The organism is Saccharothrix sabaoui, assembly GCF_051756985.1.
Classification (GTDB): Bacteria; Actinomycetota; Actinomycetes; order Mycobacteriales; family Pseudonocardiaceae; genus Actinosynnema.
Genome location: NZ_JBPKJK010000037.1, coordinates 1 through 57671, shown reverse-complemented (window position 1 = coordinate 57671; position 57671 = coordinate 1). Strand labels below are relative to the sequence as shown.

Here is a 57671-nt window from a genome sequence, read left to right as displayed (position 1 = left end):
GGGCAAGCCGGTGGTGCTGTTCGCGCAGACCGCGAGCGCGGTCCTGCCGTGGTTCATCGGGTCGGGCGTGCAGGCGGTGTCCGCCGAGCCGTACCCGTTCTTCTGGCTGGACGGCGGCCCGACGACGATCCACCTGCACGAGGAGCGCCCCTCGTGACCGCGCGCGCGAACCGGCACCTGCTGGAGCTGCTGGGCCGGACCCCGGTCGTCCGGGTGGACACCCCGCTCCCCCACCGGCACGGCGGCTTCTGGGCCAAGGTCGAGTGCCTGAGCGCCGGCGGCATGAAGGCGCGACCGGCCGTGTCCATGCTCCAGGCCGCGCGCGGCCGGGGCGAGCTGCACGCCGGCGCGGTGGTCGTGGAGTCCACCAGCGGCACGCTCGGTCTCGGCCTGGCCTTCGCGGGCCAGGCGTTAGGCCACCCCGTGGTGCTCGTCGTGGACAGCGAGCTGGAGCCGAGCATGCGGGCCCTGCTGCGGGCGCACGGCGCGCGGCTGGAGGTGGTCGACCGGCCGCACCCCACCGGCGGCTGGCAGCGGGCCAGGCTCGACCGGCTCCAGGAGGTGCTGGCCTCGATCCCCGGCTCCTACTGGCCCGACCAGTACAACAACCCGGACAACCCGCTCGGGTACGCGGACCTGGCTCGGGAGATGGTGGAGCAGCTCGACCCGGTCGACGTGCTGGTGTGCAGCGTCGGCACCGGCGGCCACAGCGCCGGCGTGGTCACCGCGCTGCGCCGGCACTGGCCGCACGTGCGGCTGGTGGGCGTGGACTCGGTGGGGTCGACGATCTTCGGCCAGCCCGCCCGGCCCCGGGTCATGCGCGGGCTGGGCAGCAGCATCCACCCGCGCAACGTCGCCCACGCCGAGTTCGACGAGGTGCACTGGCTGGGACCGCGCGAGGTGGTGGACGCCTGCCGCAGGCTGGCCCGCGACGCGTTCGTCACCGGCGGGTGGAGCACCGGCGCGGTGTCGCTGGTCGCCGCGTGGGCGGCCCGGGTCGAGCCCGGCGCGGTGGTGGCCACGATCTTCCCCGACGGCCCGCACCGCTACCTCGGCACGATCTTCGACGACGACTTCTGCCTGAGCCGCGACCTGCTCGGCCCGGCCGCCGACCGCCCGGTGGAGATCGGCCACGCCGAGTACGCCGAGGTCACCGGGTGGGCGCGCTGCCGGTCGGTCGTCAGCCCCCGGCCGGCGGTGCCCGCATGAGGCTCGACTGGGAGGTGCGGGGCCTGGAGCTGCGCACGCCGCTGCGCATCTCGCGCTCGGTGATGGCCCGCCGCGACGCCGTGCGGGTCGTGCTCGGGTGCGACGGGCTGCGCGGTCACGGCGAGGTGGTGACCAGCGCCTACTACGGGCTCGACGTGCCGGTGATCGCGGAGCTGCTGGAGGGCCTGCGCCCGGTGCTGGCGGCGGTCGACGAACCGGAGGGCGCGTTCGGGCTCCTGGCGGACCTGCCGGCGGGCGTGCGGGCGGCGGTCGACGCCGCGCTGCACGACCTGGTCGCCCTGCGCGCCGGCGTGCCGGTGCACGCGCTGGTCGGGAGTCCGGTGTGGACGGACGTGGTGACGGCGCACACCATCGGCATCACCACGCCCGCCGACGCGGGCGAGCGGGCCGCCGCCCTGGCGCGGCGCGGGTTCACGGTGCTCAAGGTCAAGGTCGGCGGGGACGTCGAGCGCGACGCGGCCGCGGTGACGGCGGTGGGCGCCACCGGGGTGCGGGTGGTCCTCGACCCCAACGGCGTGTGGACGCCGGAGGAGGCGGTGCGGTTCGTCGACCGCGTCGCGGGCGTGGCGCTCGACGCCGTGGAGCAGCCCATCGCGCCCGGGAACCCGGACGGCCTGGCGTGGGTGCGCGCCCGGTGCCCCGCCCCGTTGGTCGCCGACGAGGACGCCGCGTCGGTGGCCGACGTGCGGGCGCTGGCGGGCGTGGTGGACGGGGTGAACGTCAAGCTCGCCAAGTGCGGCGGGATCACCGCGGCGCTGGAGGTCGTGGCGGCGGCCCGCGAGGCCGGGCTGGACGTGATGCTGGGTTGCCTGGTCGCCAGCTCGCTGGGCATCGCGCCCGCCGTCCACCTGACCGGGCACGCCCGGTGGGTCGACCTGGACGGGCACCTGCTGCTCGCGGCGGACCCGTGGGCGGGCATCGGCGGCGAGGACGGCGTGCTGCGGCTGTCCGGCGCGCCCGGCCTGGGCGTGGTGCCGCGGTGACCGGCGGGGCGACGGCGCTCTCCCGCCCGGTGCGGCTGCTGCTGGTCAACCAGTTCGCCGTGAACACCGGCTTCTACCTGCTGATCCCGTTCCTCGCCGCGCACCTGGGCGGCCTGGGCCTGTCGGCGGCCGTCGTCGGCGTCGTGCTGGGCGTGCGGACGCTGAGCCAGCAGGGCCTGTTCCTGCTGGGCGGCACCGCGTCCGACCGGCTCGGCCCGCGCGCCGTGATCCTGGCCGGCTGCGGCCTGCGCGCGGTGGGCTTCGGGCTGTTCGCGCTGGGCGACTCGCTCACCGTGGTGCTGGTCGCGTCCGCGCTGAGCGGGCTGGCCGGCGCGCTGTTCAACCCGGCGGTGCGGGCCTACGTGGCGGTGGAGGCCGGGGACGCGCGCGCCGAGGCGTTCGCCCGGTTCAACGCCTGGGGTCAGGCGGGCGCGCTGGCCGGGCCGGTGCTCGGCGGCGTGCTGCTGCTGTGGGACTTCCGGGTCGCCGCCGTGGTCGCGGCCGGGATCTTCGCCGCGCTGACCGTCGCCCAGGCGTTCGCGCTGCCCTCCCGACCGGCCGCCCGCAGCGGCGGGTCGGTGCTCGGCGACTGGCGCGAGTGCCTGTCCGACCGGCGCTTCCTGGCGTTCACCTGCGCGTTGAGCAGCCTGTTCGCCCTCCAGAACCAGCTCTACCTGCTGCTGCCCGTGCAGGCGCAGCGGGCCACCGGGTCGGCGGCGTCGGTCACCGCGCTGTTCGTCGTCTCCACCCTGACCACGCTGCTGTTCCAGGTCCGGGTGACGCGGGGGCTCGCCGGCCGGGCGCGCGGGCCGGTCATCGCGGTCGGCCTGGCGGTGGCGGGCGCGGGGTTCGTCGTGCCCGCCCTGTGGTCCGGCATCGTCCCGCTGCTGGTGACGGCCCTGCTGCTGGCGCTCGGCGTGGTGCTCGCGCAACCGTTCGTCTACGACCTGATCCCGGAGTTCGGGTCGCCGACGCTGGCGGGCACGTACTTCGGCGTGTTCTACCTGGCCTCGGGCGTCGCCGCCGCGCTCGGCAACGCCCTGGTCGGGTGGGTGAGCGGGTTCGGCGACGGCCCCGCGGCCCTGCTCTGCGCCGCGATCGGCCTCGGCGGCGCGGCGGCCGTCGCCGCGCTGCACCGGCGCGGCGCCCTGTCCCCGCGAAACCGGGAGGTGGTCCGGTGAACCTGCTCACCGACAACCCCGAGCTGTACGAGCACCAGTTCCCCGACCCCGACCACGTCGCCGCCCGCTTCCTGCACGACCTGGTGACGCGGTTCGGCGGCGGGCGCGACCTGCTCGACGTCGGCTGCGGCACCGGGCGCGACGCCGGGTGGCTGGCCCGCAACGGCTACCGGGCGTCCGGTGTGGACAGTTCGGTGCGGATGGTCGAGCACGTGCGGCGGCACCACCCGGAGGTCGACGTCGTCCCGGGCGACATGCGGACCTTCGCGCTGGGCAGGCGGTTCGACGTCGTCACCTGCCTGGACAGCGCCCTGCTGTACTGCCACTCCAACGCCGACCTCGACGCGTTCCTCGCCCGCTGCCGCGAGCACCTCGTGCCCGGCGGGTTGCTGATCGCCGAGATGCGCAACGGCGCGTTCTTCCTCGGCAGCACCGAGCTGCTCGACGGCCCGCGCACCCGCACGGTCACCTGGCGCGGCACCGCCTACACCTCCACCACCGCGCTGTGGATCGACCACGCCGCCCAGCTGCTGCGCCGCCGCCGCGAGTGGGTGTGGCCCGGTCGCGCCGAACCGCTCGTGCAGCACTCGGCCTGGCGGCTGCTGTTCCCGCAGGAGCTGCGGCACCTGCTCGACCTGGCCGGGTTCGACGTGCTCGCCCTGTTCGACGGTCCCGGCCCCCGCACCGACGACCCGTGGACCGCCGACGCGGAGCTGGGCGGGGCCCTGTCCGGGGACCGGCTGCACGTCGTGGCCCGCCTGCGCCCCCACCACCGGAAGGAACCCTCGTGACCCTCGACCGCCGTCGTTTCCTCGGCCTCTCCGCCGGCCTCTCGGTCGCCGCCCTGGCCGGGTGCTCCACCGGGAGCACCACCCCGTCGTCCGCGCCGCGCACCGGCGGCAGGCTGCGCGCCGCGTTCGCCGGCGGCGGCGCCAAGGAGGTGCTCGACCCGCACCTGGCGAACCTGTTCGTCGAGGCCGCGCGGTCCAAGGCGCTGTTCGACAAGCTGGCCGACCTGGGCGACGACGTGGCCCCGCGCCCGCGCCTGGCCGAGAGGTGGGAGCCGAGCGCGGACCTCACCCGCTGGCGGATCACCCTGCGGCAGGCCGCGTTCCACGACGGCAGACCGGTCCGCGCGCAGGACGTGCTGGCCAGCTACGCCCGCGTCCTCGACCCGAAGCGGGCGTTCCGCGCCCGGTCCAGCCTCGCGCTGGTCGACCTGCCGAACAGCCGCGCGGTGGACGACCGGACCGTCGAGTTCGCGCTGACCCGGCCGTTCGTCGAGTTCCCCAACGCGATGGCCGCGTTCGGCGCGTACATCGTGCCCGAGGGCGCCGAGGACTTCACGAAGCCGGTCGGTTCGGGGCCGTTCTCGTTCGTCTCCTTCGACCCGGGCAGGTCCGCGCTGCTCAAGCGCAACCCCGACTACTGGGAGGGCGCGCCGCTGCTGGACGAGCTGGAGTTCGTCATCGCCAACGAGGAGTCGGCGCGCACCAACGCCCTGCTGGGCGGGCAGGTCGAGTACGCGCACGACCTGACGCCCACCACGGCCCGCAGCCACGCGGACGGCGGCCGGGTGGCGATCCACCGCTCCCCCGGCAGCGCCGTGCAGGCGTTCGCGATGAAGCTCGACCGGCCGCCGTTCGACAACCGGGACCTGCGCGAGGCGATGTTCCTGCTCGCCGACCGCCCCCAGCTGGTGGAGGCGGTGCTCGCGGGCAGCGGCCAGGTCGGCAACGACCTGTTCGGCCGGGGCTACCGGCACTACGCGGACCTCCCCCAGCGCGAGCGCGACCTCGACAAGGCCAGGTTCCTGATCCGCCGGGCGGGGGCCGAGGGCCTGACCGTCGCGCTCGACACCTCGACCGCGGCGGCCGGGATGGTGGAGGCCGCCACCGTGTTCGCCGACCAGGTCAAGGGGTCGGGGCTGACCGTCGAGGTCGCCCTGGGCAACAAGGACAGCTACTGGTCCGACACGCTCAAGAACGGCTCGCTGTCGAGCTTCCGCTCCGGCGCCATGCCGATCGAGACGCACATCGCGCAGCGCCTGCTCACCGGCTCGGGCACGAACGTGACGAAGTGGGCGCGGCCGGAGTTCGACGCGCTCTACGAGAAGGCGGTGTCGACCTCGGACGAGGCCGTGCGCGACGGGGCGTACCGGGAGATGCAGGCCGCCCTGCACGCCGAGGGCGGCTACCTGATGTGGGGCTTCGCCGACTGGATCGTCGGCACGGCCCCGAACGTCGGCGGGATCTCCACCGCGCCGGCCAACACGCTGGACTGGGCGCGGTTCGACAAGGTGTGGCTGGGATGAGCCCCGGCGGCTACGCGGCCCGGCGACTGGCGCTGGGCGCCGCGCAGGTGCTCGCCGTGGCCACGGCCGTGTTCCTGCTGGTCCGGGCGCTGCCCGGGGACGCGGCCGTGGCGCTGGCCGGGGACAACCCCGACCCGGCGCGGATCGCGGCCATCCGCGCCGCGATGGGCCTCGACCAGCCGGCGTGGGAGCGGTTCGGGCAGTGGCTGGCCGGGTTGCCCCGGCTGGACCTGGGCGTGTCGCTGGTGTCCGGCCGGCCGGTCGCGGACTTCCTGGCCGACGGCATCGGCCCCACCCTCGTGCTGGCGGTGCTCACCCTGGTGCTGCTGCTGCCGCTGTCGGTGCTGGTGGGCGTGCTGGCCGCGCTGCGCGAGGGCGGCCCGCTCGACCGGGCGCTGACCTCGGCGAGCGTGGCGCTGCACTCGATCCCGGAGTTCGCGCTGGCCGTGGTGCTGATCGCGGTGTTCGGCGTGCAGCTGGGGTGGCTGCCGCCCACGGCGGTCGGCGCGGACGTCCTGGCCGAGCCCGCGGTGCTGGTGCTGCCGCTGGTCGTGCTGCTGGCCCGGCCGATCTGCTCGATCAGCAGGCTGGTGCGCGCGGGCATGGTCGACGCCCTCGCGTCCGAGCACGTGCGGCACGCCCGCAGGCTCGGCATCGGCGAGGGGCGGATCAGGTTCGCGCACGCCCTGCCCAACGCCCTCGCGCCCGCCGTGCAGCAGGTCGCGCGCACCACGGACTGGCTGCTGGGCGGGGTGATCGTGGTGGAGGCGGTGTTCGTCATCCCCGGTCTGGGCACCACCCTGGTGGACGCCGTGGCCGGGCGCGACCTGCCCGTCGTGCAGGGCCTGGCGGTGGTCTTCGCGGTCACCACGGTCGTGGTGAACCTGCTGGCCGACCTGGTCGCGTTCCGCCTGGCCCCGCGCACGGGGGTGACCGCGTGACGCGCTTCGGGATCGGCGTCCCGCTGGTGGTCGTCCCGCTGGCCCTGGCGCTGCTGGGACCGCTGTTCGTGCCCGACGACACGGCGCGGCGCGCCCCGTTCACGCCGCACGGCCCGCTGGGCACCGACTTCGTCGGCCGCGACGTGTGGCACCAGGTCCTCGACGGCGGGCAGACCGTCGTGCTGGTCGCGCTGCTGGCCACGGCGCTGTCCTACGCGCTGGGCGTGCCGTGGGGCGTCATCGCGGCGACGGCCCGGCTGCGGCTGGTCGACGAGGTGCTGATGCGGCCCCTGGACCTGCTGCTGGCGGTGCCGTCGCTGCTCGTGCTGATCCTGGTGGCGGCCATCGCCGGGCAGGGCCTGGCGGTGCTGGTCGGCATCGTCGCGCTGGTCAACTTCCCCGACGTGGCGCGGCTGTCCCGCGCCGCGGCCCTGGAGATCGCCGGGCGACCGGCGCTGGAGGCGATGCGGTTGCAGGGCGAGTCGTGGTGGCGCACCTCGATCGTCTACACGGGACGGTCGATGCTGCGCACCCTGGCCGCGGACCTGGGTGTCCGGCTGACCGGCGCGCTGTACCTGGTGGCGTCGGCGAGCTTCCTCGGCGTCGGCGTGCCGCCGGACGCGGCCGACTGGGCGGTGATGGTCGACCGCAACCGCGGCGGCCTGTTCCTCCAACCGTGGGCCGTGGTCGTACCCGCGCTGCTGATCGTCTCCCTGTCCGTCGGCGTGAACCTGGTGTTCGACCGCGCCCTGCGGCGGGTGCCGTCGTGACGCCGGTCGTGCACGTGGAGGACCTGCGCGCCCGCGCCGGTGACGAGGTGCTGCTCGACGGGGTGAGCTTCGCGGTGGCCGCGGGGCAGGTGCTGGCCCTGGTCGGCGCGTCGGGCAGCGGCAAGACCACCACCGGGCTCGCGCTGCTCGGCGAGCACGGCCCCGGCGTGGCGGTCGAGGGGCGGGTGGTCGTGCGCGGGCGGGTGGCGTTCGTGCCGCAGCAGCCGTCGGCCGCGCTCAACCCGGTCCGCCGGCTCGGCGGGGTGTTCCGCGAGATCGCCGCCCTGCACGAGGGCGACCCCGACGAGCTGGTCACCGCGGCGCTGCGCCGGGCCCGGGTCCCGGTCGACCTGCTGCGCCGCTACCCGCACCAGCTCTCCGGCGGGCAGCAGCAGCGGGTCGTGCTGGCCCAGGCGCTGGTCGGCGACCCGGCGGTGCTGGTGGCCGACGAGCCCACCACCGGGCAGGACGCGCTGACCCGCGCCGAGGTCGTGGACGAGCTGGCCGGCGTGGTCGCCCAGGGGGTCGCGCTCGTGCTGCTCACCCACGACCTCGCCGTGGTGCGCGCCCTGGCCGACGAGATCGTGGTGCTGCGCGACGGGCGCGTGGTGGAGGCCGGGCCGGCGGAGCAGCTGTTGACCGCCCCGCGCGAGGAGTACACGCGGGCGCTGCTCGACACCGCGCCGCACACCCCGCCCGAGGTGCCCGACCGGGAACCGCGGCTGCGGGTGCGCGGCCTGACCGCCCGGCACCGCGGGACCACCGTCCTGCACGACGTGGACCTCGACGTCGGGGAGCGGCTGGCCGTCGTCGGCCGGTCGGGCAGCGGCAAGACGACGCTGGGCCGGTGCCTGGTGGGCCTGCACGAACCGGCCGCCGGGGACGTGCTGCTGCACGGCCGCCCGCTGGCCCGGTCCCTGCGCCGCCGGTCCCGGTCCGACCTCGCCGCCGTGCAGCACGTCTTCCAGGACGCGCGGGGCTCGTTCGACGAGCACCGCGCCGTCGTCGACCAGGTCGCCCGCACCGCCGTGCGGCTGCGCGGCGCCTCCCCGGAGGCCGCGCGGACCGCCGCGCTGGCCGCGCTGGAGCGGGTGGGCGTGTCCCCCGCGACCGCGGCCCGCCCGCCGCGCGGCCTGTCCGACGGCGAGCTCCAGCGGGCCGCGCTCGTGCGGGCGCTGCTCGCCGAACCGGACGTGCTGGTGTGCGACGAGATCACCTCCGGGCAGGACGCCGTGACCCGCGGCGCCCTGCTCGACCTGCTCGCGGGCGTGCCGTGCGCGCTCGTGCTGATCAGCCACGACCTCGACGTCGTGGCCCGGCTCGCCGACCGGGTGGTCGTGCTCCACGAGGGACGTGTCGTCGCGCACGGTCCGGCGGCCGCCGTTCTCGAAGGAGCCGAGGAGAGGATGAAGTGACCGAACACCACCGCTACGAGGTGCGGCCGGCGACCCACGCCGACCTGCCCGGCGCGCGCAGCGTCATGCTGGACACCTTCTACCGCGATTTCGGCCACGGCTACCGGCCGCAGTGGCACGCCGACGTGGTCGACCTGGCCGGCACCTACCTGGAGACGCCCCGGCACGCGCTGTTCGTCGCCGTCGCGGGCGACGAGGTCGTGGGCACCACGGCCGTGCGGGCGCAGGGCCCGGCCAGCCCACCGCACCCGGCGTGGCTCGCGGAGCGCTACCCCGGCGGCACGACCGCGCAGCTGTTCCGCGTGTACGTGCGGGGCGAGCACCGCCGGCACGGCCTGGCCCGGGCGCTGGTCGACGCCGCCACCCGGTTCGTCGCGGAGACGCCGGGCTACGAGCGGATCTACCTGCACACCGACACCCGCGTGCCCGGCGCGGAGCCGTTCTGGCGGTCGGTGGCGGTGGAGGTGCACGACGCCCGCGACGGCGACGACCGCACCCACGAGACCGTCCACTTCGAGATCCCCCTGCCGCTGCTGGTCGACACCGGGGTGGGCGCCGCCGGTGCGCGCGGCAGGGCCTGAGGCGGTCCGGTGAGCCGGGGACCGGTGGGACGCGCACCCGCCGGTCCCGGCCGGCGGCACCGGGGCGCGCTACCCCGCCCGCGCCAGGACCCGCACCACGCCGAGGGCCGCGACGGCGGCCGTGAGCAGGGCCGTCGCGAGCAGCAGCCCCGCCCCGGGTCGGGTCCCGCGACCGCACAGGGCCCGCCCGCGCCGTTCGGCGGCGGCCCACAGCAGCCCGGTCGCCACCAGCCCCGCGCCGCCCGCCCACGGTCCCACCGGCGGGTCCACCAGGCGCACCGCGACGAGCGAGCCGGCCACCAGCGCGAGCGCGGTGCGCCGCCACGCCAGCGCCGTCCGCTCCGGTTGCAGGCCGGGGTCGCGCTGCGGCGGCACGTCAGCCGACCAGCACGGCGACGGCCACGAGCACCGCGACGGCGGCGACCCCGAGCGCCAGCGGCGCGGCGGGCAGCGGTGCCGGGAGCGGGTCGCCGCGGCGCATCGCGCGTTCCGCGCGCGCCCACCCGGACCAGGCGTGCAGGGCCGCCGCGAAGCCCAGCACGAGCAGCAGCGCGGAGGCGGCCAGGCGCAGCCCCGGGTGCGGCGGCAGGGACAGGGCGTCGAGCGCGACGCCGCCCGCGATCAGCGCGAGCGAGGTGCGCACCCAGGCCAGGAAGGTGCGCTCGTTGGCGAGGCTGAACCGGGGGTCGGGCTCCGCGCCGTCGCGGTAGACCCACCGGGGGAAGCGCCCGCTCTCCGGGTGGTCGTCCGCCGCACGTCGTCGCACCGGACCGGAGGGTACCGGCCGGGGCGCGCGCTCACCGGGCCAGGCCGGTCCAGCGGGCCAGCAGGAGGGTGGCGTCGTGCCCCGGCGGCGCGTCGGCCCGCAGCGCGCCGAGCAGGCGCCGGGTCGTCTCCGGCGGCGTGGTCACCGCGGCGGCCTCCGCCCGCAGCAGGTCCGCCAGGCGGTCCGGGGCGACGCGCCCGGTCAGGCCGTCGGTGTGCAGCAGGAGCCAGTCCTGCCTGCCCAGCACCGACTCGCCGACGTCCGGCGGGCCGGTCGGCGGGTGCCCCAGCGGCGGTCGGGCGCCGTCCGGCAGCGGGAGCACGGTCCGGGCCGCGCGCAGCACGAGCGGCTCCGGGTGGCCGGCGTTGACGTAGCGCAGCCGTCCGGAGCGCAGGTCCAGCTCCGCCAGCACGCCGGTGGCGGAGGTGCCCCGCCCGAAGTGCGAGCCCAACGCCTCGTCCACGGCCCCGGCCTGGTCCACGAGGTCGTGCCCGGTCCGCCGGGCACGGCGGTAGGCGGCCAGCGCGGTGGCCGCGGCCAGGCCCGGTTCGGGGCCGTCGGCGGTGAAGACCGCCAGGCCGGCCGCGGTGTCGGAGAGGGTGTAGTCGAACGCGTCGCCGCAGCGCCCGGACGGCTCGTGCAGCGCGCTCACCCGGAACGGGCCGGACGCGCCGGTGAGCGGCGGCAGCAGCGCGCCGACCAGCTCCGCGGGCACCGGGCGCGGCGGGTCGCCGCGGTGGTCGACGGCGTCGCCGAACCGGCCGAGGGCGACGACGAGCCGCCCGAGCAGGCGCGACACCCACCGGCACTGGGTGCGCAGGCCGGGGTCGTCCAGGTCGTCCTCGGCGCACGCGACCTCCAGCACGCCCAGCCGCGCCACGCCGTCCACCAGCGGCACCCACAGCCGCGACCCGGCGGCGCCGCGGGCGCCCACCGGCTGCCCGGTGCGGTAGGCCCGCCCGGCGGGCGTGGTGCCCAGCTCCATCCCCGGACCACCGCCCGCCAGCGCGAACAGGCAGCGCTGGTCGCGGTCGACCAGGTGCACGACGATCCCCACGCCGAGCACCCGGCCCGCCGCCCCGGCCAGGGCGGCCACCCGGTCGACGGACGCGGTCTCGGCGTCCTCGATGAGCCCGACCAGCGCGGTCAGGGGTCGGCCGCGCGGCTCGGGGTCGCGCACCTCGCGGTTGTAGGGCACCCGGTGGAGGCGGGCGAGCTCGTCGAGCCTCTCGTTGACCACGTGCGCCAGGACGTCCCGGTCGAACCGGGGCAGGTCCATCAGGCCGCTGAGGTACGCCTCGATCTCGGTGAGGCCCACGTCGCCGCCGAGGGAGAAGTACCGCATCCACAGGTCTTCGAGCGGCATCTCGGTGCGCCGCGCCGCGTGGGCGAGGGCTTCGCGCTGGTGGTCGTGCCGGTCGGAGAGCACCCGGCCTCAGCGCTTCGCGCCGGGCGGACCGCACGGCGGACCGGTCACCGCGGTGGACAGCACAGCCGGCCCCTCTTCCCGGAACAGGACGTGCGGCACCGCCTCACCTTCCGCTCACCGACCTGCTGTTCCCCGCCGGGGGGTGGCGCCAAACCTCGTACCGCGAGCACCACCCTGATGCCGAGGTGGCACTCCGAGTGGCGGTGAAGTGTCGATGTGGTTACGGTGGGTTCGTGGGTTGAGACGACAGCCTGCTCCGAACAGGGCCCGGTGGGCCTTCCAGGAGAGGTCGTGTCATCACGTGAGTCGTCTCCCACGCCGCGAACCGGCACAGCGCATCACCCTCACGGAGGGGGTGCGCACGCCGTGAAGGTCGCGATGGTGTCGGTCGACGCCAACCCCCTGTCCGTCGCCGCGCCCCGTCCCGTCGGCGAATCGGTCGAGCGCGTCGCCGACCTGTCGGCCGCGCTGGCCGCGCTCGGCCACGACGTGGTCGTGCACACCCGCCGCGACTTCCCCGACGCGCCCGAGCGGGTGCCCGCCCGGCAGGGCTACGACGTCCTCCAGGTGGACGCCGGGTCACCGGGCGCGGAAGCGGACCTCGACGCGTTCACCAGGGCCCTCCACCGGCGGTGGTCGGTCGACCGGCCGGACGTCGTCCACGCCCACGGGTGGGCCTCCGGCCTGGCCGCCGTGCTGGCGGCCCGGCGGTTCGACGTGCCCGTGGTGCAGGACTTCCACGGGCTGGGCGTGCTGCGGCAACGCCTGGGCGCCCCGGTCGAGCGCCGGCGCGCCGGCACCGAACGGCTGCTCGCGCGCGAGGCGGCGCGGGTGCTGGCCGCCCACACCGCCGAGCTGGACGACCTGGTGCGCGCGGGCGTGCCCAGGCAGCAGGTGTCCGTGGTGCCGCACGGGGTGGACGTGGAGAGGTTCACCCCCGACGGTCCGGTGGCGGGGAAGCGCCTGGCCCGGCGCGTGCTGTCGGTGGTCGGCCTGCGCCCCGGCGACGGGGTGGACGACCTGGTCACCGCGCTGCGGGCGGCACCGGACACCGAACTGGTCGTCGTGGGCAGCGCGGTCGCCGGCCCCGAGGCGCTGGAGGAGCGGGTGCGCCGGTTGCGGCAGCACGCGCTCCGGTGCGGCGCGGGCGACCGCGTGCGCCTGGTCGGCCCCGTGCACCGCGCCGCGTTCCCGGCGCTGCTGCGCTCGGCGGACGTGCTGGTCACCGTGCCGGACGAGGTGGAGAGCACCGCCGTCGCGCTGGAGGCGATGGCGTGCGGGGTGCCGGTCGTCGCCACACCCGCCGGCGGCATGGCCGACGTGGTGGTCGACGGCGTGACGGGCCTGCTCGTCCCGCCCGGCGACGTCAGGGCGCTCACCGGCACCCTGCGCCAACTGCTGTCCGACCACGCCCGCCGCGACGCGTACGGCACCGCGGGCGCGGACCGGGTGGCCTCCCGCTACGCCACCGCCCGGGTCGCGCAGGACGTGGAACGCGTCTACCTGCGGGTCACCGGCCTCGACGAGGTGATGCCCCTCGTCGAGGAGGGCATCGACGCCGTGGGGTAGGGCATGTCCGCCACGTCACCCGTCACGCCCCCGGTCGGCGTGGCGGGTGGCGTGCAGGAAAGCGCCGACCAGGAGCAGCAGCAGGCCGGCGAACACCAGGGGCAGCGCCAGCAGCAGGCCCAGCACCACGCACTCCACGCCCAGGCACACCAGGCCTGCGAGGAAGCACCGGCGGCGCGTCACCGGCACCCGGGCCGGGCGGCCCGAGAGCAGCGCGGCCAACCCCGGGTCGGTCCTCGTCAGCCGCCGTTCGATCCCGCGGAGCTGGTCCCGAACGTAACGCGCGTCCACGCCGACCTCCCTCGGTGCCCGGTCTCGCTTACCCGTCCCGGCGCCGTCGATGCCGGGGCTCACCCGTCGGTGTCCCGGGAGCCACCTGCCCGGTGGCGGCGGTCCGCTCGACCGGGCATGGTTCGCGGCGGCAGCGGGCACTCCAGGGATCACCGAGCAGCGGAGGCGACGACATGACTGGTGCCGAGTCGCGGGGCGACCGGCCGGCGGACCTGGCCGGGACGCGGCACGACCTGGCGGTGCGGCTGAGCGAGGTCGCCCAGGACCTCCACGCCCGGAAGGGCACGCAGGAGACGTTGGACGAGATCGTGCGCGCGGCCGTGGGGACCATCCCGGGCGCGTGGCACGCCGGCCTGATGACCGTGGTGGGCAGGCGGGAGATCCGGACCGTGTCGGGCACCGGCGACGTCGTGTTCGAGGTGGACCGGTTGCAGTACGAGGCCGGCGAGGGACCGTGCCTGACCGCCCTGTTCACCGAGAAGGTGGTCAGCGTGCCGGAGCTGGCGGCGGACGCGCGGTGGCCGGTCTTCGGGTCCCGAGCGCACGCGACCGGCGTGCACAGCATGTTGTCGTTCCAGCTCTACGTGCGCGACGACGACCTCGGCGCGCTCAACCTCTACTCCCCCGACGAGCGCGGCTTCGACGAGGACTCGCGGCACGTCGGCGTGCTGTTCGCCAGCCACGCGGCCGTGGCGATGGCCGACGCGCGCAAGGAGGAGCACCTGACCGAGGCCGTGCACACCCGCGACCTGATCGGCCAGGCCAAGGGCATCCTGATGGAGCGCCACAAGCTGACCGCGGACCAGGCGTTCTCCGTGCTGGTGCGGGTCAGCCAGCAGAGCAACACCAAGCTGCGCGACCTGGCGCAGCAGCTCGTCGAGACCGGCCGGCTGACCCCCGCGGCACGCTAGGCGAGGTGGGCGAGGAGGCTGCGGCGGGCGGAGTCGACGTGCTCCTCCGCGACGCGGGCCAGCGCGTCGGCGTCACCGCCGCGCAGCAGGGCCACCAGCTCCCGGTGCTCGGCGACGACCCGCGCCCGGTAGTGGGCGTGGCCCAGGGTGATCCGGCGGAGCTGGAACAGGCGCACCTGCGAGCGGACGGCGTGCCACGCCGCGGTGAGCCTGCGGTTGCCGGCGGCGGCGTAGACCGCGTCGTGGAAGGCGATGTCCAGGGCGAGCAGGCGCGGGCCGTCGCCACCGCCCGCGAGTTCGCCCGCCATCGCGTCGACCAGCCCGTCGAGCAGCGCCAACTCCTCGTCGCCCGCCTTGCGCAGCGCGGTCGTCGCGGCGAGCCGGTCGAGCGCGGCGCGCACCGTGTAGACCTCCTCGACGTCCTCGGCGGTCACCTCCACCACCGTGGTGCCGCGGTGCCACGCGCTGTGCACCAGCCCCTCGCGTTCGAGCAGGGCCAGCCCTTCCCGCACCGAACCGCGGCTGACCTCCAGCGAGGCGGCCAACTCGACCTCGCGCAGCGGCGCGCCCGGCGGGAAGTGGCCCGCGAAGATGGCGTCGCGGACGCGGTCGGCCGACTCCTCCGCGAGCCCGCGTCGGGTGGCCTTCGGCAACGGTGTGCTCATGTCGTAATGTTGACATCAGGTCATCACCCGGTCCACCGTGGGAGCACCACCCCACTCCCGGAGGAGCGCCATGAGCACCCGTCCCGCCTTCCACCTGGCCATCCCGGTCGACGACCTCGGGAACGCGCGCGCGTTCTACGGGGACGTGCTCGGCCTGGCCGAGGGGCGTTCGTCCGACACCTGGGTCGACTGGGACTTCCACGGCCACCAGGTGGTGACGCACGTCGTCCCCGCCGCGTCCGCGCGGGCGGGCAGCAACCCCGTCGACGGGCACGACGTGCCGGTGCCGCACTTCGGCCTCCTGCTCACCGTCGACGGCTTCCACGCCCTCGCCGACCGGCTGCGCGCCGCGGGCACCGCGTTCGTCATCGAGCCCTACCAGCGGTTCGCGGGCGAGCCGGGTGAGCAGTGGACGATGTTCCTGCTCGACCCGGCGGGCAACGCGCTGGAGTTCAAGGCGTTCCGCGACGAGTCGCAGGTGTTCGCCAAGTGAGGGGCGTGCTCGTCACCGGGGCGTCGCGGGGCATCGGCCGGGCGACGGCGGGCGCGTTCGCCCGGCTCGGCGACCGGGTGGCGGTGCACTTCGCGCACGACCTCGCCGCCGCCGAGGAGACCCTGGCCGCGCTGCCCGGCGAGGGCCACGTGCTGGTGCGCGGCGACCTGGCCGACCCCGACGCGGCGCGGCGGGTCGCCGAGGAGGCGGGCGGGGCGCTGGGCGGCGTCGACGTGCTGGTGAACAACGCGGGTGTCGCGCCGACGCCGGAGACCGCGCACCCGGTGACCGGGGTGTCCTACGAGCACTGGCAGCGGGTGTGGCGGCGGACGCTGGACGTCAACCTGCTGGGCGCGGCCAACCTGACCTACTGGGTGGCCAACCACCTCGTCGCGCGGGGCGTGCCGGGGCGGATCGTGAACGTGGGCTCGCGCGGCGCGTTCCGCGGCGAGCCGGACGACCCCGCGTACGGGGCGAGCAAGGCGGCGCTGCACTCGTTCGGCCAGTCGCTGGCGCTGGCGCTCGCGCCGCACGGCATCGCGGTCGCCTCGGTCGCGCCGGGGTTCGTCTCGACGGACCGCCAGGCGCACAAGCTCACCGGCGCGACGGGCGACGCCGTCCGCGGCCAGAGCCCGTTCAACCGCGTGGGCACCCCCGACGAGGTGGCCGCCGCCGTCGTCTACCTGGCCTCCCCCGAGGCGACCTGGGCCTCGGGCGCGGTCCTCGACCTGAACGGCGCCTCCCACCTGCGCCCCTGACCCGCGCGCGTCAGGTCAGCTGGACGCCCACCACGCAGGTGTCGTCGTCCGTGTCCGCACGGCTGTGCGCCAGCAGGTGGTCCAGGCGGTCGTCCAGGGAGGTGACCTCGGCCGCGCAGTCGGTCAGCAGGTCGTCGAGGCACTGGTCGAGGTCGGTGTCGCGGCGCTCGATGAGGCCGTCGGTGTAGAGCAGCAGGGTGTCGTCGGACCGCAGCACCAGCTCGCCCTCCTCGTACTCGGCCTCCGAGATGGCCCCGAGCATGATGCCCCGCAACGTCGACAGCGCGGACGGCCGCCCGTCGCGGATCAGCACGGGTGGCGGGTGGCCGGCCCGCGCCCACCGCAGCACGCGGGTGTCCGGTTCGTACAGCGCGCACACCGCCGTGGCGAAGATGTGGTCGGTGAGGTGGTGCGCCACCAGGTTCAGCCAGCCCAGCAGCTGCGCCGGGCCCGCGCCCGTCGCCGCCAGGCCGCGCAGCGCGTTGCGCAGCACCACCATGCCGGTCGCGCCCTTGATGCCGTGCCCGGTGATGTCCCCGACCGACACGAGCACCTGCTTCGACGGCAGCACGACCGCGTCGTACCAGTCGCCGCCCACCAGGTGCTCCTGCTCGGCCGGTCGGTACCGCACGGCCACCCGCAGGTCGAACGCGTCGAACGACGGCGCGGTCAGCGGCATGATGGCCCGTTGCAGCTGGAGCGCGAGCCTGCTCTGCTCGGCCGCGTGCTGCTCGGTGTGCGCCAGCCGGTCGCGGGTGGCGGACAGCGCCACCTCGGTCCAGTGCTGCGCCGACACGTCCTGGTAGGCGCCGCGCACCGCGAGCAGGCGGTTCGCCGCGTCGACCACGGGTTCGGCGATGACCCTGATGTGCCGCACGATCCCGTCGTGCCGCTGGAACCGGAACGCCGCCGAGCCCGCCCGCCGGTGGTGCAGCACGGTGCGCAGGAACCGGGTGATGGTCGCGGTGTCGTCGGGGTGGCAGTGGTCGGGCAGCCCGGCCAGCGGCACGGGGTCGTCGGTCGGCTCCAGGCCGTAGAGGGCGAACAGCTGGCTGTTCCAGGTGATCCGCCCGCCGCCGACCTCCTCCTCGAACCCGCCGATCCGGCCGAGGCGCTGGGCGTGGTGCAGCAGGTCGGCCAGGCGGGTGGTCTCGTCCTCGACCCGCCACACGACGAGCACGCGGTCGCCGTGCCGGGTGATGCCGATCTCGGCGACGGCGGTGAGCGGCACCTGGTCGACCAGGGCGGTGAGCGTCATGCGCTCGGCGCGGAACGGCTCGCCGGTCGCGTGCACCCGCTCGACCTTGTCGAACAGCGCGCCCTGCCCGGCGGCGAGCGGGTACGCCTCCAGCAGCAGCATCCCGGTCACCGCGCCGCGCGGCCGGCCGGCGAGGTCGACGAACCGGGTGTTGGCGTGGTCGATGCGGAAGTCGGCCAGCTCCCCGGTCGGCGACAGGTGCGGGCGCAGCACGAACGCCGGGTCGAGCAGGCTGTCGGCGAGGTCGACCAGCTCGTCCGGGACGGGCGCGCCATACTCGGCGGGCGGCGTGGTGTCCAGCGTGTGCGCGCACAGCTCGGCCAGCGCCTCGACCTGCCGCCGGATCTGCGGTGGCTGCGGCGGCAGGGGGCGCGGCCAGCAGATCTCCAGCACGCCGACGACCCGGCCGCCGGACTCGGCGGGCGCGGCGACCCGCGCCCCGACCAGGTCGCGACCGCCGATCGACGGCAGGCCGGACTCGGCCAGCTCCGGCAGCCACACCGTCGACCGCTCGGCCAGCGCGCGGCGGGCGGGGGTGGCGACACCGGGCGGCACGTAGTGCCAGCGCCTGGCCTCCTCCGGCGCGAACCCGGCCGAGCCGCGCAGGGTCAGCGACGCGTCCATCGCCGCCGACCAGACGGCGACGGCGGTGGCGCCCAGCGGCGCCAGGGCGTGCTCGAACAGCGATTCCGTGACGGCCTGGGTGTCGCCCGCCGCCAGCGCGCCGCTCTCCGCGGTGCGCAGCCGGACGGCCGCCGACCGCGCCGGCTCGTAGGCCCCGGCCACGTCGGCCCGGTCGGCGAGCAGGTCGCCCGCCACCTCGGTGAGCCGGTCGCGCGCCGCCTGGTTGACCACGTCGGCGGCCAGTTCCAGCAGCCCGACGCCGGACTGCCCGGCCAGCAGCGAGAGCTGCCGGGACGCCTCCGCCGGACCGCACCCCAGCCGCTCGACCAGCACGCCCTTCGCCATCTCGATCAGCGCGCGCCCGTCGGCCACGGCGTGCGCCTCCCGCACCTCGCGGGACAGGCGCTCGACGGTCGCCGCCAGCCTGCTCAGTCCGGCGCCGCTGCCGGCGGGCGCGGTCTGCGCGCCGAGGGCGGCCGGGCCGGTCGGCGCGGTCGGCGCGCTCGGGGCGGGTGTGGTCAGCGGCGGTCCTGTGTCGGGCGTTCCGGGTGTGTGCACTCACGGTCTCCTCTGGGGCGGCGGGCGTCCGGGGGTCGGGCCACTAGCGGTCCAGCCACCGCTGCACGCACGTGACGAGGTCGTCGGAGTCGACCGGCTTGGTGACGTAGTCGTTGGCCCCCGAGTCGAGGCTCTTCTCCCGGTCTCCCGGCATCGCCTTCGCGGTGACCGCGATGATCGGCAGGTCGGCGTGCTGGGGCATGGCGCGGATGGCGGCGGTGGCGGCGTAGCCGTCCATCTCCGGCATCATCACGTCCATCAGGATCAGGTCGATCTCGGGGTGGGCGGTCAGCACGTCGATGGCCTCGCGCCCGTTCTCGGCGTGCAGCACGGCGATGCCGTGCAGCTCCAGGATGCTGCTCAGCGCGAACAGGTTGCGCGCGTCGTCGTCGGCGATCAGCACCGTGCGGCCGGTCAGCCCGCTCTCGTACGGCCGCGGCTCCGGCGCCCGCGCGTCCTCGTGCCGCACCAGCGGCAGGACGTCGCCGGGCACCTCGGCGGTCAGGTGCAGCGCGATCCGCTCGCGCAGCTCGTCCAGGCTGGACAGCAGCTCCAGCGGCCGGTCCGCCGCGCCGGACTGGAGCCTGGTCTCCTGCTGCGTGGTCAGCCGCCGGGTGTTGTGCGCCAGGACCGGCACGGCGCGCGCGCCGGCGTCGCCGTCCCTGGCCTCCAGGAACGCCAGCGCCTCGTCACCGGGCATGTCCAGCTCCAGCACCACGCAGTGGCACGGTTCGGCGGCCAGCACCGCGGCGGCCTCCCGGGCGTCCACGGCGGTGATCACCTCGACCGGCCCGCGCGGGTCGTTGCTGTCCGCGAGGTCGGTGACGGCGCTCTGCGCGACCAGCGACAGCAGGCCCTGGGGCCGCTCCTCGATGACCAGCAGCCTGCGCTTGTGCGGCTGCGGGGCGGCGGGCTCGACCGGGGTCGGGTCCTGCGCGGCGGGCAGCGCCGCCGGTTCGCGGACGTGCTCGACCGGGGGCAGCTCCTGGAACTCGGGGCGCGCGACCGGCAGGTAGAGGGTGAACGTGCTGCCCTTGCCCAGCTCGCTCTGCGCGGTGACCACGCCGCCGAGCAGGTAGGCGATCTCGCGGCTGATGGACAGGCCCAGGCCCGTGCCGCCGTACTTGCGCGAGGTCGTGCCGTCGGCCTGCTGGAACGCGCCGAAGATCGACTCCAGCTGCTGCTCGGCGATGCCGATGCCGGTGTCGACGACGCGGAACGCCACGGCCTGGCCGTGCCGCCGCACCGACGAGGGCAGCTCGGCGGCGTCGGCCGGTTCGATGTGCAGCTCCACGCCGCCCGCCTCGGTGAACTTCACCGCGTTGGACAGCAGGTTGCGCAGCACCTGCCGCAGCCGCGAGTCGTCCGTGAGCAGCTCGGCGGGCACGCCCGTCGCGGTGGTGATGCGGAACCCGAGGCTCTTCTGCGTCGTCATGGGCCGGAACGTGGCCTCGACGTAGTCCAGCAGCTGGCGCAGCGCCACGCGCTCGGGCGTGATGTCCATCTTGCCCGCCTCGACCTTGGACAGGTCGAGGATGTCGTTGATCAGCTGGAGCAGGTCCGAGCCCGCCGAGTGAATGATGCCCGCGTACTCCACCTGCTTGGGGGTCAGGTTGCGGGTCGGGTTCTGGGCGAGCAGCTGCGCCAGGATCAGCAGGCTGTTCAACGGGGTGCGCAGCTCGTGGCTCATGTTGGCCAGGAACTCCGACTTGTACTTCGAGGCCAGCGCGAGCTGCTTGGCGCGCGCCTCCAGCTCGGAGCTGGCCTGCTCGATCTCCAGGTTCTTCCGCTCGATGTCGCGGTTCTGCGACACCAGCAGCGCGGCCTTCTCCTCCAGCTCCGCGTTGGACTCCTGGAGCTGCTCCTGGCGCTTCTGGAGCTCGCTGGACCGGGTCTGGAGCTCGGCGGCCAGGCGCTGGGACTCCTCCAGCAGCTCGTCGGTGCGGGCGTTGGCCACGATGGTGTTGACGTTGACGCCGATGGTCTCCATCAGCTGTTCGAGGAAGTCGCGGTGGATCGGGGTGAACCGGTGCACGGACGCCAGCTCGATGACGCCCAGCACCTGCCCCTCGACCACGATGGGCAGCACGACGAGGTCGCTGGGCTCGGTCTGCCCGAGCCCGGAGGTCACCGAGACGTAGCCGGGCGGCACCTCGTCGACCGCGATGGTGCGCCGGCTGCGCGCGGCCTGGCCCACCAGCGACTGGCCGAAGCGGAAGCGGGTGGGGCGGGCGTCCGGCTCGTCGTCGCCGTACGGCCCGCCGTAGGAGGCGATCAGGCGCAGCTCGGGCTTCTCCGGCGCGTCGTCGGACAGGTAGAACGCGCCGTACTGGGCGGAGACGAGGGGCGCCAGCTCGTCCATGATCAGCTCGGCGACGACCTCCAGGTCGCGGCGGCCCTGCATGAGCCCGGAGATCCCGGCCAGGTTGGTCTTGAGCCAGTCCTGGTCGCGGTTGGCCTTGGTGGACACGCGCAGCGATTCCACCATCGAGTTGATGTTGTCCTTCAGCTCGGCCACCTCGCCGGAGGCGACCACCGTGATGGACCGGGTCAGGTCGCCCGCGGCGACCGCGCTGGTGACCTCGGCGATGGCGCGCACCTGGCGGGTGAGGTTGCCGGCCAGCTCGTTGACGTTCTCGGTGAGCCGCTTCCAGGTGCCGGAGACGCCCTCGACCTCAGCCTGGCCGCCGAGCTTGCCCTCGCTGCCGACCTCGCGGGCCACGCGCGTGACCTCGTCGGCGAACGACGAGAGCTGCGCCACCATCGTGTTGATGGTGGTCTTGAGCTCCAGGATCTCGCCGCGGGCGTCGACGTCGATCTTCTTGGACAGGTCGCCGAGCGCGACGGCGGTGGTGACCTGGGCGATGTTGCGCACCTGGTTGGTCAGGTTGTTCGCCATCGAGTTGACGTTGTCGGTGAGGTCCTTCCAGGTGCCCGCCACGTTCGGCACGCGCGCCTGGCCGCCCAGGATGCCCTCGGTACCGACCTCGCGGGCCACCCGGGTGACCTCGTCGGCGAACGCGGACAGCGTGTCCACCATCGTGTTGATCACGCCGGCCAGCGCGGCGACCTCGCCCTTGGCCTCGACGGTGATCTTCTGCGACAGGTCGCCGCGCGCCACCGCCGTCGCGACCTGCGCGATCGACCGCACCTGGCCGGTCAGGTTCGACGCCATCACGTTGACGTTGTCGGTCAGGTCCTTCCAGGTGCCGGACACGCCGCGCACCGTGGCCTGGCCGCCGAGGTTGCCCTCCGTGCCTACCTCGCGCGACACGCGCGTCACCTCGTCGGCGAACGCGGAGAGCTGGTCGACCATCGTGTTGATGGTCTCCTTCAGCTCCAGGATCTCGCCGCGCGCGTCCACCCGGATCTTCTGCGACAGGTCGCCCCGCGCCACGGCGGTGGTGACCTGGGCGATGGAGCGCACCTGGGCGGTGAGGTTGTCGCCCATGACGTTCACCGACTCGGTGAGGTCCTTCCAGGTGCCCGAGATGCCCTTGACGTCGGCCTGGCCGCCGAGCCGGCCCTCGGTGCCGACCTCGCGGGCGACGCGGGTGACCTCGTCCGCGAACGAGGAGAGCTGGTCCACCATCGTGTTGATGGTGTTCTTCAGCTCCAGGATCTCGCCGCGCGCGGTCACGATGATCTTCTGCGACAGGTCGCCCCGCGCCACCGCCGTCGCGACCTGCGCGATCGACCGCACCTGGTCGGTCAGGTTGCCCGCCATGAAGTTCACCGAGTCGGTGAGGTCGCGCCACGTGCCCGAGACGCCCTTCACGTCGGCCTGACCGCCGAGGATGCCCTCGGTACCGACCTCGCGGGCCATGCGGGTGACCTCGTCCGCGAACGACGACAACTGGTCCACCATCGTGTTGATGGTGTTCTTCAGCTCCAGGATCTCGCCGCGCGCGTTGACGGTGATCTTCTGCGACAGGTCGCCCTTGGCGACGGCCGTGGTCACCTGGGCGATGTTGCGGACCTGGTCGGTGAGGTTGCCCGCCATGAAGTTCACCGAGTCGGTGAGGTCGCGCCACGTGCCGGACACGCCCTTCACGTCGGCCTGGCCGCCCAGCCGCCCCTCGCTGCCCACCTCGCGCGCCACGCGCGTCACCTCGGCCGCGAACGACGAGAGCTGGTCGACCATCGTGTTGACGGTCTCCTTCAGCTCCAGGATCTCGCCGCGCGCGTCCACGTCGATCTTCTGCGACAGGTCGCCGCGCGCCACCGCTGTCGCGACCTGCGCGATGTCGCGCACCTGCGAGGTCAGGTTGCCCGCCATGGCGTTCACCGAGTCGGTGAGGTCCGCCCACGTGCCGGAGACGCCGGGCACCTCGGCCTGGCCGCCGAGCCGGCCGTCCGTGCCGACCTCGCGCGCCACGCGCGTCACCTCGGAGGTGAACAGCGACAGCTGGTCGACCATGCCGTTGAAGACGGTGGCGATCTCGCCGAGCAGCCCCCCGGAGTCGTCCGGCAGCCGGGTGCCGAAGTCGCCGTCGCGGACCGCGGTCAGCCCGGCCAGCAACTGGCGCAGCTCCGGCTGGTCCGCGGCGTTCGCAGCCTGTCTCGTCGTCCGCTTGGCGGCGGTCGAGCCGCCTCCGACCGTCGTTCCGGCCATGCCACCCTCGTTCCTCGCCGAACCCGCGCAGAGATGCGACAAGCGCCCGCTCTGAGTTGAACGGGCGCTTGCGTCCCGGCAACCGTACACGCGACGGGCCGCCACCGTCGTGCCGCCACGGCGATCCCCCACCACCCGCGAGGCGTCCGGGCCGACCGATCCGGTGGTCCCGGGTGGTCACGGGCGGGGGACGCGCCCGGCGGCCTCCGCGATCAGCGCCGCGGTCTCCGCGCCGCGCTCGTAGGGGAACGTGTGCGCGCCGGGCAGGGTGACCGACCGGCCGTCGGGGGCGGCGGCCGTGAGCCGGTCCACCCACCCCCGCGGCGCGAACGCGTCGTGCTCGCCGCGCAGCAGCAGCACCGGGCAGCGCACCCCGGCGAGGACCTCCTCCGGGCGGTCGCGCTGCGCCGAGCGGACGAACCGGGCGAGCGCGCGGGGCCCGCCGCGCAGGTAGTACGGCCAGGTCACCGGCAGCAGGCCGGGCGGTTCGCGGCGGGAGTTGCGCACGTAGGCGCGGGCCAGGCCGGGGAACCGCCGCTGCTCCGGCGGGAACGTCGGCCCCATCAGGACGAGCGAGGCCACCCGGTCGGGGCGCTGCGCGACGACGTGGACCGCCGCCTGCGCCCCCGTCGAGTGCCCGACCAGGACGACGGGCGCGTCGCCGGCGGCGGCGTCGAGCCAGCGCGCCGCGGCGCCCGCGACCGCCTCCACCTCGGGGCGGCACGGCCGGGGCGGGCGGTGGCCGAACCCGGGCAGGTCGAGCAGCGCGGCACGGGTCCGCTCACCGCACCGGGCCACCGCGTCCACCAGGTAGCCCAGCGCACCCAGGCCGGGGACGACGACCACCGCCGGTCCGTCCCCGCCCCCCTTCTCCAGGCTGCGCACCCCGGCGTTCCACCGGACCCGCAACGGCTCTTCGCACCGCACCCGTCGACTCCTCCCGATCACCCGGAAGGCTTACCGCGCGGGCCCACACCCGAAACCGATTCATTTCACCGGCACGGGGACGGGGACGGGCACGGGCCGCGGCACGCAGGCCGCGCCCAGCGCGGCGACCCCGGCGAGCACCAGCCAGGGCAGCGGCCCGCCCACGTCGAACAGCGCGCCCAGCGGCGCGCCCGCCACCAGGACCAGCAGCCCCGCGACCGAGGACAGCGCGCCGGAGTACAGCCCGAGCCGGCGCTCGTCGACCAGGTCGGGCACCCACGCCCGCACGGCGGGCACGACCAGCACCTGCCCCGCCGTGAGCAGCACGACGAACACCAGCGACGGCAGCAGCCCGCCCAGCGCCCGCACCGGCAGCAGCGCGGCCGCCCCCGCGCAGCCCGCGGCCGGCAGCGCCAACCCGAGCAGCACCGCGGCGCGCGGCGTCAGCGCGCGGGAGGCCCACCGCGACACCGGGACCTGCCCCACGACGACCAGCGCCGAGGACAGGGCGAACAGCCACCCCAGCGCGGCCTGGCCGCCGGTCGCGCGGGCCACCTCGCCGGGCAGCGCCAGGTACACCTGGTTGTGGAGCAGCAGGTAGGCGCCGTAGGCCGCGCACAGCGCGAGGAAGCGCCGGTGCCGCAGCACGTCCGGGAGCCCGCGCGAACGGCTCCGGCACGACCGCCGCGCGGTGCGGCACCAGCACCAGGTGACCCAGCAGGACGACGGTGAACACGGCCGCGCCGGCCAGGCAGGCCGCGCGGAACCCGGTGCCGACCAGGAACGCGCCCAGCACGGGGCCGATCAGCGCGCCCGCCTGGCCCGCCGCGTGGAACAGGCCGAGCAGCCGGGTGCGCGGCACGCCGGTGAGCCGTTCCCGGGCGACGGCCTGCCGGGCGACCTCGGTCTCCACGGCGGGGGAGAACAGCGCGGCGGCGAACCCGACCAGCAGCACCGAGGCGATGACCGACGCCGTGCCGCCCGCGAACCCGAGCCAGGCGAAGCCGACGACCCGCAGCGCGCAGCCGACCAGGACGACGGGCCGGGGCCCGAACCGGTCGGTGAGCGCGCCGCCGACCACGAACAGGCCCTGCTGGCTGAACGTGCGCAGGCCCAGCACGAGCCCGACCAGCCAGCCGGACAGCGCCAGCTCGCCGGTGAGGTGGGTCGCCAGGTACGGCAGGACGGCGTAGAAGCCGAGGTTGAACGCGAACTGCGTGCCGACGAGCAGCTCGACCAGCCCGCGCGGCGCGGCGGTCACGAGGTCCCCCGCGCGCCCGACAGCGACACCGCGAGGACGGCGAGCGCCAGCAGCACCGCCGCCGGGGACAGGGCCGCCCAGGGCGCGCGTTCCAGGTAGGGCAGGGACTCGGCGAGCAGCAGGCCCCACTCGGGGGCGGGCGGCTGGGCGCCGAGGCCGAGGAAGCCCAGCGAGGCCGTCGCCAGCGCGACGGCGGGCAGCCTGAGCACGGCGTGCCGGGCGACCGGCCCGGCGACGGCGGGCAGCACGTGCCGCGTGACCGTCCACAGTGGAGGGGCGCCGAGCGCGCGCTGCGCCTCCGCGTGGGTGGCCGCGCGCGCCTCCTGCACCAGCGCGGCGGCGTGCGCGGCGAGCGGGGGCCACGACACCAGGCCGACCGCGACGGCCGCGCCCACCGCGCCGGGCCCTGCGGCGGCGGCGACGAGCAGGCCCGCGATGACCGGCGGCACGGCGTTGGCCGTCTCCGCGAGCCCCTGGGCGACGCCCGGGACGAGGCCGAGCGCGAGGGAGGCCAGGTAGGAGCACAGGCACACCACGAGCGCGACGCCGAGCGTGGCGAGCGCGCCGTGCCCCACGCGGGCGAGCACGTCGCGGCCGAGCGCGTCGGTGCCCAGCGGGTGCGCCCACCCCGGTGGCACGAGCCGCGCGGCGGTGTCCAGGCGCAGCGGCTCGCGGGTGAGGCCCCAGCCCACGACGACGGCGGGCACCAGCGCGGCCACCGCCACCGCGACCGGCCGCACCCGGCCGGCGACCGGCGGCGGCGCGGTGAGGGCGGCGGCGCGCAGGGCCGGGCCGAGCACGCGGCGGCGCGCGGCCGACGCGGCGACCCCGCCCGCGAACCCCAGCAGCACCAGCGCCAGCACGGACCCCTGGAGCAGCGGCAGGTCCTGCGACTCGGCCGCGCCCAGCGCGGTGCGGCCGAGTCCGGGCACCGCGAACACGACCTCGACGGCCACCGCGCCGCCGGTCAGACCCACCGCCACCAGGCCGAGCTGCGGCAGCACGGGGGGCAGCGCCCGGCGCAGCGCGGCCCGCAGGACGACCCGCGGCGCGCACCCCCACGACCGCCACAGCACGACCCAGCGCTCCTCGAACACGGCGGGCAGCGCGTCGTCGACCAGCCGCCCCAGCACCGCGCCCGCCGGGACGCCCAGCGCCAGGGCGGGCAGCACGACGTGCTCGACGCCCCGCCAGCCGTAGGGCGGCAGCCACCCCCACCACACCGACACCACCACCAGCAGGCCGGTGGCGAGCAGGAACTCGGGGACGGCGGCGAGCAGCGCCGCGGCTCCCCCGCCGGCGCGGACCGGTTCGCCCCGCGCGCCGCGCGCCAGGGTCCGCGCGCACAGCACCGCCGCCAGCGGCACCGCCACGGCCAGGGCCGCCGCCACCAGGGTCGCCGACGCGCCCAGCCCGGACAGCACCGACGGCAGCACGGGGCGGCCGGTCACCCACGAGCGGCCCAGGTCGCCGCGGGCCGCGCCGAGCAGCCAGTCGCCGAACAGCGCCACCGGTCCCGCGTCCAGGCCCAGGTCGCGGCGCACCGCGTCGAGGGCCTCGCGCGTCGGCTCCTGCTCGGCGGACCGGGCCCGCAGCACGGACAGCGCGGGGTCGCGCCCGGCGAGCCACGGCAGCAGGCCGACCGCCGCGACGACGACGGCGAGCGCGCCGGCGCGGGACAGGGCGGGCGCGATCACCGCAGGTGGGTGTCGACCGTGACGAGCACGCGTTCGCGCGGGTCCTTGGCCGAGTCCGCGACCGACGGGGCGTCGCCCTGCACGACCCGCTCGTGCAGCATCGGGATCGCCGCGTCGGTCCGCAGCACGGCCGCCTCGGCGGCGAGGATCGCGGCCCGGCGCCCGTCGCCCGCCTCGGCGAGGGACGCGGCGCGCACCGCCTCGTCCACAGCCGGGTCGCACAGCCGCGCGATGTTGAACGACCCGTCGCAGGTGAAGTCGGACCGCAGGTAGGCGACGGGGTCGCCGGAGTCGAGGACGGTGGCGCGGGACAGCACGAACGCGTCGAACTTCCCGGCCAGCGCGTCCTCCTCGATGTGCGCGTACTCCCGCACGACCTGCTCCACGACGAACCCGGCGTCCTCCAGCCGCTGCTGGAGCACGGAGGCGACCTCGGGCAGCTCGGCGCGGTCGGAGAACGTGGCCAGGGTGATCCTCGCGCCGTTCGGCGGGACGGCGGCGGCCCGGCCGGTCGGCGCGGTGCGGCCCGCCGCGGCCCAGGGCAGCGCGGGCCCGAGGAGGCCGGCCGCCACGTCGGCGCGCCCCTCGTAGACGCCGCGCACGATCTCGCCCGCGTCGATCGCCTCGCGCGCGGCGGCGCGCAGGCCGGGGTCGCGGAACGGGCCGGAGGTGGTGTTGAGGTAGAGGGTGTTGGTGCGCGGCATCGGCACCTCGGTGATGGTCGCCGGGTCGAGCAGCGCGGCCTGGGAGACCGGCACGGCCTCGGCGATGTGCGCCTCGCCGCTGCGGATCGCGGCGGCGCGCGCCGTGCCGTCGGGCACGAAGGACACGTCGATCCCGGCGGCGCGGGCCTTGCGGCCCCAGTAGCCGTCGTGCCGGTCGAGGGTGGCGGTGGTCGTGCCGTTCACCGCGACCAGCCGGAACGGCCCGGTGCCCGTGCCGACGGGGTCCACCGAGCCGTCCGGGCGGTAGGCGCTGCCCGCGAGGATCGCGAGCTGCGGCGACGACAACCGCTGCGGCACCAGCGGGTCGGGCTCGCCGGTGGTGACGACCACGCGGTCCCCGGCCGCCTCGGCGGTGAGCGCGACGCCGTCGAGGATGCGCGGCTTGGGCGCGGCGGCGGCGGCCCTGGTGAGGGTGTTCGCCACGGCGGCGGCGGTCAGCGGCGTGCCGTCGTGGAAGGCCACGCCCGGCCGGACGTCGAACTCCCACGCCAGGTCGGAGGTGCGCCGCCACGCCGTGGCCAGCCCGGGGCCGGCGTTGCCGTCCTCGTCGAGGGTGATCAGCGTTTCCGCGGTGGACCAGCGGGACAGCTTGAACGCGTCGTCGCTGAACGGCGACAGGCCCGACCGGGGCGGTTGCAGCATCGCGAGCTTGATGCGGCCGTCCGTCCCCGCGGCGGTCGGGTCGTGCGCGGAGCAGCCGCCGACGACGAGGGCGGAGACCGCGACGAGGGCGAGGGCGGGCAGGGACGAACGGGGGTGCATGGGGTTCCCGGGGTGTTCAGGTGTTCGCGCGTTCGGCGACGGACCCCGGGAACCTAAAACAGACGATTATCGTTTTCAAAGTCCGTGTGGGACAGCACACGGCATCCGCCGTTCATCCCACCGAGGGTCACCTCGTCCGTCGAAAAAGCAGTGATGTGACCGGCATCACGCCCGATTGGGCCTTGAGGCCGGACACACGGGGTAATGGAGGCGCTATGACGAAAGCCCAGAGGACGGCGACGACGTGGTCCGCCTCCTCCTCCGACGAACTGCTGGAGCACGTGCGCGGCGCGCTGGAGGCCGACGGCCCGGCCGTCCGCGCCACCTGGGCGGCCGTGGCCGAGGACGCCGTGCTGGCGGGTCGGGTGCGCGGCGCGCTGTCCCGCCTCAAGGCCGAGCACCGCGGCCACCGCGACGAGGCGGTGTGGCTGCTGCGCATCACCCGCGCCGCGCGGCAGCTCGCGACCCCCGCGCCGTCGCCCGCCCCCGCCCCGCGCCCGGCGGAACCCGAGCCCGAGGTGCGCCTGACCGTCGTGCCCGAGATCGCGCAGCCCCGCCGCCCGGCCGTGCCGGCCCTGCTGTTCCGCGAGCCCGAACCCCTCGCGGCGTCCTGACCCGCGGGGACCTGGACCGTCCACACCGGACGGTGGATCGCCGGCCGGTGGGACGTCGACCGGTCGGGCGTCAACCGGCGAGGCCGACGATCAGCGACGGGGTGCCGCCGCACGTCGGCCGAGCGCCGGGGCACAGCGCCCCGGTGTCCGCGTCGAACACGACCGGCGGGTCCGACCGCGCGCCCCGTTCCCGACCGCGGGTCAACGGCGGGCGAACCTCACCGGGCCCGGCGACCGCCGACCTTCGACCGCGACCGGCGGTAGCTCCAGACCAGCAGGCCCAGCAGCACCAGGCCCGACAGGATCAGGCTCGACCCGGTGCTCCAGCCGCTGAACGGCAGCGACCGCACCACGCCCCACACGACGCCCGCCGCGATCAGCAGCAGGCCGGCCAGCACCGAGCCGGCGATGCGCAGCGGCGACGCCACGCTCTGCTCCGCCGCCTTCATCGCCCGGTCGCGCACCGGGTCCACGTAGCGCTCCAGCGCGGGGAACTCCGACGCGAGCAGCAGCAGGCCGGCGAGCACGAGCAGCAGGCCGGGTCCGGGCAGCACCAGGAGCAGCACGCCGACGACGAGCAGCACCCCGCCCGCCACCACGACACCGACCTTCTTCACCGAACGGCCTCCGCGCACGTCCCCAGTCTGCCCACCCCGGCGTGCCCGCGCGCGTCGAGAACGGGGAACGGCCGTGACGCAGCACACCTACCGATTCGGTCGGTTTACCGACCGAATCGGTAGGTAACGCCGGTATTCTCGTCCACATGGCACGACCACCCCGGCAGCACGTGGAGGAGAAGATCCTCGACCTCGCGGCCGGCCTGTTCGCCCGGCACGGGTTCGCGCACACGTCCCTGAAGGACCTCGCGGACGCCGTCGGCCTGTCCAAGGCCGGTCTGCTGCACCACTTCCCCAGCAAGGAAGCCCTCTTCGAGGCCGCGCAGCAGGCGTGCCAGGCGCAGGGCCGCCGCGTGCTCGACCAGGTGGAGGGGCTGCCGCCCGGCCCGGAGCGCGACCGGCGGGCACTGGAGCTGCTCACCGACGTCGCCCTGGACCTGCCGGGGCTGGTGTCCCTGGCGTTCGGGGCGGTCACCTCGCCCGACGAGCCCGTCATCGCCATCGGCGACGTCCTGGTCTTCGAGGTGTTCGACATCGACCCGGACGGTCCCGACGTCGAGCGGGTCGTCCGCGTCCTCGGCGCGCTGAGCGCCCTGGCCGTGCTCAGCGTGACCGCCAACCGCGCGGGCGAGAAGACCGCCTGGCGACCGCACATCATCACGACCTGCCTCGACGCGCTCGGCCACCGCCGTCCGGGCACCTCCCCCTCCCCGTCCCACCCCGCCCAGATGGAGACCTGATCCGCATGGCTCGTCTGTTGTACCGACTCGGCTTCGGCGCCCACCGGCGCCGCCTGGCCGTGGTCCTGCTGTGGCTGCTCGTCCTCGCTGGCACCGGCGTCGGCGCCGTCACGCTGTCCGGGGCGACGTCGAACAGCTTCTCCATCCCCGGGCAGGAGTCCACCACCGCCCTGGACAAGATCAAGGAGCAGTTCGGCTCCGGCGGCGGCGCGACCGCACGCGTGGTCGTGAAGGCCCCCGACGGCCAGGCGCTGACCGCGCCGGAGAACGCGCAGAAGCTGAGCGCCCTGGTTCAGGAGCTGGGCACGCTGCCCGGCGTGTCCTCGGCGAGCAACCCGCTCGACCCGCGGGCCCCGGCGATCAACGGCGAGCAGGGGGACACCGCCTACAGCACGGTCACCTACGACGCCAAGGCCGGCGACGTGACCGCGGAGCAGCGCACGGCGCTGCTGGACGCGGTCGCGGGGGCCCGGACCGGCGGGATGACCGTCGAGGTCAACGGCGAGGCCGTGCAGACCCCGCCGCACGTCGGCGGCCCGGCCGAGGTCATCGGCGTCGTGGTCGCCCTGCTGATCCTCGCCCTCACCTACGGCTCGCTGGTCCTGGCCGGCATGAACCTGCTGACCGCCGCCGTCGGCGTCGGCATCGGCACGCTGGGCATCACCATCGCCACCGGCTTCCTGGACCTGTCGTCCACGACCCCGATCCTGGCGGCGATGCTGGGCCTGGCCGTGGGCATCGACTACGCGCTGTTCATCATCAACCGCTACCGGCAGGAGCTGCGGCGCGGCCGGGACGTGGGCGACGCGATCGGCACCGCCGTGGGCACCGCCGGCTCGGCCGTCGTCACCGCGGGCATCACCGTCGTGATCGCCCTCGTGGGCCTCGCCGTGGCAGGCATCCCGTTCCTGACCCAGATGGGCATCGCGGCCGCCGCGACCATCGTGGTCGCCGTCCTGATCGCGGTCACCCTCGTGCCCGCCGTGCTCGGTTACCTCGGCAAGCGCGCCCTGCCCCGCAGGCAGCGCGACGCCGTCGTGGGGCCGGACGACGCCGAGGACGGCGGGCGCGGCTTCTTCCGCGGCTGGATCGGCGGCGTGACCCGCTACCGGCGCACCGCGCTGTTCCTGTCGGTGCTGGTGCTGGGCCTGATCTCCATCCCGGTGGCCTCCATGCAGACCACCCTCGTGCAGACCCCGGCCGAGGACAGCACCCAGGCCCGCGCGGACCGGCTGCTGGCCGACGGGTTCGGCGAGGGCTTCAACGGCCCGCTCGTCGTCCTGTTCGAGGGGAGCGGCGCGGTCGACGCGGCGCGCGGGGCCGCCGCCGAGTTCCCGGCCCTGGACGACGTCGCCCTCGTGACGCCGCCGACGCCCAACGCCGACGGCACCGCCGCGATGCTGACCGTGATCCCCGAGTCCGGCCCCACCACCGAGGCCACCGAGCGCCTGGTCACCGAACTGCGCGACCGGCTCGCCGACACCGAGGGCGCCACCACCTACGTCACCGGCACCACCGCCGTCAGCGTCGACGTGGCCGTCACCCTCGACCGCGCCCTGCCGGTGTACCTGGCCGTGGTCGTGGGCCTGGCGCTGGTCCTGCTGGTGCTGGTCTTCCGGTCGCTGCTCGTGCCGCTGGTCGGCGTGCTGGGCTTCCTGCTCACCATCGGCGCCTCGCTCGGCTCGACGGTCGCGGTGTTCCAGTGGGGCTGGCTGGCCGACGCGGTCAACCTCGACACCACCGGGCCGCTGATCAGCCTCACGCCGATCATCGTGATCGGCATCCTGTTCGGCCTCGCCATGGACTACCAGGTGTTCCTGGTGTCCCGGATGCACGAGGCGCACCACCGGGGCGCCCGGCCGCTGGACGCCATCACCACCGGCTTCCGCCAGGCCGCGCCCGTGGTCGTGGCCGCCGCGCTGATCATGTTCTCGGTGTTCGCGGGCTTCGTCCCGGCCGGTGAGCCCACCATCAAGTCGATCGCCTTCGCCCTGGCCATCGGCATCCTGGTGGACGCCTTCGTGATCCGCATGGTCCTCGTCCCGGCGACGCTGGCGCTGCTCGGCGAGAAGGCGTGGTGGCTGCCCAAGTGGCTGCGGTGGCTGCCCGAGCTGGACGTGGAGGGCGCGCAGCTGGACGAGCACCGCGAGGTCTCGGCCGACGAGCGGCCCAAGGCCGACGTCACCGGCTGACCCGACCGGACCGGAGGACCCCCGCCGCCCCCTCGGGCCGCGGGGGTTTTCCGCTTCCCGGGTGCGGTTTCCCGGATTTCCGCGTTTCCGACGAATCCTCGTCATCGGCAGAGGAATGAACCGTGCCGCCCGACCGCGCGGGACGAAAACACGAACGAACTACCCCAGGAACCACTCCTGCCGATCTGCGGGCACATTTTTCACCTCATCGTGCACTTGCCCCACTTTCGGCGGAAGCACCTGGTGAGGGATACCTTTCGGGTGACTTCACGCTGTCAAACCCCGGTGCTAGCGTCGCAGTCGGCCACAGCCCGGGGGGCGTCCACGACGCTTTTCCGCTGTCGCCGATCCCGTGCCGACGACAAAACGGAGAGCCGCACATGACCGCTACCGCCTCCCCCGTCCTGCGCACCGACTACCAGAAGTCCATCGCGACGTACTGGAACAACGAGCAGGACCCGGTCAACATCAAGCTGGGCGAGGTCGACGGGATCTACCACCACCACTACGGGCTCGGCGCGTACGACGAGTCGGTGCTGTCCGGTCCCGAGGAGACCCGCGACGCGCGGGTGATCGCCGAGCTGCACCGGCTGGAGAGCGCGCAGGCGGACGTGCTGCTCGACCACCTGGGCCCGATCCGGCCCGAGGACCGGCTGATGGACGGCGGTTCCGGCCGGGGCGGCACGAGCCTGATGGCCAACCGCCGGTTCGGCTGCCGGGTGGACGGCGTGACGATCTCGGAGAAGCAGGTCGCGTTCGCCAACGAGCAGGCCGGGCGGTGGGGCGTCGCCGACAAGGTGAACTTCCACTTCCGCAACATGCTCGACACCGGGTTCGAGAGCGGCGACTTCGCGGGCATCTGGACCAACGAGACGACGATGTACGTCGACCTGTTCGACCTGTTCGGCGAGTTCTCCCGGCTGCTGCGGCACGGCGGCCGGTACGTGTGCATCACCGGCTGCTACAACGACGTGACCGGCGGCCGGTCGAAGGCCGTGAGCCAGATCGACGAGCGCTACACGTGCAGCGTCCACGCGCGCAGCCAGTACTTCAAGGCGCTCTCCGCCAACGGCCTGGTGCCGATGGAGGTGATCGACCTGACGCCGCTGACCATCCCGTACTGGGAGCTGCGCGAGAAGTCGTCGGTGGCGACGGGTGTGGAGAAGTCGTTCCTGACCGCCTACCGCGAGGGCAGCTTCCACTACCTGCTGATCGCCGCGGACCGCGTGCGATGACCGGCGCCGCGCCGGTGGCCGTCCCGACGGGGCCGACCGGGCTGGGCACGTCCGCGGCCCGGCTCGCGGTCGCGTTCGCCGGGGCGGCGGCCCTCGGTGCCGTGGCGCCCGAGGCCGTGACGCCCGGAGCAGGGGCCCTCGGAGCAGGGGCCCCGGGAGCAGGGCTCCGCGTTGCCGCGGTTCCCGAGGTGGCGGCCTCGGGCGCGGCGGTCCCGGTACCGCCGCGCGGCGACCCGGCGTACGCGGAGCGGGAGTGGGGCGACGGGACGAGGTCGCCGGTCTACGTCCCCCTGGTGGAGCGGGTCGACCCCGTGCTCTCCCAGGTCGTCGACGACCGGCTGGTCCTGTGGGCCCGGGAGTGCGGTTTCGACGAGGAGCGGTCCGCCCAGCTCGGCGCGGCCGGGTTCGGGCGGCTGGCCGTCCTCACCCACCCCGACACCGCCGACCCGGAGCAGCTGCTGCTCGCGGCGCGGCTCAACGCCGGGTGGTGGGCCGCCGACGACCTGTACGCCGACGACAGCGAGCTGGGCGCCACGCCGACCGAGCTGCCGCCGCGCCTCGCCCTGGCGATGGCGGCGATGGACCCGGTGGCGCCCGTGGGCGAGTTCTCCGAGCCGCTGGAGGAGGTGCTGGCCTCCGACCCGGTCCTGGTGGCGCTGCGGTCGGCCGTGGAGCACCTCGGGCGGCGCGGCACGCCGGCCCAGGTGCAGCGGATCTGCTACTCCACGTTCGCCATGTTCGTCAGCTGGAACACGTACGCGGCGTGGCGGCACACCGGCGACTACCCGCCGGCGTGGGAGTACCTGGCCGCCCGGCAGCACGACAGCTTCTCCACGTCGATGACGCTGGTGGACCCGGTCGGCGGCTACGAGCTGCCCGCGAACCTGTACTACGACCCGCGCGTACGGCGGGCGTTCGTCCAGGCCGGCACGGCGTCCGTGCTGATCAACGACCTGTTCTCGGTGGCCAAGGACGCGGCGGACGAGAACCCGGTGTGCAACATGGTCCTCCAGGTCGCGGTGGACCGGAACTGCTCGGTCGAGGAGGCGACCGAGGTCACCGTCGAGCTGCACAACCAGCTCGTGCGCGACTTCCAGGACCTGCACGACAGCCTGCGCGTCGTGCCGTCGCCGGAGCTCCAGCGGTTCCTGAACGGCGTGCGCGCCTGGATGGGGGGTGGCTACGAGTGGCACGCGACCAACCCCCGTTACCGGACGGGCTCCTCCGCCGAACAGGGCTGACACCCGGTTAAAGCGATTCACAATCGTTTCAACCCGTTTTCGCCGGGTACGCCAGCCCTGCGGTCGGACCGGATGCCCGGGTCGGCCGCAGGGCTGTCGAGGTGGACGGGAGAGATCTGTCGTGAAGATCGTCATCACCGGAGCGTCGGGGAACGTGGGCACGGGGTTGCTGCGCGCGCTGGCCGCGGACGCCGAGGACCACGAGGTGATCGGCGTCTGCCGCCGACGCCCCGACCCCGTCGCGCCGTACGACACGGCGACCTGGCGCGAGTGCGACCTGGGGCGCGACGACGCGCCGGACGTGCTGGACGAGGTGATGGCCGGCGCGGACGCGGTGGTGCACGCCGCGTGGGCGTTCCAGCCGGTCCGCGACGGCCTGCGGCTGCACCGCACCAACCACAAGGGCACCCTGGCGGTGCTGCGGGCGGCCCGGCGGGCGGGGGTGCCCCGGGTGGTGCACACCTCCTCCATCGCCGCCTACGCGCCGACGAACGGCGGCCCGGTGGACGAGGGGTGGCCCACGACCGGTGTGCCCGGCTCGGTCTACGGCGAGGGCAAGGTCGAGGTGGAGGCCGAGCTGCGCCGGTTCGCCGAGGACGAACCGGAGGTGGCCGTCGCGGCGGTCCGGCCCACGCTGGTCGCGCAGGCCGGCGCGTCGGCGAGCTTCCTGGCCCTGTTCTTCGACCCGCTCACGCCCCGGTGGCTGATCGGGTTGCTGCGGGACGGGAAGGTCCCGCTGCTGCCCCTGCCGGCGGACCTGCGGGTGCAGCTCGTGCACGCCGACGACGTGGGCGACGCCGTCGTGCGCATCCTGCACCGCCGGGCGCGCGGCGCGTTCAACCTGGCCGCCGACACCCTCACCGCCGCCGACCTGGCGGGCGTCGCGGGGGCGCGGGCCGTGCCCGTGCCGCCGGCGGTCCTGCGCGCCGCCGTGGCCGCGCTGTGGCGGCTGCGCGCGATCCGCCTGTCCCCCGGCTGGTTCGACGTGGGCACCCGGTCGCCGCTGGTCGACACCACCCGGGCCCGCGCCGAACTGGGCTGGGCGCCGCGCACGGACAGCGCCGGGTGCGCCCGCGAGCAGCTCGCCGGCCTGTCCCGGGCCACGGCGCTGCCCAGCCCCGCGCTGAGCAGGCACCGCCTGGCGGACGAACGCGCCGGGCGAGCACCCGCCGCGCGTCGCGGCGACCGCACGGCGGTGGGCCGGTGAGGATCGCGGTGGTCTCGGAGCAGGTCGACCCGTCGTCCCCGGCGGGCGGGGCGCGGGCCGTGCACGTGACCGGGCTGGCCGCCGCGCTGGCCCGGTCGGGGCACGAGGTGGTCGTGCACTCCCCCGGCGAGGGCCGCGTGCCGGCGCAGCGGGTGCGCACCGAGCAGGGGTACGAGGTGGCGCGCGTGCCCGGCGGGCCGCCGGAGCGGCTGGGCGACGTCGCGGAGCACCTGGAGCGCGCGTGGGTGCGGTGGCGGCCCGACGTCGTCCACGCCCACTCCTGGACCTCGGGGCTGGCCGCCGCGCTGGCGGCGCGCTCGACGGGCGTGCCGCTCGTGCTGACCTTCCACGGTCTGGGCGGGTCGCCCGTCCCGGGGCGGGGTCCCGACTGCCCGGCGGCGCGGGCGGGCCTGGAACGCGTGCTCGGCCGCCAGGCGGCCCACGTCGTGGCGACCTCCGACGCCGAGGCGCGCGACCTGATCGCGCTGGGCGTGGCGCGGAGCAAGGTCACCGTCGTGCCCTGCGGGTTCGACCCGGCACTGTTCAGCCCGGAGGGCCCGGTGGCGGAGCGGCGGTCGCGCCACCGCGTCGTCACGACCGGTCGGCCGGGGGCGCACCGGGGGTTCGGGGACCTGGTCACCGCGCTGCGGTCGCTGCCGGACGCCGAGCTGGTGATCGCCGGCGGGCCCGTCGGGCGGTCGCCGGAGGTGCGGGAATTGCGCGGGCTCGCCGAGCGGTACGGCGTGGACGGGCGCCTGCGGCTGCTCGGCCCGGTGCCGCACGCGGCGATGCCCGCCCTGCTGCGCTCGGCCGACGTGGTGGCCTGCGTGCCGAGGGAGGAGCCGTCCGGGCTCGTGGCGGTGGAGGCGATGGCCTGCCGCGTGCCCGTGGTCGCCTCCGCCGTGGGCGCGCTGGCCGACAGCGTGGTGGACGGCGTGACGGGCACCCTGGTGCCGCCGGACGACCCGGTCGGGCTGGCCCGCGTGCTGCGGTCCCTGCTGGTCGACGCCGCGCGCCGCGACGCCTACGGCACGGCGGGCGCGGACCGGGCCGCGATCCGCTACACCCTGGAGCGCGTCGCCCGGGACACCGAACGGGTGTACGCCGCCGTCACCGGCACCGCACCCGCCGCCGACCTCGCCCCCGCCGCGCCGGGCGACACCGCCTGACCACGCCCGTGCTCGACGGGCGTGGTCCCGCGCCGACCCCGGACCCTCACCGGCGCGGAACCCCGAGAGCGGTCGCGAGCCACTCGTCGGCGCGGGCGTGGAAGCGCCGGGTGACGGTCGAGCCGGCCGCCCAGCTGCCGAAGCCGTGCGGCGCGCCGGGGACGACGTCGGTGGTGACCTCGACGCCGGCGGCGCGCAGCCGGTCGGCGTAGGCCAGGTCCTCGTCGTGGAACAGGTCGACGGTGCCGACGCCGATCCACGTCGGGGGCAGGCCGGTCAGGTCCGGTGCGCGGGAGGCGGCGGTGAACGCCGGCGCGGTGGGCGCGCCGGGGTCGCCGCCGAGGTAGGCGCGCCGGCCGATCAGGTTGCGGCGGTTGTCCCACACGCGGTGCCGCACCGCGTCCAGGTCGCGTCGGGCGGCCGTGCGGTCGTCGAGCACGGGCGCGTGCAGCCACTGCGCGGCCGGCGCCGGACCGCCCTCGGCGTGCAGCCGCTGCGCGAGGCACGCGGCCAGGCCGCCGCCCGCGCTCGCACCGCCCAGGGCGATCCGCGCGGGGTCGACGCCCAGGTCGTCCGCGTGGTCGTGCAGCCACGTCCAGCCCGCGAGGCAGTCGTCCAGCGGCGCCGGGAACGGGTGCTCGGGCGCGAGCCGGTGGTCGACGGAGGCGATCGTGACGCCGAGCGCGCGGGCGAGGGCGACGCAGCGGGCGTCGTCCACCCTGGGGTTGCCCAGCACGTACCCGCCGCCGTGCACCCGGTACAGGGCGGCGGGCGCGGCGGCGGTCACCGGCTGGTGGAGGCGCAGCGGCACGGGCGCGCCGGTGACGTCGCGCACCCGCACCCCCTCGGCGCGCGCGGCGGGCAGGCGGGCGGTCGCGGCGCGGATCAGGCGCAGGACGAGGCGGTTGCCGAGCGGGAGCGGCGGCAGGCGGCGGACGGGGCCGCGCAGTTCGGGGTCGACGAGGGTGAGGTCCACGGGGGCAGCTCCTTCACGGGTCGGGGGTGGTCGGCACGGCGGGTGCCGTCAGGCGGCGTGGGCGTCGCGGACGTCGTGGAGCCCGAGCCTGCGGCTCAGCGCGGCCGCGAGCCGCGTCGTGGTGCGGCGCGGCAGGAAGCGCGCCGTCCAGGTGGCGGCGCGGTTGAGGGGGCGGCCCGGGTAGGAGGCCGTCCGGCCGCGCGCGAAGTCGTCGAGGGTCCGGGCGGCGACGTACGCCGGCGAGTCGGTCACCCTCGGGTCCATGACGGCGGTGGTGCCGTCGAAGAAACCGGTGGCCGTGGCACCGGGGTGCGCGACCATGACCCGCAGCCCGGTGCCCCGGGTCTCCTCGGCGACGGCCTCGGTGAACGACAGGACGAACGCCTTGGTGGCCGCGTAGCCCGCCTGGTACGGGAAGGGCTGGAAGGCGGCCGTGGAGGCCACGTTGACGATGCCGCCCGAGCCCCGGTCGAGCATGTCCCGCCCGATCAGGCCGGTGAGCGCCACCAGCCCGATCACGTTGAGCCGCACGGAGTCCAGGTTCGGGTCGAGCGGGCGGGTGAAGAACGGGCCGACCGAGCCCGCGCCCGCGTTGTTCAGCAGCAGGTCGACGCGGTGGCCGCGCGCGGCCAGCTCCGCCACGAGGGTCGCCGGGCCCTCGGGGTCGGCGAGGTCGGCCGGGACCACGTCGACCGCGCCCCCGTGCCGGCGTGCGGCGGTGGCCACCCGTTCGAGGGCGTCGGCGGAGCGGGCGACGAGCACCAGGTCCGCGCCACGCCGGGCGAGTTCCATCGCGTACGCCTCGCCCAACCCCTTGGACGCGCCGGTGACGACGGCGGTGATGCCCTTGAACGGGTCCACACGACACCCCTTTAGTTCGAGACTCGAAGTTGTTGACCCGACCCTAACAGCTTCGAGCCTCGAAGCAAATTCCTTCGAGGCTCGAAGCGGCTGCTACCCTCGTGCCATGCGCGAGGACGAGCTGGAGGCCGTGGTGCGGGCCAACCAGGAGGTCTTCATGCTCACCGGGGACCGGATCGCCGACGTGCTCGCGGAGCACGGCCTCACCCACGCCACCGCCCAGGCGCTGTGGGCGATCGACCCGGACGAGGACCCGCCGCCGATGAAGGCGATGGCCGAGCGGCTGCACTGCAACGCGCCGAACCTGTCCTTCGTCACCAACCAGCTCGCCGACCGGGGTCTCGTCGAACGGGTCGCCGACCCCCGGGACCGGCGCTCGCGCGTGCTGGTCCTGACCGACGAGGGGCGGCGGGTGCGCGCCGAGGTGGTGCGCGCGGCCCTGCGGCACACGCCGCTGGCCGGCCTGGACGACGCGGACCTGAAGGCCCTGGCGGCGATCCTGGATCGGGCCCTGCGCGGCTGACCGCGACCGCCGGCCGCGGCGTGCGGCTGCCGTCCCCCGGCGTGCGACCGACATCCCCGACGTGCGACCGACATCCCCGACGTGCGACCGACGTCCCCGGCCGCACGGGCAGAATGCGATCATGACCCGTCGATCGCGATCGGCTCCCCTGCTCCTCTCCCTGTCCCTCGTGCTCGGTGTCACCGCCGGCGCCGCGGCCGACGTCGCGGACCCGCTCACGACCGACCTCGACCGCATCCTCGGCGACCCCCGCCTCACCGCGTCGACGGTGGGCCTGGTGGTGCGCGACGCGGCCACCGGCGACCTGCTCTACGGCCGCTCGGGGCGCACCCGCTTCCAGCCGGCGTCCACGGCGAAGGTGGTCACCAGCGCGGTCGCGCTGGACGGGCTCGGGCCCGACTACCGCTGGCACACGTACCTGGCCACGGCCGGGACCGTGCAGGGCGCGGAACTCGCGGGTGACCTGTACCTGCGCGGCACCGGCGACCCGACGACGCTCGCCGCCGACTACGACGACCTGGCCGCGCAGCTCGCCGCCACCGGGGTGCGGACCGTGCGCGGCGCGCTCGTCGCGGACGACAGCTGGTTCGACTCCGTCCCGCTGGGCACCGGGTGGGCCTGGGACGACGAGCCGCACTACTACAGCGCCCAGACCTCGGCGCTGACGATCGCGCCGGACACCGACTACGACTCCGGTTCCGTCGTCGTCTCCGTCTCCCCCGGCACGGCGGGCGGTCCCGCGCGGGTGCGCGTCGACCCGCCGGTGGCGCTCGACATCCGCAACAGCGCCACCACGACGGCGGGCGGCGGTGGCGTGCACGTGCAGCGGGCGCACGGCGGCAACGTCGTGCACGTCGGCGGCTCGATCGCGCCGGGCGCGGGGACCCACGCCTCCTACATCTCGGTGGACGACCCGACCGCGCTGGTGGCCGACCTGTTCCGCCGGTCCCTGGCGGCCAGGGGGATCACCGTGACCGGCGGCACCGAGTTCCGGGCCACGCCGGGCTCGGCGCGCGTGCTGGCGACCCACAGCTCGATGACGCTGCGCGAACTGCTCGTGCCGTTCCTCAAGCTCAGCAACAACATGCACGCCGAGGCGCTGGTCAAGACGCTGGGGCGCGAGGTCAACGGCGAGGGCTCGTGGTCGGCGGGCGTGCGGGCGCTGGAGTCCCTGCTGCCCGGCCTGGGCGCGGACCCGATGACCATGAACCTGTTCGACGGGTCGGGCATGTCGAGGATGGACGTGCTGTCGCCGGACCTGTTCGCGGCGGTCCTCCGGTCGGCGCGCGGCAAGCCCTGGTTCGGCGACTGGTACGCCGCGCTGCCGGTCGCGGGGCAGCCGGACCGGATGGAGGGCGGCACCCTGCGCAACCGGATGGCGGGCACCGCCGCGGCCGGCAACCTGCGCGCCAAGACCGGCTCGATGACCGGGGTGAGCGCGCTGTCGGGCTACGTGACCAACGCCGACGGCCGGGAGCTGGTGTTCTCGTTGATGATGAACAACTTCGTGTCGTCCGTGCCGCGCGACATCGAGGACGCGGTCGCCGTCCGGCTGGCCTCCGACCGGGCGGGCCAGGCGCAGCCGGGGGCGCGGGCCGAGCGCCGGGCCGCGCCGACCAAGGCCGACCGGGGGCTGGACCTGGAGTGCTCCTGGACGAAGTCCTGCTGAGTCCCGTCCCGTCGCGGGGCCCCGCCACCGAGGTGGTGGGGCCCCGCGCGTCGGGGGGTCACCCGGGGCCGACCCGGTAGCGGCGCACGGGTCCGTGCGCGGTGTCGCGGACGCCCTCGAAGACGGCGCCGACGCGCTCGATCGTCCTGGCCGACGCCGCGTTGTCCACCAGGCACGTCAGCACGACCGGGTCCACCCCGCGCCCGCGCGCCTCGCCGACCGCCCGGCCCAGCGCCCACGAGGCCAGTCCGCGCCGGCGCGCGGAGGGACGGACCCCGTAGCCCACGTGGCCGAACTGCCGCACGTGGTCGTCGTCCCCGTACCGCAGAGCGATGCCGCCGAGCACGCGGTCGTCCTCGACGATCCACCGGTGCACGGAGGTCCGGCCGCCGGGCCGGGCCGGGTCCGCCTGGCCGGCCAGCCGCGCGACCCAGGCCGCGAACCCGGCGGGCGAGTCGGTCTCGTCGGGGGCGAGCAGCCCGAAACCGTCCTCGTGCAGGCCCGGCCCCCACTCGCGGTGCGCGGCATGACAAAGGCTTGTCCGGTCACTCCCCCGTTCGGCCCTTCACTTCTGTCTGGACCGTTCATAAGTTGAAGAAGTCTGATGCAAAAGTCCGGGGACAGCGAGCGAAAGTCCGTCTGTCGACCTGGGTCACCGACGACTTCCCGACCCTTCCGACTGCCGACGGCCCGATCGGGCCGTACCTCGTCGCGCGCGCCGAACGGAGCAGGATGGACAACGACGCCCAGACCGGTTGGCTCAGCAGGCTGATCTCCCGCCGCGCGGTGCTCGCGACGAGCGCCGCCGGCCTCGCCGTGCCCGCCCTCGTGGCCGCCGGCCCGGCGACGTCCCACCACCGGGCGGCGGCGCGGGCCGGGACCACCAGGAGGGTCACCGTCTACGCGGAGGCCCTGCCCGGCAACCTCTACGGCTACGGCCTCGAACCCGGCGGGGCCACCGTCCCCGGCCCGACCTTCGAGGTCTACGAGGGTGACGCGCTGGAGATCACGCTGGTCAACAACACCGACCGGCGGATGTCCATCCACCCGCACGGCGTCGACTACAGCACCGACTCCGACGGCGCGCCGCTGAACGACTCGTTCAACGACCCGGGCGAGACGCGCACCTACACGTGGCGCACGCGCGAGATGACGAGCGCCGGGGACGGCAGCAGGCGGTTCATGCCGGGCAGCGCGGGCTACTGGCACTACCACGACCACGCCATGGGCACCGACCACGGCTCGCTGGGCATCGCCCGCGGCCTGTACGGGGCGCTGGTCGTGCGCCGCCGCGGGGACCTGCTGCCGGACCGGCAGTTCGTCGCCGTGTTCAACGAGATGTCGGTCAACAACCGGGTCGCGCCGCACACGCCGGTCTTCGAGGCGGACCTCGGCCAGCGGGTCGAGTGGATCGCCATCGGCCACGGCAACCAGTTCCACACCTTCCACCTGCACGCCCACCGCTGGGCGGACAACCGCACGGGGATGCTCGAAGGCCCGGCCGACCCCAGCCAGGTCGTCGACAACAAGGACCTCAACCCGGGCGGCTCGTTCGGGTTCCAGGTCATCGCGGGGGACGGGGTGGGGCCGGGCGCGTGGATGTACCACTGCCACGTGCAGTCGCACTCCGAGACGGGGATGTCGGGGATCTTCCTGGTGCGCAACGCCGACGGCACCATGCCGCCCGGCGCGCAGGACGCCCTCGACCGCTTCCGCGGCCACGCGCACGGCTCGGCGGGCGCGCCGGGACGGGCACAGGACCACGCGCAGGACCGGGCACAGCCGCAGGAACACCACTGACCGCACGACGTGCCTACGGTGAAGGAGTCGGCAATGGGCAGAGGGTTTTCTCCGGGCAGGCGGCGCGGGGGGACGCGGGCGCTGGTGGCGGCGACCGCCGCGGCGGCGCTGGTGGGCGGGGTCCTCGTCCCGACCCCGGCGACCGCGCAGGCCCCGCGGGCGCCGGCGGTCACCGCGGCGGGCACGTCGGTGCTGGTCTTCCACGGGCCGGCGGACGGGCAGGAGGACCCGGTCGCGCGTGCCGCGCGGGCGTTCCGGGAGATCGGCGCGGCGAACGGGATCACCGTGGAGACGTCGTCCGACCCGGCGGTGTTCACGCCGGACGGGCTGGCCGGGCACCGCGGCGTGGTGTTCCTGTCGGCGGCGGGCGTCGCGCTCGGCCGCGAGCGGGAAGCCGCGCTCCAGGCGTACGTGCGCAACGGCGGCGGGTTCCTCGGCGTGGGCGACGCGGCCAAGGCGCAGGCCGGGTCGGCCTGGTTCACCGGCCTCATCGGCACCCGCCCGGCCGGCGGCGACAACACGCCCGAGGCGGTCGCCGCCGTGACGGCCAGCGGCGAGAACCCGCCCAACGAGACCAAGGAGAAGCTCACCGACGGGGACGACCGCACCAAGTGGCTGACCCGCGCCACGACCGCCTGGGTCGCCTACCGGCTCAACGCCGCCGCCGCGGTGAACCGCTACTCGCTCACTTCCGCCAACGACGCCGCCGGGCGCGACCCGCGCGACTGGACCCTCCAGGGCTCGGCGGACGGCACGACGTGGACGGACCTCGACCGGCGGACCGGGCAGACCTTCGACGACCGCCTGCTGACCCGCACGTTCACCGTCGCCGAACCCCGGTCGTTCCAGCACTACCGGTTGGCCGTCACCGCGAACGGCGGCGAGCCGCTGATCCAGCTGGCCGACCTGAGGCTGCTGTCCGGCGACCCCACTCCCCCGCCCACGCCCGCCGTGCAGCAGGCCCGGGTCAACGTCCTGGACCGGCTGCACCCGGCGACCGAGGACCTGCCGCCCAACGTCACGCTGACCGACCGCTGGTACAACTGGGACCCCAACCCGGTCGGCCTGGTGCACACCGTCGCCCAGGTCGAGGAGTGGGGCTACCGGCCCGGCCCGGGGGCCAACGGCGCGTTCCACCCGGTGTCCTGGTGCCGCGACTACGACGGCGGCCGGTCCTTCTACACCGGCATGGGGCACACCGAGGGCAGCTACGACGCGCAGGCGTTCCGCGCGCACCTCGCCGGCGCGCTGAAGTGGACCACCGGGGTGGTGCGCGGCGACTGCCGGGCCACCATCGCCGCCAACTACGAGGTCGAGCGGCTGACCGCGGCCAACCAGAAGGGGCAGCTCGACCAGATCGGCGAGCCGCACGGCCTGACCGTCGCGCCGGACGGCACGGTCTTCTACGTCGGCAAGGCGGCCTGCCCGACCGGGCCGATCGCCGACTGGGCCAAGCCGGAGGTCGGCTTGGGCTGCGGCACGATCCACCGGTACTCGCCGGGCGACGGGGAGGTGGAGCTGCTGGCCACGCTGCCCGTCATGGGCAACCGGGGCAGCGGCTCCGAGCTGGTCAAGAACGAGGAGGGCCTGCTCGGGATCGTGCCCGACCCGGCGTTCGCGCGGAACGGGTGGCTGTACGTCTACTGGATGCCGCACGACACCGTGGACCGGGAGAAGCGCACCGGCAAGCGCACGATCTCGCGGCTGACCTACGACCGGGCCACGCGGACCATCGACCTCGCCTCGCGCGCGGACCTGTTGCAGTGGACCGCCCAGCAGCACAGCTGCTGCCACGCGGGCGGCGGCATGGCGTTCGACGCGGCGGGCAACCTCTACGTCGGCTCCGGTGACAGCAACTCATCCGAGGGCTCGCAGGGCTACTCGGGCAACAACTGGACGGCCGAGCACCAGGGACTGTCCTTCCAGGACGCCCGCCGCACGGCCGGCAACACGAACGACCTCAACGGCAAGATCATCCGCATCCACCCCGAACCCGACGGCACGTACACGATCCCCGAGGGCAACCTGTTCCCGCCGGGCACCGACAAGACCCGCCCGGAGATCTACGTGATGGGCGTGCGCAACATCTCGCGGCTCCAGGTCGACCCGGTCACGCAGTGGCTGACCGCCGCGTGGGTCGGCCCGGACGCCACGGCGCCGAGCCCCGAGCTGGGACCGGCCAAGTACGAGACCGCGACGATCATCACCGAGGCGGGCAACCACGGCTGGCCGTACTGCATGGGCAACCGGCAGCCCTACCGCGACCGCAGCGACACCGACGCCAAGGTGCTGACCGGCTGGTACGACTGCGACGCGCCGAAGAACACCTCGCCGCGCAACACCGGCCTGGTCGACCTGCCGCCGGTGAAGGACAACATGATCTGGTACTCGCCGGGCGGCGGCGGCCCGGTGTTCCCGCTGCGCCCGGACGGCGTGCCGTCGTACAAGGCGGCCGAGGCCACCTACACCCAGCCGTGGCTGCGCGGTGGCGGCCAGGCCGTGATGACCGGGCCGACCTACCGGCGCGAGCTGGTCGACACCGGCAGCGGCGTCGCGTGGCCGGAGCACTGGGACGGCAAGTGGTTCATCGGCGACCAGAGCAGCTCGGCCAACCGGGTCGCGGTCACGGTCGACCCGGACGGCGTGCCGACCGCCGCGCCGCCGGTGTTCGTCGAGACGCTGCGGGCGATCATCCCGGGCGGCAACGGCGACGACCGGCTCCAGAGCTGGATGGACGCGAAGTTCGGCGCGGACGGCGCGCTGTACCTGCTCGACTACGGCGGCGGGTTCTTCAGCCTGCACGCCAACCAGAAGCTGATCAGGGTCTCCTACCGGGGCGGCGCGCCCACCCCCGTGCCCGCGGCGACCTCGGTGGCCGTGCAGGGCAAGCCGCTCACCACCGCGTTCACCGGCTCGAAGGCCGGCGGCGTCGAGCACCGCTGGGAGTTCGGCGACGGGACGTCCTCCACCGAGGCCGACCCCCGGCACACCTACGCCAGGCCGGGCACCTACGACGCGACGCTGACCGTGACCTACGCCGACGGCGAGCGGCACGTCGTGCCGCTGGAGGTGGACGTCGGGTGCGCCGTGCCCGACGACCGCGACACGGTGTGGACGGGCGCAGTCGACTCCGGCGTGCCCAACGAGCAGGTCGGCGGCGGCTGCACGATCAACGACCTGGTCGACGACGAGAGCGCGTGGCCCGACCACGGCGCGTTCGTCCGCCACGTCACCGCGCTGGCCGACCGGTTGCAGCGCGACGGCGTGATCGGCGGGCGCGAGAACAGCGCCCTGGCGCGCGCCGCGGCGGCGTCCGACGTCGGCACGCCCGCCAACACCGGCTACGAGCCGATCTTCGACGGCACCGCGCAGTCGCTGCGCGGGTGGACGCAGGCGCCGTCCGGGTCGTTCTCGGTCCAGCCGGACGGCGTGCTGCGGTCCTCCGGCGGGCTGGGGATGCTGTGGTACCACGCGAAGCGGTTCGGCGACTTCTCGGTCAAGCTCCGGTTCCGCGACTCCTCACCGGAGGGCACGCGCGCCAACAGCGGCGTGTTCACCCGGTTCCCGGACCCGCGCACACCGCTGGAGCAGCGACCGCCGGACAGCTGCGGCACCACGGGCAGCGCCCGCACGTCCCCCGCGTGGGTGGCGATCTTCTGCGGGCACGAGGTCCAGATCTACGACGGGGAGACCGGTGAGCCGCAGAAGACCGGCTCGGTCTACAACTTCGACCCGGTCGGGCTGCCGGGCGCGGGCGCAACTCCGAAGGGCGTGTGGAGCGACTACGAGATCAGGGTCGTCGGGCAGCGCTACACGATCACCCGCGACGGCGTGGTGATCAACGAGTTCGACAACGCGCCGGGCAAGCAGTCGTCCCGCGCCGGCGACCCGCCGACCGACCTGCGCCAGTTCGCCGAGGGCTTCCTCGGCCTCCAGAACCACGGGACGAACGACGTGGTCGACTTCCGCGACATCAGGGTGCGGTCGCTGTGACCGCCCGGGGGAGGTTCCGCGTGCTCCGGCGCTCCGTCGCCGCGGTGGTGGGCTCGTTGCTGGTGGCGTCCGCGCTCCCGGCCTCGGCGCTCCCCGCGTCCGCGCTCCCGACGCCCGTGCTCCCCGCGCCGGTGTCCGCCGCCCAGGTGCTGACGTGGACCGCGGACAACGACATCACCCGCTACAGGTCCGCGCCCGCCGGGGCGGTGGCGGGCGCGGCGACCCTCGTGTTCGAGAACAGCGAGGCGACCGGCAACACCACCGGGATGCCGCACACGCTGACCTTCGACACCGAGACGCCCGGCTACAACCACGACGTCGACGTGGACGTGCTGGCCAACCCGTTCGACAGCGCCAACGGCCGCCACCAGGTCGACGTCGTGCTCACGCCCGGCAGGTACCGCTACCACTGCACCATCCCGGGCCACAGCACGATGGTCGGCGAGCTGGTGGTGACCGAGGGCGGCGGCGAGGACACCACACCGCCCGAGGTCGCCGCCCAGGTCGCGGGCGACCGGAACGCCGACGGCGACTACCTGGGCGCGGCCGCGGTCACCGTGACGGCCTCCGACGCCGGGTCCGGCGTCGCCCTGGTGGAGTACCAGGTCGACGACACCGGGTTCGAGCCCTACACCGCGCCGGTCCGCGTCACCTCGGTGGGCGACCACTCGGTGCAGTACCGGGCGACGGACGAGGCCGGCAACACGTCACCGGTGGGGTCCGCGCGGTTCGCCGTCGTCGAACGGCCCGCCGAGGACACCACCCCGCCGGTCGTCGCCGCGCAGGTGACCGGCGAGCGGAACGCGGACGGCCACTACCTCGGCGAGGCGACCGTGACGGTCACCGCCACCGACGCGGGCTCCGGCGTGCGCAGCACCGAGTACACCGTGGACGGCGGTCCGTGGACGCCCTACACCGCGCCGGTCGAGGTCACCGCGCCCGGCGCGCACATGGTCCACCACCGCGCGACCGACAACGCCGGCAACACCTCCGCGGAGGGCATGAGCGGCTTCACCGTCGTGGAACGCCCGGTCGAGGACACCACGCCGCCGACGACGGCCGGCGCGGTGACCGGGGAGCGGGACCCGGTCGGGAACTACCTGGGCACCGCGACCGTCACGATCACCGCCGGCGACGACGGCTCCGGCGTGGACTCCATCGAGCACACCGTGGACGGCGGTGCGTGGACCCGCTACACCGCGCCGGTCGCGGTGCGCGCGGAGGGCGCGCACGCGGTGCGCTACCGGGCCACCGACCGGGCCGGCAACACCGCGCCGGAGAAGTCGCTGTCGTTCACCGTCGTCGCCCCCGGGCAGGACGCGTGCCCCGACTCCGACACGCGGCGGACGGTGGTCATCGGGGACGACGACACCGGCGTCCCGAACGGGGACACCGGGAACGGCTGCACCGTCAGCGACCTGATCGACCAGCACGGCGGGCACGCCGACCACGGCGCGTTCGTCCGGCACGTCGAGCGCGTCACCGGCGACCTGGTGGCCCGCGGCCTGCTGACCCGGCGGGAGCAGGGCGTCCTCGTGCGCGCCGCCTCGCGCTCCGACATCGGCACCTGACCCCCTCCAGCCCCGTCCGCACCCAGCAGGGAGAACGACCATGGCCAGACGGACCGCATCCGCACTCGCGACCCTGAGCGTCGTCGCCGCCGCCGCGGTGCTCGCCCCGACCGCCCACGCGGGCCTGGTCACGCACTGCGTGGGCAGCGGCGGGGCCGTGACGGTCCCCAACGACCTGCTCGTGCCCGCCGGGGGGTCGTGCTCGCTGGCCGGCACCACCGTCACCGGCAACGTGCAGGTGGCGGCGGGCGCCAACCTGGTGGTGACGGGCGGCACGGTCAACGGCGAGGTCCGGGTCGCCGCCGACGGGTACCTCGACGCCACCGACACCCGCGTCGACGGGCAGGTCGTGCTCGCGCCGGGCGGGTTCGGCGTGTTCCTGAAGAACACCGGCACCGGCCGGGTCGTGGTCGAGCCCAGGGGCTCGGCGGCGGCCGACGGGTTCCTGTTCGTCGAGGGCGGCTCGTCGATCGACGGCGACCTGACGGCCGGGTCCGGCGAGGTCAGCGTGACCGGCAGCGAGATCACCGGCGACGTCGGCACCAGCGGCGCGTACTTCACCGACCTGCACGACACCTTCGTGGACGGCGCGCTGTCGGTGCTGAACAACGCCACCGGCAGCGTCGTGTGCGGTGGCGCGGTGCAGGGCAGGGCGACGTTCGCGGGCAGCCTCGGCGGCATCCAGCTCGGGCCGAACGGCGCGCTGGACACCTGCGCCTCGGGCGGCTACTTCGCCCGGGACGTCGTCGTCTCCAGCACCACCGGCCGCACCACGCTGCACGACAACGTGATCAACGGCGAGCTCCGGCTGACCGCCAACAACCCGGTGGCCGAGGTGGCGGCCGACAACCGGGTCCGCGGCGGCATCACCGGCGACCACACCGCGCCGGCACCGGCGGCCGGTGCCGCGCTCGCCGACGACACCGCCCGCGGCACGGGCGGGCGGCGCGCCCAGGACCGGGCGGCCGAGGCGCGGGCCGAGGTCGCCGCGAGGGGTCCCGCCGGTCTGTGACCGCGCGATCCCGGTCCCGGCCCGTGCGCGGGTCCGGGACCGCCGGGGGTCCGGGACCGCCGGGCGGGTCCAGGTCCGCCGGACAGGTCCAGGGCCGCCGAGCGGGTCCGGGACCGCCAGGCGGGTCCAGGGCCGCCGGGGTCCAGGGCCGCCGGGGGCGTCAGGTCAGCCGGCGGTCCAGGACCTCGGCCGACAGCACGTGCTGCACGACCATCACGGACGCGCCCAGCACACCCGCCTCGGTGCCCGCCTTGGACGTGACGATGCGCAGGTCCTGGGTCGCCAGCGGCAGGGAGCGGCGGTAGACCGACTCGCGCACGCCCGCCAGCAGCATCTCCCCCGACTGGGCGACCAGGCCGCCCACCACGATCAGCGACGGGTTGAACATGCTGACGCACGCCGCCAGCACCTCGCCCACCTCGCGGCCCGCCTGGCGCACCACCCGACCGGCCTCGGCGCTGCCCTCGCGCACCAGCCGCACCACGTCCGCCGCGGTCCACGCCTCCACGCCCCGCGCCCGCAGCGCCGACGCCAGCGCCGGTCCGCCCGCCACGGCCTCCAGGCAGCCCGTGTTGCCGCACCGGCACAGCACGTCGCCCGCACCGGGCGCGTGCACGTGCCCCAGGTCGCCCGCCGCGCCGGCCGCGCCCCGGTGCAGCACGCCGTTGCTGATGAAGCCCGCGCCGATGCCGGTGGCCATCTTGACGACGATCACGTGCCGGGAGTCCGGGAAGCACCGGGTGTGCTCGCCCAGCGCCATCAGGTTGACCTCGTTGTCGACCAGGACCGGCACGCCGAGTTCCGCGCCGACCGCGCCCGGCACGTCGAACCCGTCCCAGCCGGGCATGATCGGCGGGTTGTTCGGCCGGCCGCTGGAGTGCTCCACCGGACCGGGCAGGCCGATGCCCGCACCGGCCAGGGTGGCCGGGTCGAGGTCGGGGAGCATCCCGCGCCACGTCTTGACCAGCAGCGGCAGGACGGCGGCGGGACCGTCCGCGATGTCCAGCGGCACCTCCTCGACCGCCGACAGCCGGCCGTCGAGGTCCGTCACCGCGACCGTGGCGCGGGTGGCGCCGACGTCGGCGACCAGCACCGACCGCGCGCCGGCGTTGAACGAGAACAGGTCGGCCGGCCGGCCGCCGGTGGACTGCCCGATGCCGCCGCCGACGACCAGCCCCGCGTCCAGCAGCGCCTCCAGGCGGGTGCGGACGGCGGACCGCGCCAACCCCGTCTCGGCCGCGATGTCGGCCCGGGTGCGGGGCCGGCCGTCCCTGAGCAGGCGCAGGACCGCGGCGGGGGAGGCGGTGGCGTAGCCCGGTGCCCTGTCCATCCGCCCAGTGTCGCAGAGCGTGAAAGCTCCTGGTCAGCTTCGTGTTGCGGCGCACTGGGGATCATCCGAACGGACCGGTCGGCGGCCTGGCCTCAGGGGTTGGCCCGGGTGACCAGGTCGGCGACCCGCGCGGCGTCGAGCGGACTGCCCGGGAACGCGCCGAGCCGGCCCAGCGGCAGGCTGCCGAGGAAGGCGAAGACCTGCGGGTCGGCGAACATCCCGCCCCCGCCGTCGGCCAGGGCCTCTCCCAACACCTGCGCGCCCCTCGGGTCGGCCTGCCACTCGGCGAGCGTCGAGTCCGCCGTCAGCGGCACCCTGGTGTCGTCGCCGTCGACCACGACCGACACCGCCGCGCGCAGGTCGCGCGACGACGCGCCGACCTCGAAGACGTGCTCGCCGCCCTCGACGACCCACCGCCCCAGGCGCGGGTCCCAGTGCTCCAGGTCGGCGCGCGGGATGCGCACCACGGCTTCGACCGTGCGCCCGGCCGGGACCTCGACGAGGGCGAAGCCCCTCAGCTCGCGCGGCACGCGGCGCACCGCCGAGCCCGGCACGCTCCCGTACACCTGGACGACCTCGCGGCCGTCCCGGTCGCCGTCGTTGGTGACCGGCACCCGCACCTCGACGCCGCCGTCCGCGGTGGACGCGCTCGCCGTGCCGTAGGTGAAGGTGGTGTAGGACAGGCCGAAGCCGAACGGGTAGGCGACCTCCTGCCCGCGCGCGTCGAACCCGCGGTGGCCGACGTGCAGGCCCTCGCCGTAGCGGACGTGCCCGGCCTCGCCCGGGAAGTCCAGGTGGGACGGGTGGTCGGCGAGCGCGAGCGGGATGGTCTCGGCGAGCCGGCCCGACGGGTCCACCACGCCGAACAGCACGTCGGCGAGCGCGCTCCCGCCCGCCTGGCCGAGCAGCCACCCCTCCACCAGGGCGGGCACCGCGCGGTCCCAGGGGCGGGTGAGCACGACGGCCCCGTTGGACAGCACGACGACGGTCCTCGGGTTGGCCTCCACGACCCGTTCGACGAGCGCGACCTGGTCGGCGGGCAGGTCGAGCGAGGCGCGGTCGAGCCCCTCGGTCTCCTGCGCGGTGCCGATGAAGACCACCGCCACGTCGGCGGCCCGCGCGGTCTCGACCGCCTCGGCGGCGAGCGCCCCGCCGTTCCCGTCGTCGCCGTCGAGCGAGTAGCCGGCGGCGAACGCGACGGGCGCGGACGTCAGCCCCCTGATCGCGGTCAGCGCGTCGTCCAGCCGGGTCGGGTTGACCTGCGAGCTGCCGCCGCCCTGGTAGCGCGGGCTCCGCGCGTACTCGCCGACGACCGCGACCGACACGCCCCCGCGCGGCAGCGGCAGCAGGCCGCCGTCGTTCTTGAGCAGCACGACGGCGCGCGCGGCGACCTCCCGGGCGAGGGCGTGGTGCGCGTCGGCGTCGCGGGTCGCCGCCGGGTCGGCCCCGGCGACCGCCCGGTCGACCAGGGCCAGGACCCGGTCGGCGGCGGTGTCCAGGGCGGCGGCGTCGAGCGTGCCGTCCTCCACCGCCCGCACCAGGGCCTCGTCCCCGGCGGGGTCGGGACCGGGCATGGTCAGGTCGAGCCCGGCCCGCACGGCGGCGACGCGGTCGACCACGGCGCCCCAGTCGGACACCACCAGACCGTCGAAGCCCCATTCGTCGCGCAGCACCTCGGTGAGCAGCCAGTGGTGCTCGGAGGCGTGGACGCCGTTGACCTTGTTGTAGGCGCACATCACGGTCCACGGCCGGGCGTCCCGCACGACCCGCCGGAACGCCCTCAGGTACACCTCGCGCAGGGTGCGCTCGTCGACGTCGGCGCTCACCCGCATCCGGTCGGTCTCCTGGCTGTTGACCGCGAAGTGCTTGAGCGACGCGCCGACGCCCCGGCTCTGGAGGCCGCGCACCCACTCGACCGCGAGGACGCCGGCGAGCAGCGGGTCCTCCGCGTAGTACTCGAAGTTGCGGCCGCCGAGCGGGGTGCGCTTGAGGTTGACGCCGGGGCCGAGCAGGACGTGCACGCCCATCGCGCGGGCCTCCTCGCCGAGCGCCTCGCCGACCCGGCGGACCAGGTCGGGGTCCCAGGTGGAGCCGAGCGCGACGGCGGGCGGGAAACAGGTCGCCGGCTCGCTGTCGAGCAGGCCGACGTGGTCGCCGCCGGCGCGCTGCGCGCGGACGCCGTGCGGCCCGTCGGTGAGGGTGATCGCGGGGACGCCCGCGACGGCGGTGGTGTGCCAGAAGTCGCCGCCGCTGGTCAGCGCGGCCTTCTCCGCCGTGGACAGGTGCGGCGGCCGGTCGTCGGTGCTCACGGTGTTCCCTTCGTGGTCCCGCGTTACTGAGTACCTACTAAGTACTCGGCCCACGGTACCCTGGGCGCGACCGGACGGCAGGGGGTGCGACCGTGGCGGGTGAACCGGCCCGGCGGGACCGTGCGCGCCTGCCGGCGGCCGAGCGGCGGCGGCAGATCGTCGAGGTGACCACCCGGCTGATCGCCGAACGGGGCTTCTGGGGCCTGTCGATGCAGGACGTCGCCGACGACTGCGGCCTCACCGTGCCCGGCCTGCTGCACCACGTCGGGTCGAAGGACGGCCTGCTCATCGCCGTCCTGGAGCACCGCGACGCCGAGGACGCCCGGACGCTCGCCGCCGAACTGGGCGCGCCCGCGCCGCCCGTCGACCTCACCGGCGTGGACCTGCGGCGGATGTGCTCGGCGCTGGTGCGGCGCAACGCGGCGCAGCCGGAGATCGTGCGGCTGTTCGCCGTGCTGGAGGCCGAGTCGCTGGCCCCGAGCCACCCCGCGCACGCCTACTTCGCGGCCCGCCAGGACAGCACGCTCGCCGTGTTCACCGACCTCGCCAAGGGGCTCACCGGCTCACCGGGCTCCCTGGCCCGGCAGGTCGTGGCGATGATGGACGGCCTCCAGGTCCAGTGGCTGCGCGCACCCGCCACCACCGACCTGGTCGAGCAGTGGGAAGCCGCCGCCGAGGTGCTGTTCGCCGGGTCGCGCTAGCCCGCTCGACGCGGTCGACGCGGCACCCGGAGCCGACCGGATCGCGTTATCGCTAACACCGTCACCCGAGAGCCGCTGTTGACAACGCCGCACTCCCCGCGTTACGAAGGTGACCCACCCCACTCGTCGACACCGCCGCTCCGCACCCTCGGTTGTTAGCGCTAACAAGAGCTTGTCGCCCCGACCACCGCAGATCGGAGCAGACCATGCACCGACGAGCCCGCGCCTGCGCGGTGTCGCTCCTCGTCCTCGCCGCCTCGCTCGCCCTGCCGGCCGCCGCCTCCGCCGCCCCGCTGCCCGCCGGCGCGAGGTCGCTGGAGGCGGTCAACTCCCCCGGCCGGTACGTCCGGCACGTCGACTTCCTCGGCCGGCTCGACCCCGTGACGGCCGGCAGCACGGCGCGGGTGAAGTCCGACGCCACGTTCACCGCGGTCAACGGCCTGGCCTCGCCGTCGTGCTCCTCGTTCCAGGCGGCCAACGGGATGTTCCTGCGGCACCGCGACTGGCGCGTGCGCCTGGAGCCGAACACGGGTGACGCGCGGTTCCGCGAGGACGCGACGTTCTGCGCCGCGGCCGGGTCGGTGACCGGCTCGGTGTCGCTCGTGCCGTTCAGCCACCCGGACCGGCGGCTGCGGCACCGCGACTTCGAGCTGTGGGTGGACCCGTACCAGGACACCGCGGGTTTCCGCGCCGACAGCTCGTTCCGGCTCACCGCGCCGTGGACCCCGAAGACGACCAGGGGTCCGGTGCTCCCCGGCCTGTTCGCCGACCCGCACATCGTGCACCTCGACGGCCGCTACCACCTCTACCCCACGACGGACGGCTACGCGGGCTGGGCCTCGCCGTACTACAAGGCGTTCTCCTCCACCGACCTGGTGAACTGGACCGACCACGGCCCGGTGCTCGACCTCGGCCCGGACGTGTCGTGGGCGGACGACTCGGCGTGGGCGCCGGCGGTGGTGGCGAAGAACGGCCGGTACTGGCTGTACTTCAGCGGCGGCGCGGCGTTCGGCGACACGGGCAAGCACCTGGGCGTGGCGGTGTCCGACTCGCCCACCGGCCCGTTCCGCGACGCGCTCGGGCGCCCGCTCGTCCGCGCCGGGGCGTACGCCGGGCAGGCCATCGACCCGATGGTGTTCACCGACGACGACGGGCGGTCCTACCTGTACTGGGGCAACGGCGCCGCGCACGTCGTGCCGCTCAACGCGGACATGGTGTCGTTCGACCCCGCGCAGGTGCGCACCGCCACCCCGAGCGGCTACCGCGAGGCGTCGTTCGTGCTCAAGCGCAACGGCACCTACTACTTCACGTGGTCGGAGAACGACACGCGCGACGAGGACTACCGCGTCGCCTACGCCACCGGCCCGTCGCCGCTGGGCCCGTGGACCAAGCGCGGGGTCGTGCTCCAGAAGCGCCTGGACCTCGGCGTCAAGGGGCCCGGCCACCACTCGGTGGTGCGGGTGCCCGGCACCGACACCTGGTACGCGGCCTACCACCGGTTCGCCGTGCCCGCCGGCAACGGCACCAACCGCGAGGTGACCGTCGACCGCATGGCGTTCAACGCCGACGGCACCATCAGCCCGATCGTCCCGACGCTGTGACGAGGAGTCCCGCTGTGTCCCGAACGACCACGAGGGTCGGCGCCCTGTTCGCCGCCGCCGCCCTGCTGCTCACGTCCTGGTCGGCCCCGACCGCCCCGCGCGCGTCGGCCGCCGAGCCGTTCACCGGCTACCTGATGGCGCACTTCACCGGCGAGCACGCCACCGGCGAGCAGCTGCACCTGGCGCACAGCCGGGACGGCCTGCGCTGGACCGACCTGAACAACGGCGCGCCCGTGCTGCTGTCCACCGTGGGCACGCGCGGCGTGCGCGACCCCGCGCTGGTCCGCTCCCCCGCCGGCGACCGGTACTGGATCATCGCGACGGACCTGCGCATCGCGAGCGGCACGTCGTGGTCCGACGCGGCCAACAACGGCAGCAAGTCCCTGGTGGTGTGGGAGTCCACCGACCTGGTCACCTGGTCCGCGCCGCGCCTGCTGAACGTGGCGGGCGGCATCCCCGGTGCGGGCGACGCGTGGGCCCCCGAGGCGATCCACGACCCGGCGTCCGGCGACTACGTCGTCTACTGGGCGACGAACGCGACGCTCAACGGCGTGAAGAAGCACCGCATCTACTACGTGCGCACCAGGGACTTCCGGTCCGTGAGCACGCCGGTGCTCTACCTCGACCGGGGCGCGGGGCAGGGCGTCATCGACACCCAGGTGGTCGAGTCGCCCGAGGGCGTGGGCGGGTACCGCTACTTCCGCGCCTCCGCCGACGGCCACATCACCGTCGAGGGCAGCAACTCGATCCTGGGCACGTGGACCACCATCGGCAACCTGTCGCACATGGGGATCTCCAACGGGGCCACCGGCGGCACCGTGGTCGAGGGTCCGATGTGGATGCGCTTCAACGGCCGCACCGAGTGGGCGCTGTGGCTGGACCAGTACGCCACCGGGCGCGGGTACATGCCGATCACGTCGTCGAACCTGGGCAGCACGCGGAACTTCGCCACCCGCACCGACTTCTCATTGGGCGGCACGCGCAAGCGGCACGGCTCGATCCTCAACCTCACCGCCGCCGAGGAGGGCCGGGTGCTGGCGAAGTGGGGCGCGTCCGCACCGGTCAGCCGCATCCAGTCGTACACGCACCAGGACCGGTACGTGCGGCACGCCGACTTCGACGTGCGGATCGACCCGAACGTGAGCCCGGTGCAGGACTCCCAGTTCCGCGTCGTGACCGGCCTGGCCGGGACGGGCACGGTGTCGTTCCAGTCGGTCAACTACCCCGGTCACTACCTGCGGCACTACGGTTTCGACTTCGTGCTGGCCGCGAACGACGGCACCGCGACGTTCGGCGGTGACGCCTCGTTCCGCCAGGTGGCGGGGCTGGCCTCCTCGTCGTGGGCGTCGTTCCAGTCGTACAACCACCCGGACCGCCACATCCGCCACTACGGCTACCAGTTGCGGCTCGACCCGATCACGGACGCGACGGGGAGGGCGGACGCGACGTTCCGGCTGACGGGGTGAACCCCGCCGGGTTCCCGACCTCGACGAACCCGGCGCCCTCGAAGACCTGGTGAGCACCGACGTGCAGTTCGCCCCGGGTGACCTGCTTGCCCGACCGGGTCGTCGTCGAGTGCCCCTCCA

Annotated in this window: 48 protein-coding genes and 1 pseudogene (1 of these 49 running past the window's edge); 30 read left to right on the top strand and 19 right to left on the bottom strand. The window is 75.2% G+C overall.

From position 1 onward, the window contains the following. The 10 genes in view from ACR807_RS14330 to ACR807_RS14285 are tightly spaced (each overlapping or abutting the next) and all read left to right on the top strand, a layout consistent with a single transcriptional unit that may run on beyond the window. A protein-coding gene (locus ACR807_RS14330; protein ID WP_438921786.1) for a Rossmann-like domain-containing protein crosses the window boundary here: on the top strand, positions 1–157 show its 3' portion. Its footprint begins 638 nt before the window's first position; the window shows 157 of its 795 coding nt (coding positions 639–795); its start codon lies off the left edge, out of view; the stop codon is at positions 155–157. Further along, the gene (locus ACR807_RS14325) at positions 154–1209 is read left to right on the top strand and encodes a PLP-dependent cysteine synthase family protein (protein WP_438921785.1); all 1056 of its coding nucleotides are present in this window, start codon (positions 154–156) and stop codon (positions 1207–1209) included. The genes ACR807_RS14330 and ACR807_RS14325 overlap by 4 nt, the downstream gene beginning before the upstream one ends. Further along, positions 1206–2213 (top strand): dipeptide epimerase, encoded by a 1008-nt coding sequence (locus ACR807_RS14320; RefSeq protein WP_438921784.1) that lies wholly within the window; start codon positions 1206–1208, stop codon positions 2211–2213. The genes ACR807_RS14325 and ACR807_RS14320 overlap by 4 nt, the downstream gene beginning before the upstream one ends. After that, positions 2210–3394, top strand: a complete 1185-nt coding sequence (locus ACR807_RS14315; protein ID WP_438921783.1) for an MFS transporter — start codon at positions 2210–2212, stop codon at positions 3392–3394. The genes ACR807_RS14320 and ACR807_RS14315 overlap by 4 nt, the downstream gene beginning before the upstream one ends. Next, positions 3391–4185 carry a class I SAM-dependent methyltransferase gene (locus tag ACR807_RS14310; protein ID WP_438921782.1) on the top strand — a complete coding sequence of 265 codons (795 nt, stop codon included), beginning with the start codon at positions 3391–3393 and terminating at the stop codon, positions 4183–4185. The genes ACR807_RS14315 and ACR807_RS14310 overlap by 4 nt, the downstream gene beginning before the upstream one ends. Further along, entirely contained in the window at positions 4182–5708 is a 1527-nt protein-coding gene (locus ACR807_RS14305; RefSeq protein WP_438921781.1) for an ABC transporter substrate-binding protein, read from the top strand. The genes ACR807_RS14310 and ACR807_RS14305 overlap by 4 nt, the downstream gene beginning before the upstream one ends. Next, positions 5705–6649 carry an ABC transporter permease gene (locus tag ACR807_RS14300; RefSeq protein WP_438921780.1) on the top strand — a complete coding sequence of 315 codons (945 nt, stop codon included), beginning with the start codon at positions 5705–5707 and terminating at the stop codon, positions 6647–6649. Before ACR807_RS14305 ends, ACR807_RS14300 begins: the two co-directional genes overlap by 4 nt. Further along, positions 6646–7419 (top strand): ABC transporter permease, encoded by a 774-nt coding sequence (locus ACR807_RS14295; RefSeq protein WP_438921779.1) that lies wholly within the window; start codon positions 6646–6648, stop codon positions 7417–7419. The genes ACR807_RS14300 and ACR807_RS14295 overlap by 4 nt, the downstream gene beginning before the upstream one ends. Next, complete coding sequence (locus ACR807_RS14290; protein WP_438921778.1) at positions 7416–8834, top strand: ABC transporter ATP-binding protein; 1419 nt, start codon at positions 7416–7418, stop codon at positions 8832–8834. The genes ACR807_RS14295 and ACR807_RS14290 overlap by 4 nt, the downstream gene beginning before the upstream one ends. Continuing rightward, entirely contained in the window at positions 8831–9415 is a 585-nt protein-coding gene (locus ACR807_RS14285) for a GNAT family N-acetyltransferase (RefSeq protein ID WP_438921777.1), read from the top strand. Before ACR807_RS14290 ends, ACR807_RS14285 begins: the two co-directional genes overlap by 4 nt. A 69-nt stretch (positions 9416–9484) precedes the next feature. Here the strand turns inward: ACR807_RS14285 and ACR807_RS14280 are convergent, their stop codons facing one another. Genes ACR807_RS14280 through ACR807_RS14270 form a run of 3 tightly spaced genes read right to left on the bottom strand, consistent with a single transcriptional unit; the run spans position 9485 to position 11610 of the window. After that, positions 9485–9790: a DUF202 domain-containing protein gene (locus ACR807_RS14280; protein ID WP_438921776.1), complete on the bottom strand. Its 306-nt coding sequence runs from the start codon at positions 9788–9790 to the stop codon at positions 9485–9487. Between the two features lies 1 nt (position 9791). Continuing rightward, positions 9792–10181, bottom strand: coding sequence for a YidH family protein (locus ACR807_RS14275; protein ID WP_438921775.1), 390 nt, complete (start codon positions 10179–10181; stop codon positions 9792–9794). 31 nt (positions 10182–10212) lie between these two features. After that, on the bottom strand, positions 10213–11610 hold the full coding sequence (locus ACR807_RS14270) for a PP2C family protein-serine/threonine phosphatase (protein ID WP_438921774.1): 1398 nt from the start codon (positions 11608–11610) through the stop codon (positions 10213–10215). A 366-nt stretch (positions 11611–11976) separates the two neighbouring features. On the opposite strand from ACR807_RS14270, the gene ACR807_RS14265 reads away from it, so the two are divergent. Then, positions 11977–13179: a glycosyltransferase gene (locus ACR807_RS14265; RefSeq protein WP_438921773.1), complete on the top strand. Its 1203-nt coding sequence runs from the start codon at positions 11977–11979 to the stop codon at positions 13177–13179. 15 nt (positions 13180–13194) lie between these two features. Here ACR807_RS14265 and ACR807_RS14260 read toward each other — a convergent pair whose 3' ends face one another. After that, the gene (locus tag ACR807_RS14260; protein WP_438921772.1) at positions 13195–13470 is read right to left on the bottom strand and encodes a DUF3040 domain-containing protein; all 276 of its coding nucleotides are present in this window, start codon (positions 13468–13470) and stop codon (positions 13195–13197) included. A 173-nt stretch (positions 13471–13643) separates the two neighbouring features. Between ACR807_RS14260 and ACR807_RS14255 the strand changes: the two genes are divergently transcribed. After that, positions 13644–14381 carry a GAF and ANTAR domain-containing protein gene (locus ACR807_RS14255; protein ID WP_438921771.1) on the top strand — a complete coding sequence of 246 codons (738 nt, stop codon included), beginning with the start codon at positions 13644–13646 and terminating at the stop codon, positions 14379–14381. Here ACR807_RS14255 and ACR807_RS14250 read toward each other — a convergent pair. Then, positions 14378–15046 carry a GntR family transcriptional regulator gene (locus ACR807_RS14250; RefSeq protein ID WP_438921770.1) on the bottom strand — a complete coding sequence of 223 codons (669 nt, stop codon included), beginning with the start codon at positions 15044–15046 and terminating at the stop codon, positions 14378–14380. The two genes, ACR807_RS14255 and ACR807_RS14250, sit on opposite strands and share 4 nt — an antisense overlap. 70 nt (positions 15047–15116) lie before the next feature. On the opposite strand from ACR807_RS14250, the gene ACR807_RS14245 reads away from it, so the two are divergent. Then, positions 15117–15539: a VOC family protein gene (locus ACR807_RS14245; protein WP_438921769.1), complete on the top strand. Its 423-nt coding sequence runs from the start codon at positions 15117–15119 to the stop codon at positions 15537–15539. After that, positions 15536–16297 carry an SDR family NAD(P)-dependent oxidoreductase gene (locus ACR807_RS14240; protein ID WP_438921768.1) on the top strand — a complete coding sequence of 254 codons (762 nt, stop codon included), beginning with the start codon at positions 15536–15538 and terminating at the stop codon, positions 16295–16297. The genes ACR807_RS14245 and ACR807_RS14240 overlap by 4 nt, the downstream gene beginning before the upstream one ends. A gap of 10 nt (positions 16298–16307) precedes the next feature. On the opposite strand, the gene ACR807_RS14235 is transcribed toward ACR807_RS14240, so the two are convergent. The 7 genes and pseudogenes from ACR807_RS14235 to ACR807_RS14205 form a co-directional block, all read right to left on the bottom strand. Then, the gene (locus tag ACR807_RS14235; protein WP_438921767.1) at positions 16308–18737 is read right to left on the bottom strand and encodes a SpoIIE family protein phosphatase; all 2430 of its coding nucleotides are present in this window, start codon (positions 18735–18737) and stop codon (positions 16308–16310) included. A 43-nt stretch (positions 18738–18780) separates the two neighbouring features. After that, a complete protein-coding gene (locus ACR807_RS14230; RefSeq protein ID WP_438921766.1) occupies positions 18781–23352 on the bottom strand; it encodes a HAMP domain-containing protein in 4572 nt (1523 codons plus the stop codon). 177 nt (positions 23353–23529) lie between these two features. Then, positions 23530–24279 (bottom strand): alpha/beta fold hydrolase, encoded by a 750-nt coding sequence (locus ACR807_RS14225; protein WP_438921765.1) that lies wholly within the window; start codon positions 24277–24279, stop codon positions 23530–23532. A 60-nt stretch (positions 24280–24339) separates the two neighbouring features. Next, complete coding sequence (locus ACR807_RS14220; RefSeq protein ID WP_438921764.1) at positions 24340–24927, bottom strand: MFS transporter; 588 nt, start codon at positions 24925–24927, stop codon at positions 24340–24342. Positions 24928–24982: 55 nt separating this feature from the next. Then, a pseudogene (locus ACR807_RS14215) lies at positions 24983–25540 on the bottom strand (MFS transporter); the annotation flags it as partial. Next, on the bottom strand, positions 25537–27237 hold the full coding sequence (locus ACR807_RS14210) for an ABC transporter permease subunit (protein ID WP_438921763.1): 1701 nt from the start codon (positions 27235–27237) through the stop codon (positions 25537–25539). The pseudogene ACR807_RS14215 and the gene ACR807_RS14210, both read right to left, overlap by 4 nt. After that, positions 27234–28724 (bottom strand): ABC transporter substrate-binding protein, encoded by a 1491-nt coding sequence (locus tag ACR807_RS14205; RefSeq protein WP_438921762.1) that lies wholly within the window; start codon positions 28722–28724, stop codon positions 27234–27236. Before ACR807_RS14205 ends, ACR807_RS14210 begins: the two co-directional genes overlap by 4 nt. 215 nt (positions 28725–28939) lie before the next feature. Between ACR807_RS14205 and ACR807_RS14200 the strand changes: the two genes are divergently transcribed. Further along, entirely contained in the window at positions 28940–29338 is a 399-nt protein-coding gene (locus tag ACR807_RS14200; protein WP_438921761.1) for a hypothetical protein, read from the top strand. 70 nt (positions 29339–29408) lie between these two features. Here ACR807_RS14200 and ACR807_RS14195 read toward each other — a convergent pair whose 3' ends face one another. Together ACR807_RS14195 and ACR807_RS14190 are read right to left on the bottom strand one after the other, a co-directional pair. After that, the gene (locus tag ACR807_RS14195) at positions 29409–29543 is read right to left on the bottom strand and encodes a hypothetical protein (RefSeq protein WP_438921760.1); all 135 of its coding nucleotides are present in this window, start codon (positions 29541–29543) and stop codon (positions 29409–29411) included. A gap of 13 nt (positions 29544–29556) precedes the next feature. After that, positions 29557–29955, bottom strand: coding sequence for a PGPGW domain-containing protein (locus ACR807_RS14190; protein WP_438921759.1), 399 nt, complete (start codon positions 29953–29955; stop codon positions 29557–29559). A 146-nt stretch (positions 29956–30101) separates the two neighbouring features. Between ACR807_RS14190 and ACR807_RS14185 the strand changes: the two genes are divergently transcribed. The 6 genes from ACR807_RS14185 to ACR807_RS14160 all read left to right on the top strand — a co-directional run bounded on the left by ACR807_RS14185 (position 30102) and on the right by ACR807_RS14160 (position 37739). Next, on the top strand, positions 30102–30695 hold the full coding sequence (locus ACR807_RS14185) for a TetR/AcrR family transcriptional regulator (protein ID WP_438921758.1): 594 nt from the start codon (positions 30102–30104) through the stop codon (positions 30693–30695). Between the two features lie 5 nt (positions 30696–30700). Then, entirely contained in the window at positions 30701–32887 is a 2187-nt protein-coding gene (locus tag ACR807_RS14180; protein WP_438921757.1) for an MMPL family transporter, read from the top strand. A gap of 380 nt (positions 32888–33267) precedes the next feature. Further along, a complete protein-coding gene (locus ACR807_RS14175) occupies positions 33268–34122 on the top strand; it encodes a geranyl diphosphate 2-C-methyltransferase (RefSeq protein ID WP_438921756.1) in 855 nt (284 codons plus the stop codon). Then, positions 34119–35363: a family 2 encapsulin nanocompartment cargo protein terpene cyclase gene (locus ACR807_RS14170; protein WP_438921755.1), complete on the top strand. Its 1245-nt coding sequence runs from the start codon at positions 34119–34121 to the stop codon at positions 35361–35363. Before ACR807_RS14175 ends, ACR807_RS14170 begins: the two co-directional genes overlap by 4 nt. Before the next feature lie 121 nt (positions 35364–35484). Further along, the gene (locus tag ACR807_RS14165) at positions 35485–36570 is read left to right on the top strand and encodes an NAD-dependent epimerase/dehydratase family protein (RefSeq protein ID WP_438921754.1); all 1086 of its coding nucleotides are present in this window, start codon (positions 35485–35487) and stop codon (positions 36568–36570) included. Then, positions 36567–37739, top strand: coding sequence for a glycosyltransferase (locus ACR807_RS14160; protein ID WP_438921753.1), 1173 nt, complete (start codon positions 36567–36569; stop codon positions 37737–37739). Before ACR807_RS14165 ends, ACR807_RS14160 begins: the two co-directional genes overlap by 4 nt. Positions 37740–37785: 46 nt before the next feature. Here ACR807_RS14160 and ACR807_RS14155 read toward each other — a convergent pair whose 3' ends face one another. Next, the gene (locus tag ACR807_RS14155) at positions 37786–38715 is read right to left on the bottom strand and encodes an alpha/beta hydrolase (RefSeq protein WP_438921752.1); all 930 of its coding nucleotides are present in this window, start codon (positions 38713–38715) and stop codon (positions 37786–37788) included. A gap of 48 nt (positions 38716–38763) precedes the next feature. After that, positions 38764–39576, bottom strand: coding sequence for an SDR family NAD(P)-dependent oxidoreductase (locus ACR807_RS14150; RefSeq protein WP_438921751.1), 813 nt, complete (start codon positions 39574–39576; stop codon positions 38764–38766). Between the two features lie 106 nt (positions 39577–39682). Here ACR807_RS14150 and ACR807_RS14145 point away from each other — a divergent pair, with 106 nt between their 5' ends. Both ACR807_RS14145 and dacB read left to right on the top strand, forming a co-directional pair. Further along, positions 39683–40099: a MarR family winged helix-turn-helix transcriptional regulator gene (locus tag ACR807_RS14145; RefSeq protein WP_438921750.1), complete on the top strand. Its 417-nt coding sequence runs from the start codon at positions 39683–39685 to the stop codon at positions 40097–40099. 121 nt (positions 40100–40220) lie between these two features. Further along, positions 40221–41768 (top strand): D-alanyl-D-alanine carboxypeptidase/D-alanyl-D-alanine endopeptidase, encoded by a 1548-nt coding sequence (dacB, locus tag ACR807_RS14140; RefSeq protein WP_438921749.1) that lies wholly within the window; start codon positions 40221–40223, stop codon positions 41766–41768. A gap of 58 nt (positions 41769–41826) precedes the next feature. Here dacB and ACR807_RS14135 read toward each other — a convergent pair whose 3' ends face one another. Continuing rightward, the gene (locus ACR807_RS14135; RefSeq protein WP_438921795.1) at positions 41827–42246 is read right to left on the bottom strand and encodes a GNAT family N-acetyltransferase; all 420 of its coding nucleotides are present in this window, start codon (positions 42244–42246) and stop codon (positions 41827–41829) included. 254 nt (positions 42247–42500) lie between these two features. On the opposite strand from ACR807_RS14135, the gene ACR807_RS14130 reads away from it, so the two are divergent. Genes ACR807_RS14130 through ACR807_RS14115 form a run of 4 tightly spaced genes read left to right on the top strand, consistent with a single transcriptional unit; the run spans position 42501 to position 50144 of the window. Then, positions 42501–43568 (top strand): multicopper oxidase domain-containing protein, encoded by a 1068-nt coding sequence (locus ACR807_RS14130; protein WP_438921748.1) that lies wholly within the window; start codon positions 42501–42503, stop codon positions 43566–43568. A gap of 33 nt (positions 43569–43601) precedes the next feature. Continuing rightward, on the top strand, positions 43602–47561 hold the full coding sequence (locus ACR807_RS14125) for a ThuA domain-containing protein (RefSeq protein WP_438921747.1): 3960 nt from the start codon (positions 43602–43604) through the stop codon (positions 47559–47561). A gap of 20 nt (positions 47562–47581) precedes the next feature. Beyond that, entirely contained in the window at positions 47582–49132 is a 1551-nt protein-coding gene (locus ACR807_RS14120; protein ID WP_438921746.1) for an OmpL47-type beta-barrel domain-containing protein, read from the top strand. Positions 49133–49172: 40 nt separating this feature from the next. Then, positions 49173–50144, top strand: coding sequence for a hypothetical protein (locus tag ACR807_RS14115; RefSeq protein ID WP_438921745.1), 972 nt, complete (start codon positions 49173–49175; stop codon positions 50142–50144). Between the two features lie 160 nt (positions 50145–50304). Here ACR807_RS14115 and ACR807_RS14110 read toward each other — a convergent pair whose 3' ends face one another. Both ACR807_RS14110 and ACR807_RS14105 read right to left on the bottom strand, forming a co-directional pair. Continuing rightward, positions 50305–51474, bottom strand: a complete 1170-nt coding sequence (locus ACR807_RS14110; RefSeq protein WP_438921744.1) for an ROK family protein — start codon at positions 51472–51474, stop codon at positions 50305–50307. Between the two features lie 92 nt (positions 51475–51566). Next, a complete protein-coding gene (locus tag ACR807_RS14105; protein WP_438921743.1) occupies positions 51567–53783 on the bottom strand; it encodes a glycoside hydrolase family 3 C-terminal domain-containing protein in 2217 nt (738 codons plus the stop codon). Positions 53784–53875: 92 nt separating this feature from the next. On the opposite strand from ACR807_RS14105, the gene ACR807_RS14100 reads away from it, so the two are divergent. The 3 genes from ACR807_RS14100 (at position 53876) to ACR807_RS14090 (ending at position 57551) form a co-directional block, all read left to right on the top strand. After that, positions 53876–54484: a TetR/AcrR family transcriptional regulator gene (locus ACR807_RS14100; RefSeq protein WP_438921742.1), complete on the top strand. Its 609-nt coding sequence runs from the start codon at positions 53876–53878 to the stop codon at positions 54482–54484. Positions 54485–54690: 206 nt separating this feature from the next. Then, on the top strand, positions 54691–56085 hold the full coding sequence (locus tag ACR807_RS14095) for a family 43 glycosylhydrolase (protein WP_438921741.1): 1395 nt from the start codon (positions 54691–54693) through the stop codon (positions 56083–56085). A 14-nt stretch (positions 56086–56099) separates the two neighbouring features. Then, positions 56100–57551 (top strand): glycoside hydrolase family 43 protein, encoded by a 1452-nt coding sequence (locus tag ACR807_RS14090; protein ID WP_438921740.1) that lies wholly within the window; start codon positions 56100–56102, stop codon positions 57549–57551. The last annotated feature ends 120 nt before the right edge of the window (positions 57552–57671 follow it).

What these genes read in the sequence shown, in the direction of transcription:
- ACR807_RS14320 (WP_438921784.1), top strand. Translation starts at nt 1,206, where the DNA reads ATGAGGCTCGACTGGGAGGTGCGGGGCCTGGAGCTGCGCACGCCGCTG.
- ACR807_RS14300 (WP_438921780.1), top strand. Translation starts at nt 5,705, where the DNA reads ATGAGCCCCGGCGGCTACGCGGCCCGGCGACTGGCGCTGGGCGCCGCG.
- ACR807_RS14255 (WP_438921771.1), top strand. Translation starts at nt 13,644, where the DNA reads ATGACTGGTGCCGAGTCGCGGGGCGACCGGCCGGCGGACCTGGCCGGG.
- ACR807_RS14250 (WP_438921770.1), bottom strand. Translation starts at nt 15,046, where the DNA reads ATGAGCACACCGTTGCCGAAGGCCACCCGACGCGGGCTCGCGGAGGAG.
- ACR807_RS14245 (WP_438921769.1), top strand. Translation starts at nt 15,117, where the DNA reads ATGAGCACCCGTCCCGCCTTCCACCTGGCCATCCCGGTCGACGACCTC.
- ACR807_RS14230 (WP_438921766.1), bottom strand. Translation starts at nt 23,352, where the DNA reads ATGGCCGGAACGACGGTCGGAGGCGGCTCGACCGCCGCCAAGCGGACG.
- ACR807_RS14205 (WP_438921762.1), bottom strand. Translation starts at nt 28,724, where the DNA reads ATGCACCCCCGTTCGTCCCTGCCCGCCCTCGCCCTCGTCGCGGTCTCC.
- ACR807_RS14200 (WP_438921761.1), top strand. Translation starts at nt 28,940, where the DNA reads ATGACGAAAGCCCAGAGGACGGCGACGACGTGGTCCGCCTCCTCCTCC.
- ACR807_RS14185 (WP_438921758.1), top strand. Translation starts at nt 30,102, where the DNA reads ATGGCACGACCACCCCGGCAGCACGTGGAGGAGAAGATCCTCGACCTC.
- ACR807_RS14180 (WP_438921757.1), top strand. Translation starts at nt 30,701, where the DNA reads ATGGCTCGTCTGTTGTACCGACTCGGCTTCGGCGCCCACCGGCGCCGC.
- ACR807_RS14175 (WP_438921756.1), top strand. Translation starts at nt 33,268, where the DNA reads ATGACCGCTACCGCCTCCCCCGTCCTGCGCACCGACTACCAGAAGTCC.
- ACR807_RS14170 (WP_438921755.1), top strand. Translation starts at nt 34,119, where the DNA reads ATGACCGGCGCCGCGCCGGTGGCCGTCCCGACGGGGCCGACCGGGCTG.
- ACR807_RS14145 (WP_438921750.1), top strand. Translation starts at nt 39,683, where the DNA reads ATGCGCGAGGACGAGCTGGAGGCCGTGGTGCGGGCCAACCAGGAGGTC.
- dacB (WP_438921749.1), top strand. Translation starts at nt 40,221, where the DNA reads ATGACCCGTCGATCGCGATCGGCTCCCCTGCTCCTCTCCCTGTCCCTC.
- ACR807_RS14130 (WP_438921748.1), top strand. Translation starts at nt 42,501, where the DNA reads ATGGACAACGACGCCCAGACCGGTTGGCTCAGCAGGCTGATCTCCCGC.
- ACR807_RS14125 (WP_438921747.1), top strand. Translation starts at nt 43,602, where the DNA reads ATGGGCAGAGGGTTTTCTCCGGGCAGGCGGCGCGGGGGGACGCGGGCG.
- ACR807_RS14115 (WP_438921745.1), top strand. Translation starts at nt 49,173, where the DNA reads ATGGCCAGACGGACCGCATCCGCACTCGCGACCCTGAGCGTCGTCGCC.
- ACR807_RS14110 (WP_438921744.1), bottom strand. Translation starts at nt 51,474, where the DNA reads ATGGACAGGGCACCGGGCTACGCCACCGCCTCCCCCGCCGCGGTCCTG.
- ACR807_RS14095 (WP_438921741.1), top strand. Translation starts at nt 54,691, where the DNA reads ATGCACCGACGAGCCCGCGCCTGCGCGGTGTCGCTCCTCGTCCTCGCC.